Genomic DNA, 57,671 nt, shown 5'->3' with positions numbered 1-57,671 from the left:
TGGCGACCAAGATCAGCTTTATCAACCAGATCGCCGAACTGGCCGAACACCTGGGCGCCGATATCGAGTCGGTGCGCCTGGGCATCGGTGCTGACTCGCGGATTGGCTACCACTTTATCTACCCTGGCTGCGGCTACGGTGGCTCGTGCTTTCCCAAGGACATGCGCGCCTTGATCCATAGCGCTCGGCAAGCCAACTGCTCCAGTGACCTGCTCGAGGCGGTGGAAGCCATCAACCAGCGGCAGAAAAGCAAACTGTTCGAACGGATCCGCGCGTTCTACAAAGGCGAACTGCGCGGCAAGACCTTCGCCTTGTGGGGCCTGGCGTTCAAGCCCAATACCGACGACATGCGCGATGCGCCCAGCCGCGTGCTGATGGAATCGCTGTGGGCCGCCGGGGCCAATGTGCGGGCCTTCGATCCCGAAGCCATGCAGGAAACCCAGAAGCTGTATGGCGATGATCCGCGCTTGATGCTGATGGGTACCCCTGAATCGACCCTGGGCGGCGCCGATGCCTTGATCGTTTGCACCGAGTGGCAGCAATTCAAGGCGCCGGATTTCGACCTGCTGCACGCACGCCTCAAGGCGCCGGTGATCTTTGACGGACGTAACCTGTATGACGCCGAGCGCCTGGCGCGCAAGGGCTTCCATTACTTCCCGATGGGCCGTGGACAGTCCTGTGACTTGCCGATCCCCCAGCAACAGTGGCTACCACGGTTGCTGGAGGCCTGAGGCGTGGACAAGAGGCTCCTGCGCCGCCAGTCCTGGGGCATCGGTTTGCTGGCGCTGCTGCTGTTTATCGCGGGTAATTGGGATCAGGCAATTATCGGCTTCGATTCGCGCTTTGTGCTGTTCGCCCAGGAAATGCTGCGCCACGGGCCGGGATTTTTCCCCACTACCTATGGTCAGCCGTATGCCGATTATCTGTCCACCTCGACCCTGTTGACCTGGCTGTTGTCGCTGCCTCTGGGGCGCGTCACCCGCTTCAGTGCCTGGCTGCCCACAGCCATCGCTTCGGCGGCCATCGTCGCCCTGGTCTATCGCCTGACCGCGCCCTACTCCCGGCGCTGGGCGCTGCTGAGCATCGCGCTGTTGTTGCTCAGCAGCACGTTTATCAGCGAAACCCGCTCGGTATCCCTGGACCAGATGCTGGCGGCGGTGACTCTGGCGGTGTTCTACCTGGGCTATGCCCACGATCATTTCTCCAGCCCCCGGCGCCTGCCCTGGGTATTGCTCCTGTTATTGCTCGGCTTTGCGATTCGCGGGCCCATCGGCCTGGTGATCCCCACTGGCGTGTTGTGCAGCTATTACCTGCTCAACCGCCAGTGGCGCCCGTTGTTCAGTGTCGGCCTGCTGGCCCTGGCATTGCTGGCAGCGTGCGTCGGCCTGCTGCTGTTGCTGGCCAAGCTCAGTGGTGGCGAAACCTTCCTGCAAGACGTAATCCGCATGCAGTTCCTCGGGCGTATGGACGGTCGCGAAGGCTCCAGCAGCGTGTGGTATTACTTCACCAGTTCCGTGGGCAACTACGCCCTGGCGTACCCGTTGGCATTGCTCGCGCTGCTGGCGGTGCTGCTCAATGGCCGACGCGCTGGCGATGGCGGGTGGCCGTTGTTGCTGGCGTGCATCGCCGCAGGTTTGATCGTGATGCTGGGGCTGTCGATCCCCGAGGCAAAGAAAGCCCGCTATGTGTTGCCGATGATGCCCATGGTGGCGATCATCGCCGCGTACCCGTTCCATAGGCCCGATGGGCATCTGTTCAAGGGGCTGCGGGGCCTGATGCTGGGATTATGGACGGTAACCCCGGGCTTGTTGATCGGCGCGCTGCTGGTGGCGCGCCATCGCTTCGGGGCGCAGTTGGAGCATTTCCAGGGCGTGCTGGGCCTGTTGATCGGCTTGCAGGTCTTTATCATCGGAATGCTTGCCAAGTGGCGCTTGCACCCCGTAGGCCCGGCGTTTTGCGCGGTGCTAGCAGTGTGGAGCAGCTATATTCTGGTGGTCGAGCCCCTGGAGCGCAGCCTGTATGACACTCGTACATTTAGCCGTGAGGCTCATGCGCTGATCCGGCAACAGCCAGCGCCGTTGGTGTTGCATGGCCTGGGTAAAGACGCCAAGGCCATCAAGTTCATGGTCAACGTTGAGTGTGACCGGGTTCCGCTGTTCACCCAGGCACCTGCCGACCTGGCCTTGATCCAGGGACCGGCGTGGCTGGTGATGGACAAGGCGGATTTCACCCGTCTCGACGAGCCACGCTGGCGCGCATTGGCACCGGTATTGACCGGGCAGTTCGATAAAAACACCTATGTGCTCCTGCACCTGAACGGGGCTGGACCCTGAGCACGAACTATCAAGAAAGCTCCTACGTTTGTATCCGTAAATGCCGGTACCGGCTCCCTTACCGGCCCTATGACCCCAACGGTAAACTCGCCTCACATTTGCATTACATAGTTACCGCCCGCCTCCGAGGATCGCTGCCGTGCCTGATGAGCAATTGCCTGTTGTCCCTGCTATCGAGCCTGTACACGTCGGCTATATCCCGGTGTTCCCTCTCGATCGGCTGATGGAATTGCGCGATGCCCTTGTCGCGCTCAAAGGGCCATTGGCCAGCGATCCACAGCTGCGCGAAAGCGTGCAGAAGTCGCTGATCAATTCAGAGAACCACGAACGGGTGTTGGGCAAGGCCGGCTCAAGGCATGAACAGTATTGATGCAAAATTACTGCACTTAACCTGCATTAATATGCATTGGCGGCGATAGTTTTTGGTCGGCACACTGCGCCGGTTCCTCCCCCAAATGTTGGAACTTTCGAAGGGCTTTGCGGGTAACCGCAAAGCCCTTTTTTTGCCCTCTCCCTTTTTTCCGATTGGACTGCCCCGCAATGCTCGCTCGCTGGTTCCCCGCTGCCATCAATACCCGCCCCGCCGAATGGAGCCGTGCCGCCATCGGCATGGTCCTGGGCACCCTGTTTACCGTATGGCTGTGTGCCCAGGTGTATGGCCTGGAAGTGGCCATGCACCTGCTGGGCCCGTTGGGGGCCTCCGCCGTGTTGTTGTTTGCGGTGTCATCGGGTGCCCTCGCCCAGCCGTGGTCGATCATCGGCAGCTACCTGTGCGCCTGTGTGGTGGCTTTGCTGGTGGCCCGCGTCTTGGGCCGGACCCTGGGCAGCGCCTGTCTCGCGGCGGGTATGGCCTTGATCCTGATGTGCTGGCTGCGTTGCCTGCACCCGCCTTCGGGAGGTCTGGCCATGACCCTGGTCCTGGCGGACCCGGCCACCATCGCCCTGGGCTGGCAGGAAGTCGGCCCGGTGATGCTGGGAGCCGGCACCTTGCTGCTCTCGGCGTTGGCCTACAACAACCTGACCCGTACCCGCTACCCCAAGGGCCCCACTGAAACCCCAGTCGTGGTGCCATTACTGTCGCCGCAGGTGGACGCAAAAATCACCGCTGCAGACCTGGAACAGGCATTGGCACAAATGGAGCAGTTTTTCGACGTCACCCCCAGCGAATTGGAAGAACTGATCCATATTGCCGAAGACCATGCCCGCCGCCGCAGCATTGGCCAGGTCCTGGCCAGTCGGGTCTAGACGCGCCTGCCCTGGCTTTTTATCGAATCCCCCCTGCATAAATGCAAAGATGACCTGCACGATTCCGGCTTGTACTGGGCAAATTTGCACTGGTACGATCCGGAGATGGTTCGCCCGCGAACATTTTGATAAAGAACAATAAAAGCAGGGAGTTACAGATGACTGCTCAGGCTCAGTCCCAGGCGACAAGCACCGAGTCCCCCCAGAACAGTGTCCTGGCCGAAGTACGCAACCACATCGGCCACCTGACCCTCAACCGCCCCGCCGGCCTCAATGCCATCACCCTGGACATGGTCCGCAGCCTCTCTACGCATTTGCGCGCCTGGGCCGATGATGCCCAAGTGCACGCCGTGGTCTTGCGCGGCGCCGGTGAAAAGGCCTTCTGCGCCGGGGGCGATATCCGCTCGCTGTACGACAGCTTCAAGAGCGGCGACACGCTGCATGAAGACTTCTTCGTTGAAGAGTACGCCCTCGACCTGGCCATTCATCACTACCGCAAGCCGGTCCTCGCGCTGATGGACGGCTTTGTCCTGGGCGGTGGCATGGGCCTGGTCCAGGGTGCCGACCTGCGGGTGGTGACCGAACGCAGTCGCCTGGCCATGCCGGAAGTGGCCATCGGTTACTTCCCCGATGTGGGTGGCAGCTACTTCCTGCCGCGCATTCCCGGCGAGCTGGGGATTTACCTGGGCGTGACCGGGGTGCAGATCCGCGCCGCCGACGCCCTGTATTGCGGGCTCGCCGACTGGTACCTGGACAGCGCCAGGTTGGCGGAGCTGGACCAGAAGCTCGACGACCTGCAATGGCACGACTCGCCACTCAAGGACCTGCAAGGCCTGCTGGCCAAGCTCGCGGTACAACAATTGCCGGATGCACCGTTGGCGGCCCTACGCCCGGCCATCGACCACTTCTTTGCCCTGCCGGACGTGCCAAGCATTGTCGAGCAACTGCAGCAAGTGACCGTCGCCGACAGCCATGAATGGGCTGTGAGTACAGCGCAACTGATGCAGACCCGTTCCCCATTGGCCATGGCCGTCACCCTGCAGATGCTGCGACGCGGGCGGCACCTGGCACTGGAAAACTGCTTTGCCCTGGAGTTGCACCTAGACCGCCAGTGGTTCGCCCGTGGCGACCTGATCGAAGGGGTGCGTGCGCTGCTGATCGACAAGGACAAATCCCCGCGCTGGAACCCGCCAACGTTAGCGACATTGGATCAGAACCACGTCGACAGCTTCTTTCAAGACTTCGTGAAGTACGGGAACTAAGCCATGCAAGATATTGAATTTACAGAAGAACAAGTAATGATTCGCGACATGGCGCGCGACTTTGCCCGTGGCGAAATCGCTCCCCACGCCCAGGCCTGGGAAAAAGCCGGCTGGATCGATGATGGCCTCGTGGCCAAGATGGGCGAATTGGGCCTGCTGGGCATGGTGGTGCCGGAAGAATGGGGCGGCACCTATGTGGACTACGTGGCCTATGCCCTGGCCGTCGAGGAAATCTCTGCGGGTGACGGTGCGGTCGGCGCACTGATGAGTATCCATAATTCAGTGGGTTGCGGCCCGATCCTCAACTACGGCACACCCGCGCAGAAAGAGACCTGGCTGGCCGAACTCGCCAGTGGCCAGGCCATCGGCTGCTTCTGCCTGACTGAACCCCAGGCCGGCTCCGAAGCCCACAACCTGCGCACCCGCGCCGAACTGCGCGATGGCCAGTGGGTGATCAACGGCGCCAAACAGTTTGTCAGCAACGGCAAGCGCGCCAAACTGGCGATAGTGTTTGCCGTGACCGACCCGGACTTGGGCAAGAAAGGAATCTCTGCGTTCCTGGTGCCCACCGACACCCCAGGCTTTACCGTGGACCGTACCGAACACAAGATGGGCATCCGCGCCTCGGACACCTGCGCCGTGACCCTCAGCCAATGCACCGTGCCCGAAGCCAATCTGCTGGGCGAACGCGGCAAGGGCCTGGCCATCGCCCTGTCCAACCTGGAAGGTGGGCGCATCGGCATCGCCGCCCAGGCCCTGGGGATCGCTCGGGCGGCCTTTGAAGCGGCATTGGCCTACGCCCGTGATCGGGTGCAGTTTGACAAGGCCATCATCGAACACCAGAGCGTGGCCAACCTGCTGGCAGACATGCAGACCCGGCTCAATGCCGCGCGCCTGCTGATCCTGCATGCCGCGCGTTTGCGCAGTGCTGGCAAGCCGTGCCTGTCCGAAGCCTCCCAAGCCAAGCTGTTTGCGTCGGAAATGGCCGAGAAGGTCTGTTCATCGGCGATGCAGATCCATGGCGGCTACGGTTACCTGGAGGACTACCCGGTGGAGCGTTACTACCGTGATGCACGGATCACCCAGATCTATGAGGGGACCAGCGAGATCCAGCGCATGGTGATTGCCCGGGAGCTGAAGAACTATCAGCTATAGCGGCTGCTGAAAAAGCGTCGAAAAAAGCCTGGTGACTCCCGTGCGTTGTGCGGGAGTGCGACTATTCTGACAGTTCCTAGCCACACAGGAGGTGTGTCATGAATGCAGTTGAGCACCCGGTTCGTGTCGAACGAATCAGCCAGGAACGCTATATCCAAGCCCCCATTGAAACCGTCTACGACTACGTGACCCAGCCGGATCGCTGGCACGAATGGCACCCCACATCCTTGAGCGCGGACACCGGCACCAGCGGTTCACTGCCGGCCGGCCAGCGCTTCACCGAGACGATCGACCTGCTTGGGGTGCGCGTACCCATGAGCTACCGCGTGCAGATTGCGGTGCCGCCCCGGGAGTTCAAGACGGTTTTCACCTCCCTGGCCGTCGATGGCTGCATTCACTACCTGCTCCAGCCCCATGGCAGCGGCACCCTGTTCAAACGTGTGCTCAGCTATGAAACCGAATTACAGCTCACCACGCTGCAAGCGCGCATGGTAGAGCTGTCGAACCAGGCCATGGACCAACTCAAGCAGCGCCTGGAGTCGTCCTGAGCTGACAAATTTGTCATCTTTCTCTCAGTTTGCTGACAGTTGCGAGCACTAAGCTCCGTGGCTGTCGCGTGCGCGTATAATTTTGAAACATAACCACCTCACCTAGTGCGTAAAAGCGCGGAGAATGCGCCCTCTTTGCGCACTCCGTAACCGATGGGACCTGTCTATGAAAACCACCCTGCGCCTGACTTTGCTGTCCGCCCTGTTCATGACCACCCTGGCCCAGGCGGCCGAACTGATCCCGATTGACGTACACCGCGATGCCAATTGCGGCTGCTGCAAGAAATGGATCAGCCATCTGGAAACCAACGGCTTCAAGGTCAACGACCATGTTGAAACCGATATGAGCGCGGTCAAGCAACGCCTGGGCGTGGCTCCTCGCCTGGCGTCCTGCCATACCGCCGTGATCGACGGCAAATTCGTCGAAGGCCACGTGCCCGCTGAGCAGGTGTTGGCCCTGCGCAAGCGCAGCGACCTGTTGGGTATCGCGGCACCGGGCATGCCCATGGGCTCTCCGGGCATGGAGATGGACGGCATGAGCGACGCGTATCAAGTCATTGGCCTGACCCGCGAAGGCAAAGATGTGGTGGTAGCCGACTACCCGGCCCACTGATCAATGCTTGCAGGGTATGCAGGGCTGTTTTTCAGCGCCTTTGGCGCGGCCACGCTGTTGCCGCTGCAATCGGAAGCGGTGCTGGTCGCGCTGCTGCTCAATGGCAGCTACTCACTGTGGCTGCTGCTCGGCATTGCGACACTGGGCAACGTGTTGGGTTCGTTGGTCAACTGGCTGCTGGGACGTTCGGTCGAACTGTTCAAGGACCGGCGCTGGTTCCCGGTCAGTGCAACGCAGCTGGAAAAGTCCCGCGGCCACTATCGACGCTGGGGGCATTGGTCACTGCTGCTCAGTTGGGTGCCGATCATCGGCGACCCGCTGACCCTGGTGGCCGGGGTGATGAAAGAACCGCTGTGGCGTTTTGTGTTGATCGTCAGCATCGCCAAGGCGGCCCGTTATGCTGTGGTGGCGATGCTCACGCTGCATTGGATGTAACAGGTTAATTCCCGCTTAATCCGCCCGACACAGCATCCGGTAGCCTCTTCTCTGGAGCTCTCCCATGCCGCTGACACGCTCGTTTCTGCTTACCGGTCTGCTGGCCACTTGCGCTCTTCCTGCCATGGCAGCCACGCAAGACCCAAGCTATGGCCCGCAGTTGCAAGGTTTCCAATACCCCTATCCGGTCGAATATTTCGATTTCCAGTCCCAGGGCCAATCAGTGCAAATGGGCTATATGGACGTGCCGGCCAAAGCTCCCGCCAATGGTCGCAGCGTAGTGCTGATGCATGGCAAGAACTTCTGCGGCGCGACCTGGGAGGCGTCGATCAAGGCCTTGAGCGAGGCCGGCTACCGAGTGATCGCCCCGGACCAGATCGGTTTCTGCACCTCCACCAAGCCTGAGCACTATCAGTACAGCTTTCAGCAGTTGGCAATCAACACCCATCAGCTCCTGCAAAAGCTCGGCATCCAGAAGGCCACCCTTCTCGGCCACTCCACGGGTGGCATGCTGGCTACCCGCTATGCCCTGCTCTACCCCACACAAACCGAACAACTGGCACTGGTCAATCCTATCGGCCTGGAAGACTGGAAAGCCCTGGGTGTGCCCTATCGCACGGTCGATCAATGGTATGCACGCGAGTTGCAACTGAGCGCCGAAGGCGTACGCGAGTACGAGCGCAAGACCTACTACGTCGGGCGCTGGAAGCCCGAGTACGAACGCTGGGTGGACATGCTCGTCGGCCTGAACAAAGGGCCCGGCCATAAACAGGTGGCGTGGAACTCGGCGTTGATTTACGACATGATCTTCACCCAGCCGGTGTACTACGAGTTCAAGGACTTGCAGGTGCCGACCTTGCTGCTGATTGGCACGTCTGATATCACCGCCATTGGCAGCGATAGCGCACCACCCGAGGTCAAGGCCAGGATCGGCCACTACCACGAACTGGGCAAACAGGTAGCCAAGCTCATCCCCCGCTCGACTCTTGTGGAGTTCCCGGGCCTGGGCCATGCGCCGCAAATGGAAGAGCCCGCGCGCTTTCACCAGGCGCTGTTGCAAGGGTTGAAGACGTTCTAATCCCACTAAACGCGAGGCATTGGTGTATGTCGGTACAGATCGCAGTCATTGATGATTGGCAAGACGTAGCACGGGGCGTGGTGGATTGGTCCGCCCTGGAGGCTATCGGCCAGGTGCATTTTTTGCACGACTACCCTGCCGACACCGCCACGATGATCGAACGTTTGCAGGGCTTTGAGGTGATTTGCGTGATGCGCGAACGCACAGCCTTCGACCAGGCGCTGCTACAAGGGCTGCCAAGGCTCAAACTGCTGGTCACCGGTGGGATGCGCAATGCTGCTATCGACCTTGCTGCTGCCAGGGCCCTGGGCATTCAGGTCTGTGGCACCGACAGCTACAAACACGCGGCGCCGGAACTGACCTGGGCCTTGGTCATGGCGTCCACCCGCAACCTACTGGCCGAGGCGGCCTCCTTGCGTACCGGCCAGTGGCAGCAAGGGTTGGGCGGCGATCTGCATGGCAAGACCCTGGGCATCCTCGGGCTGGGCAGCATTGGTCAGCGGGTGGCGCAGTTTGGCCAGGTGTTCGGCATGCGGGTGATTGCCTGGAGCGAGAACCTCACTGCCGAGCGTGCCGCAGCTTCCGGCGTGACCTGGGTCAGCAAGCGTGAATTGTTCGAACAGGCCGATGTGCTGTCGATTCACCTGGTGCTCAGTGAACGCAGCCGTGGCCTGGTGGATGCCCAGGCCCTGGGCTGGATGAAACCCACTGCGCGGCTGGTCAATACCGCACGCGGGCCGATCGTCGATGAGGCGGCGTTGATCGACGCGCTCAGTCATGGGCGGTTGGCGGGCGCGGCGCTGGATGTGTTTGGGCAGGAGCCATTACCTGTAGATCATCCATTTCGCCATTTGCCCAATGTACTGGCTACGCCCCATGTGGGCTATGTCAGCGAGCAGAACTATGGGCAGTTCTATGGGCAGATGATTGAGGATATTCAGGCGTGGGCGGCGGGGCAGAGTTTGCGCAGCCTTACTTAATGTCAAATCTAACAAATATCTATTAATGAATTGATTTATATAGATATATAATCCTAACAAATCACTTTAAGTAGCAGCTCGCACTACTATCGAGCAACCCAGCCCCAATGCCCCATCAAGAGGCAATCCCCCTGTAGGAATCGGCTTGCCGGCGATAGCGACCTTGAGTCATGTGCCGATGCCAAGGCCCTCATCGCCGATAAGCCGGCCACAGGGTGGTGACGTTACAAAAAACATTGTCCTACAAAACTTTCCGATAACCCTTGCAGGCTCTGGGGTCTGTCCTAGACTGATGACCGATGGGTCACGATCAGAACAAAAGCCCCCGCAATAAATCGAAACTTTCCAACTCTGCCGCAGGTCAGGTTTAAGGTAGGACGCACGCTACCGGCTTGCGCCGGACGTCCGCCCATCCAATCTATTTATCAGTTCGGTGCAATTGGCATAAGCCTTGCCAGTCTGTGCAGTGCTAGTGCGCGTGACCGCAGGACGCGGTTGACTTTCGCTGAGGGCGCCAGGCTCTCAGCTGACCAACACATGGGAGATAATTATGATCAGTGCCGCCTCGGGAGTTCAGGGACAGCGTTTTAGTCAGTCGGTCGATGGGCCAACCAGCTTGGTTGACCTTCCCGGCACGGTGCGGCCGGTCTCGTCTCAAAACCCCAATCGCAAGAAAGTCCTGTTTGTGACCTCGGAACTGGCCGATCTGGTGAAAACCGGTGGCCTGGGGGACGTGTCCGCGGCCCTGCCCCGCGCCATGGCGCATCTGCACGATGTACGGGTGCTGATTCCGGGCTACCGCCAGGTGCTGGACAGCGACAACCCGATCCATATCATTGGCGAGCTCGGGGGGCATGCGGCGCTGCCGCCGTGCAAGATCGGGCGGATGGACCTCAAGGACGGCCTGGTCATCTATGTGTTGATCTGCCCCGAGCTGTACGAGCGCGAAGGCACACCCTATGGCGCCAACAATGGCCGCGACTGGCCCGACAACCATATCCGGTTTGCCCGCCTGGGCCTGGCGGCCGCCGATATTGCCGCCAACCTCGCGCAAATCCACTGGTGCCCGGACCTGGTGCACGCCCATGACTGGCCTGCTGGCCTGGCCCCGGCATACATGCACTGGCGTGGTTCACGCACACCCACCCTGTTTACCATCCATAACCTGGCCTACCAGGGTGTAGTCAGCCTGGCCTCGTGCCCGGAACTGGGGATTCCCGAGCACGCCTTGCAACAGGAAGGCATGGAGTTCTACGGCAAGATGTCGTTTCTCAAGGCCGGTATGGCCTATTCCAGCCATATCACTACAGTCAGCGCCACCTACGCCCGGGAAATCACCACGCCTGAGTTCGGCTGTGGCCTGGATGGGTTCCTCGCCAGCAAGACCCAGCAAGGCCTGCTCAGTGGCATCCCCAATGGCATCGATGAAAGCTGGGAGTCCTCCACTGACCCGCACCTGGATCACCCCTTCAATATCGGCGACTGGCAAGGCAAGGCCATCAATGCCGGCCATGTCCGCACGTTGTTCGGCCTGGATGCGTCCACTGGCCCGCTGTTTGCCGTGGTGTCACGCCTGGTGTACCAAAAAGGCCTGGACCTGACCGAAGCCGTCGCTGCGTTTATCGTGGAAAACGGCGGGCAGATTGCGATCATCGGCCGTGGCGAACCGGAGGAGGAACAGGCCATGCGCGCCCTGGCCCTGCGTTTCCCGGGTCGCATCGGCGTGCGCATCGGCTTTAACGAAACCGACGCCCGCCGCATGTTTGCCGGCAGCGACTTTTTATTGATGCCCTCACGCTATGAGCCGTGTGGCCTAAGCCAGATGTACGCCCAGCGCTTCGGTTCGCTGCCGGTGGCGCGTAATACCGGTGGCTTGGCTGACACCATTGAAGATGGCGTGACCGGTTTCCTGTTCGATGAATCCACCGTGCAAAGCTACGAAGCCGCCCTCGCCCGCGCCTTCAAGGTGTTTGCCTTCCCCGGCCTGCTCAATGCGATGCGCTGCAGGGCTATGGCTGCGCCATTCAACTGGTGCCAGGCGGTAGAACCCTATGCCGATCTGTATGAACAACTGGTAGCGAAAGCGTTGGGCAAGTCGGGGAAAGCCTAAAAGAGGTCGGGACAGATGCCGTTACGGACTCTGGCAACATGGCCCCACGGCGCGATCCTGCAGGATGCGCAACACACCCGCTTCGCCCTGTGGGCGCCTGATGCGTCTTATGTCAGCGTTGAGCTGCACAATGCTCAGTCAGTGCCCATGCAGCCCCAGGCAGAGGGCTGGTTTGTCGCACAGGTGCGCTGCGCGGCCGGCACCCGCTATCACTACACCATTGATGGCGAGCAGGAGGTGCCGGACCCGGCGTCACGCCTGCAGCACGGGGACGTGCATGGCGACAGTGTGGTGGTCGATCCCTTGGCCTACCCCTGGCGTCACGGCGCCTGGCAAGGCCGGCCTTGGCATGAGGTGGTGATCTACGAGCTGCATGTGGGAATACTCGGTGGTTATGCCGCTGTGGAGCAGCACCTGCCACGCCTGGCAGAGCTGGGCGTCACCGCCATTGAGCTGATGCCCCTGGCTCAATGCCCCGGCGAGCGCAACTGGGGCTACGACGGAGTCTTGCCCTATGCGCCGCAAGCATCCCTGGGGACTCCCGATCAGTTGAAGCACCTGATCGACAGTGCCCATGGGCATGGCCTCGCGGTGATCCTTGATGTGGTCTACAACCACTTCGGCCCCGACGGCAATTACCTGGGCCAGTATGCCAAAGGCTTTTTTCGCGAAGACAGTCACACCCCCTGGGGCGCCGGGATCGATTTTCGCCGCCGCCAAGTGCGTGACTTCTTTATCGACAACGCCCTGATGTGGCTTGTCGAATACCGTTTCGACGGCCTGCGCCTGGATGCGGTGCATGCCATCAACGACCCGGCGTTCCTGAAGGAGCTAGCCCAGCGGGTACGTGAGCAAGTAGATCCAGGCCGCCACGTATGGTTGGTGCTGGAAAACGAATTCAACCAGGCCCACCTGTTGCAGCAGGGCTTCGATGCGCAATGGAACGATGACGGGCATAACGCCCTGCACGTGCTGTTGACCGGCGAGACCGACGCCTACTACGCCGATTTTGCCGACGATCCCACGGCCAAATTGGCCCGCTGCCTGGGCGAAGGGTTTGTCTACCAAGGCGACACTACCCGCCACGGCATCCAGCGTGGCGAGCCCAGCGGGCATCTGCCGCCCAGCGCCTTTGTGCTGTTTTTGCAGAATCATGACCAGATCGGCAACCGCGCCCTCGGCGAGCGCCTGCACCAACTGTGTTCGCCCCAGGCGTTGCAGGCGGCGACCACTCTGTTATTGATGTCGCCGATGATCCCGCTGCTGTTCATGGGCGATGAAGTCAATGCCGAACAGCCCTTCCTGTTTTTTACCGACCATCACGGCGAATTGGCCGGGGCCGTGCGCGAAGGCCGACGCAATGAATTTGCCGACTTCACCGCCTTCAGCGATCCCGAGTGCCGCGCGCGGATTCCCGACCCCAACGCAGTGCAGACCTTTCGCCGCTCCATACCACTGTTTAGCCAGGCGCCTGCTGCGCTGTATCGCCAATTGCTGGGCCTGCGCCAGCAGCACATCGTGCCCCACTTGCCCGGCAGCACCGCCCTCGGCGCGCAAGTCCTGGGCCAGGGCGCAGTGTCTGCACGCTGGCGCCTGGGCAATGGCAGCGTATTACAGATCGACCTCAACCTGGGCCCGACCGCCCTGCTGCATCCGGCAGGCATCAGCGAGTTGTTCAGCACCAGCAGCGACCCTGCGTTACTCACACCCTTCTCTGCCCGCGTCAGCCTGGCGCCGGGTAAAACCCCATCCTCTGTTGGAGAGCACTCTTGAGCGAAGCGCAACTGGAATTACTCGCCAGCCGTGCGGGCCTGGCGGTGGACTGGATCGACGCCAACGGCCGCCCGCAGCATGTCAGTGCCGACGCGTTGCGCGCCGTGCTCCAAGGCCTCGGCCACCCCGCCGACACCGACGCCGCCATCGCCTCCAGCCTGCAAGAGCTGGAGCGCGAGCAGCAAGACAGGCATCTGGCGCCGCTGTTGACCGTGGACGTAGGCACCGGCCTGGACCTGGCCGCTTACTTCGCCCCCGGCACGCCGTGCCAGGCTCATCTGGAGGACGGCAGTAGCCTCAATCTTGAGCTGGATACCGAGGCCGTCCTGCCCGGCGCCCTGCCCGTGGGCTACCACCGGGTGCAGATCGCCGACCAGTCCTTCACCCTGGCCGTTGCCCCCCATCAGTGTTTCAGCGTCGCCGAGGCGGTGGACAGCCAACCCGCCCGCGCCTGGGGCCTGAGTGTCCAGTTGTATGCCTTGCGCCGCAGCGGCGATGGCGGGTTTGGCGACACCCAGGCCCTGGAGCAATTGGCCCGCGCTGCCGCAGAACGAGGTGTCGATGCCCTGGCAATCAGCCCGTTGCACGCGATGTTCAGTGCCGATACCGAGCGCTATAGCCCCTATTCACCGTCCAGTCGCCTGTTCCTCAATAGCCTGTATGCCTCCCCCGGTTGCATCCTCGGTGAGCGGGCGTTGCGCAGTGCCATCGAATCCAGCGGACTGGCTGATGAGCTACAAGCGCTTGAGCAACAAAGCCTGATCGACTGGCCGGCCGCCGCCAAGGCCAAGCAGCGCCTGCTGCGTGCCCTGTATGAAGATTTTCGGCAGGGTGAACACCCGCAGCAGGCTGACTTCCTGAGTTTCCGTCAGGCCGGTGGCGAGGCCTTGGAAAACCATTGCCGCTTCGAAGCCGTGCAGGCCGAGCGCGCCGCCAATGGTGAAAGCCTTGACTGGCGCCAGTGGCCCGAGGACTGGCGTGATCCTGGCAGTGCCGCGCTGGCGCAATTTGCCGTCGAGCAAGGCGATGCCATTGGCTTCTACGTCTTCAGCCAATGGCTGATTGCCCGGTGCCTTGCGCGCGCGCAACACGCTGCGCGTGGCAGTGGCATGGGCATCGGCCTGATTGCTGACCTGGCGGTGGGCGCCGATGGCGCCGGTAGCCAGGCCTGGAGTCGCCAGGATGAATTGTTGGCCGATCTCACCGTTGGCGCACCGCCGGATATCCTCAACCGTGCCGGCCAGGGCTGGGGCATCTCCGCGTTCTCCCCCGAGGGTCTCAAGCGCAATGGCTTTCGGGCGTTTATCGAAATGCTGCGGGCCAATTTCGCCCATGCCGGCGGCCTGCGCATCGATCATGTGATGGGGCTGCAACGGCTATGGGTGATTCCCCGTGACGCTTCGCCCAAAGACGGTGCGTACCTGTATTACCCGGTGGATGACCTGCTGCGGCTATTGGCCCTGGAATCCAGCCGGCACCAGGCGATTGTACTGGGCGAAGACTTGGGCACAGTCCCCGAAGGCCTGCGGGAAAAACTCAGCGCCCGCGCGATGCTCGGCATGCGTGTGCTGTTGTTCGAACAGGACCATGGCGGGCGGTTCACACCGATCCTCGACTGGCCGGATAACGCCCTGGCCACCACCAGCACTCACGACCTGCCGACGCTCAACGGTTGGTGGCACAGCCGCGATATCGATTGGAATGTGCAACTGGGGCTGATCGACACACCGACGCTAGAGCACTGGAGTGAACACCGCCAGCGTGAACGCCAGGCACTGCGCCAGGCCCTGGCCCAGGACCCGCAGAACTTTCGCGATGAGCTGCGCAACGAAACCGACCAGGTGCTCGATGCCAGCGTGCGCTACCTCGGCCACACCCGTGCGCCGCTGGTGTTGCTGCCCCTGGAGGATGCCCTGGGCATCCTGGAGCAAGCCAACCTGCCCGGCACCCTCGATACCCATCCCAATTGGCGGCGGCGCCTGCCGGGAGATGCCGCCTGCCTGCTCGATGACGACAATGCAGCCCGGCGCCTGGAGCTGCTGGCAGTGGCGCGCAATCAAGCCCTGGAACGTGACCGGTGAACAGCATCGCGTTACGGGCCACCCAGCGCCTGCAATTTCACCAGGGCTTTACTCTGGATGATGCGGTGCCACTGGTGCCGTATTTCGCCAGCCTGGGCATCAGCCACCTGTATGCCTCGCCCCTGCTCAAGGCCCGCGCCGGTTCCATGCATGGCTACGACGTGGTCGACCCGACCACCGTCAACCCGCAACTGGGTGGCGAACCGGCGCTGCGCCGTCTGGTGGCAACCCTGCGTGCCCACGACATGGGCCTGATTCTCGACATCGTGTCCAACCATATGGCCGTCGGCGGCAGCGACAACCCCTGGTGGCTGGACCTGCTGGAATGGGGGCGCCTGAGCCCCTACAGCGAATTTTTTGATATCCAGTGGCACTCCCCGGACCCGCTGCTCAAGGGCCAATTGTTGATGCCCTTCCTCGGCAGCGACTACGGCGAGGCCTTGCAAAGCGGCACCCTGCCCCTGCGTTTTGACCCGACCCAAGGCCGTTTTTTTGTCGAGCACTACGAACACCGCTTCCCGATCTGCCCCAGCGACTACGGCGATATCTTGCGCGCCCATCCTCCCCTCAAAAACCTGGCCGATCGTTTCAGTGCCCTGGCCTACCAAGCCGATGCCTGGCCCCTGGCGGCCAGCCTGAAACAGGAACTGATGCAGCAGGCTCGCGACCCACTGATCCTGGCAGCCATCGAACACGCCCTGGGCGGGTTTGATACGCGCGAGCCCGAAGGTTTTTCGCGCCTGCATCAATTACTGGAACAGCAAGCCTATCGCCTGGCCAGTTGGCGCACGGCGGCAGATGACATCAATTGGCGGCGTTTTTTCGACGTCAACGAACTGGGTGGCCTGCGGGTGGAGCGAAGCACGGTGTTCGAGGCCACCCACAGCAAGATTTTCCAGCTGATCCGCGAAGGTCTGGTGGATGGCCTGCGCATCGACCATATCGATGGCCTGGCCGACCCGCGTGGCTACTGCCGCAAGTTGCGCCGGCGTGTGAATGCGTTGTCGCCAGGCCGGCACTTGCCGATCTTTGTCGAAAAGATCCTCGGTGCCGGCGAAACCCTACCCACAGACTGGCGAGTAGATGGCACTACTGGCTATGAATTCATGAACCAGGTGTCGCTGCTACAGCATGATCCCCAGGGCTTCGAGGCGTTGACCCAACTCTGGAGCGAGGCCAGCGAACGGCCCTCGGCCTTTATCGAAGAAGCCTGGCTGGCCCGCCAGCAAATCCTCAACGGCTCCCTGGCCGGGGATTTTGAAAGCGTGGCCCAGGCCCTGCTACAAGTGGCCCGTGCGGACGTGATGAGCCGTGACCTGACCCTGGGCGCGATCCGTCGCGCCTTGCAGGCACTGGTCGTGCACTTCCCGGTGTACCGCACCTATATCAGCGCCTGCGGCCGTAGCGCCACAGACGAGGCCGTGTTCCAGCAAGCCCTGGCCGGCGCCCGTGTGACCTTGAGCGAAGCCGACTGGCCGGTACTCGACTACCTGCAACAGTGGCTCGGCGGCCAACCCTGGCGCGATCGCCCAGTGGGGCAGCCGCGCAAGATCCTCAAGCATGCCTGTGTGCGCTTCCAGCAACTGACCTCGCCGGCGGCCGCCAAGGCCGTGGAAGACACCGCCCTCTATCGCTCGGTGGTACTGCTCTCGCGCAACGATGTGGGCTTTAATACCGAACAGTTCAGCGCGCCCCTGGCCGACTTCCATGCCGCCAACCACCAGCGCCTGGCAACCTTTCCCGACAACTTGCTGGCCACCGCCACCCACGACCACAAACGCGGCGAAGACAGCCGAGCGCGCTTGGCGGTGCTTAGTGAGTGCGCGCCGTGGTATGCCGAGCAGGTGCAACAGTGGCGTAGGCTGGCGGTGCCCTTGCGCGATGACCCGGCCACGCCTTCGGCAGGCGATGAACTGATCCTCTATCAGGTGCTGCTGGGCAGTTGGCCCCTGGACCTCCAGGACACCCGCGACTATCAACAGCGCCTCTGGCAGTGGCAGCAAAAAGCCCTGCGTGAAGCCAAACTGCACAGCAGTTGGAGCGCACCCAACGAGATCTATGAGCAGGGTGTCGAAGCCTTCCTCTCCCGGTTGCTGCTCGAACCGTCCGGTTTAGCCTTGCGTACGGCGATCCACGCCGCAGCCGAGTCCATCGCCCCCGCCGGCGCCTTGAACGGGCTGGCGCAATCCTTGCTGCGCATCACCGTGCCAGGCGTGCCGGACCTGTACCAGGGCGATGAGTTCTGGGACTTGAGCCTGGTGGACCCGGACAACCGGCGAGCAGTGGATTTCAGCGCCCGCCAACGGGCACTTGCGGCAGAACCACAGGCCTTGCTTGAGCGCTGGCGTGATGGGCACTTGAAGCAGGCCCTGATTGCCCAGGCGTTGAACCTGCGCAAGGCCCACCCGCTGCTGTTTGCCAGGGGCCGCTATGAACCGCTGGAGGTGTTGGGCCGGCATGCCCAACGGGTTGTTGCCTTCAGCCGTGAGTATCAGGGCCAATGGCTGTTGGTGGTGGTGCCACGCTGCGCCCACGCGCTGCTTGAAAACAGCGCCCAACCCCGGGTGGATGCGCAGGTTTGGGGCGATACCCGGGTCACATTGCCGTTCGACGCCACGCTGCAAAACTGGAAGGGACTTTTGCAGACAGGCGCAGTCACACCCAACAAGGAGCTAATGGTCAGCGCTGCCCTGGGGGATGTCCCGGTGAATGTCTTTATCCATTCTGACGATCAAGAAAGCTGAAATTTTCTGTGAGGAGCATTGCGATGAGCACCGAAGACAAGCGCGTTCGTGAATTTGCGTATCAGATCTGGGAGTCCGAAGGTAAGCCCGAAGGCCAGGAAGCGCGCCATTGGGAAATGGCCCGCAAATTGGCCGAAGCCGAGGCGTTGACCCCCAGCAAGCCCAAGACAGCGACCAAGGCCAAGCCAAAACCGGTCGCAGAAAAACCCGCCGTCGCCAAAAAGCCACGAGCCCCGCGCAAGCCAGCCGGCTGACCACTCTCCTGTAGACGCCGGCCAGCCGGCGCCTACAAAAAGCTCAACTGTTTACCTGAGCCGATGTCAGCACGGCCTCATTCGGCCTGAAAAAACCTTGCAGGAGCAACGCCATGAGCACGACACCCAATACCGAGCCGTCGCGGATTCGTGAAGGTCTGCCCTTCCCCCTCGGCGCGACCTGGGACGGTCTGGGGGTCAACTTCGCGCTGTTCTCGGCCAATGCCACCAAGGTCGAGCTGTGCCTGTTCGACGATACCGGCGAAGTCGAGCTGGAGCGGATCGAACTGCCGGAATACACCGACGAGACCTTCCACGGCTACTTGCCCGATGCCCACCCGGGGCTGATCTATGGCTACCGCGTATACGGTGCGTACGACCCTGCCAACGGCCATCGTTTCAACCCCCATAAATTGCTGATCGACCCCTATGCCAAGCAGTTGGTCGGCGAACTCAAATGGTCCGAAGCGCTGTTTGGCTACACCATCGGCCACCCGGATGCCGACCTGAGTTTTGATGAGCGCGACAGCGCGCCCTTCGTGCCCAAATGCAAGGTCATCGACCCGGCCCATACCTGGGGCAACGACCAGCCGGTGCGTACGCCCTGGGATCGCACCATCATCTACGAGACCCATCTGCGCGGCATCAGCATGCGTCACCCCCAGGTGCCAGAGGCCGTACGCGGTACCTGCGCCGGCTTGATGGTCGACGATGTGCTCAAGCACATTCGCCACCTGGGCGTGTCGTCGGTGGAGTTGCTGCCGGTCCATGCCTTCGTCAATGACCAGCATCTGTTGCACAAAGGCATGACCAATTACTGGGGCTACAACAGCATTGCTTTCTTTGCCCCCGACCCACGCTACCTGGCCAGCGGCAAGATCGCCGAGTTCAAGGAAATGGTCGCGCACCTGCACGAAGCCGGGCTGGAGGTGATCCTCGATGTGGTCTACAACCACACCGCCGAAGGTAACGAGCAAGGCCCGACCCTGTCCATGCGTGGCATCGACAATGCCTCGTACTACCGCTTGATGCCCGACGACAAGCGCTTTTATATCAACGACTCCGGCACTGGCAACACCCTGGACCTGAGCCATCCTTGTGTGCTGCAAATGGTCACGGACTCCTTGCGTTACTGGGCCACGGAGATGCATGTCGACGGTTTTCGCTTTGACCTGGCGACGATTCTGGGGCGTTATCACGATGGTTTCGACGAGCGTCACAGTTTCCTTGTGGCCTGCCGCCAGGACCCGGTGCTGCGCCAGGTGAAAATGATCGCCGAGCCCTGGGATGTGGGCCCCGGCGGTTATCAAGTGGGTAACTTCCCGCCCGGCTGGGTGGAATGGAATGACCGTTTTCGCGACACCGTGCGCGCCTTCTGGAAAGGCGATGACGGCCAACTGGCCGATTTTGCCGGGCGTATGACCGCCTCTGGCGAGATGTTCAACCAGCGCGGGCGCCGCCCCTACAGCTCGGTGAACTTCATTACCGCCCACGATGGCTTCACGCTGCACGACCTGGTGTCCTACAACGACAAGCACAACGAAGCCAACGACGAAAACAACCAGGACGGCAGCAACAACAACCTGTCATGGAACCATGGCGTCGAAGGCCCCACCGACGATCCCGCGATCAACGCGTTGCGCCTGCGCCAGATGCGCAACTTCTTCGCCACCCTGCTGCTGGCCCAGGGCACGCCAATGCTGGTGGCCGGTGACGAGTTCGCCCGCACCCAGCACGGCAACAACAATGCCTACTGCCAGGACAGCGAAATCGGCTGGGTCAATTGGGACCTGGATGAAGATGGCAAGTCCCTGCTCACCTTCGTCAAGCGCCTGATCAAGTTGCGCCTGGCCTACCCGATCCTGCGTCGCGGGCGCTTCCTGGTGGGCGACTACAACGAAGACATCGGGGTCAAGGACGTGACGTGGCTGGCCCCCGATGGCAAAGAAATGAGCATTGAACAGTGGCAAGACAGCCAGGGCCGTTGCCTGGGGATGCTGATGGATGGCCGCGCCCAGGAAACCGGAATTCGCCGGCCAGGAGCCGATGCCACCCTGTTGCTGGTAGTCAATGCGCACCATGACTTGGTGAATTTTCGCTTGCCCCAGGTGCCGGATGGTGGTTTCTGGACCTGCATGGTCGACACTAACCAGCCGGCTGTGCATGGCCAGGAGCGCTTCGAGTTTGACCACGAATATGCAGTGACCGGGCGCTCGCTGCTGCTGTTCGAGTTGCAGCAGGCCCCCTGAAAAAAATACGATTTTGCCCGCAGACGGCGCGACGAATCCCGAGCTATGAACAATACTCAAGCTTGGCAATCCAGGATTCGGAACGCCAGCGTGCCGCACGAGCCTTGCGCCAGTGCGACAAAAAAGGAGAGTCGACCCGTCAACGGGATACGACCTGCATCATCAGGACAAGGACGTGACATTGATCAAACCCGCCACTTTAAACGACGGTCGCCGCAAGTTGGCGCAAATTTGGAACAGTGCGCCACAATTGGCGCAAATCCCCACCATCAGCCCTTCCCTACTGGTACCTGCCGGCTCGCGGGTGGTGGTAGTCGCCCCGCATCCAGGTGACGAAGTGTTGGCCTGCGGCGGCTTGCTGCAACTGCTCAGCACCCTGGATTATCCCTTGAAGTTGATCTCCGTTACCGACGGCAGTGCCAGCCATCCGGGTTCCAACCAGTGGTCAGCCCAGCGCCTGAGCGTGTTTCGCCCCCAGGAAAGTGTCGAGGCCCTGCGCCGCCTCGGCTTGCCCTTGCACAGCCTGAAGTGGATTCGCGGTGGCTTTTGTGACAATGCCCTGGCGGGCCGCGAACAGCTCTTGAGCCAATTTATCGCGCGCTACCTGCAACCCGGCGATGCCGTGTTTACCACCTGGCGCAATGATGGCAATGACGACCACGATGCCGTTGGCCGCGCCACTGCCATCGCCTGTGCGCTAACCGGGGCGCGCCTGCTGGAGTTGCCGATCTGGGCCTGGCACTGGCCCGCCCGCGACGCCGGCCGCATGCCCTGGCAATGCGCGCGCAAGGTACGCCTCGACACCTGGAGCGTGGCGCGCAAACGCCACGCGGCCCATGCCTACGCCACCCAGTTGCTCGGCGATCCGCTGATCGGCCTGGCACCGATGATGCCTGCGGTGCTGCTGGAGCGGATGCGGGAACCGTACGAGATTGTGTTCCTGTAACGGGTTCATACCTGTTAGTTCTGATAGTGGCAGCCCTTTGCGGCTGTTGCTAACGTGGAACAAGCACTGCACAGGTTCGAGTGCCGTCGAGAAAGCCATGCCAACTCGATGCGTCCGGCACTATTGGAACACCTGAGCCTCGCCATCGACGGTCGCCGTTATCCAGCGTGGTTCCATGGGGTCACTCCAGACTGAACTGGGTGGCGTCGCCCCATCGCTGATCAGGATGCGTCGGCCCGACAGGCTCCACTCCTGCATACGCGCCTTGAACTGGGCCGGATAATCCGCCGCTCGGCAGGTGATGCCGGCCCAAGGGTCGACGACCCATGCCTCATCCCACTCCGGCCCCACAAACCCTTTGCTCCGAGGCTGGCCAGGAGGCCCGCCGACGACGGCGAACGTATGGCCCTTGACCTGTGCGATCCGTGCACTGCCGCCACTGGCATTGATCGTATCAACGGCCACCTTGGCCATCTGGTCACAGTTGCCGGCCCCGGTCTTCAGGACCATTTCGGAATAGTTGGGGGCGCCTGTGCGTGTGTAAAGCCAACCCACCATTTCCGACGCAGTCTGGTTGCGCGTGACCTCCCCCGCAAGACCAGGGACCTGCTGATTGGCAGATCTGATGCCTGTCGCCTTGAACTGCTCGTCAACCGCTGTCCTGCCCCCCTCTGCATATAAACGGTTCTGCTGTTCAGTCGGCAGTTGGGCAAAGTCAGCCTGTTTCTTGATCGGCGCGAGCCGCACTGGTTTTGCCGCGACCACCACATGCCCGGGATTACTCCCCGCCGCATATACCCCCATCAGGACTTCGCGCTGTTTCTCGGGGGAAAGCCCCTGCAATACTTTAACAAGATGGTCCACTTCCGCAGGCGACATGGGCTCATCAGCGACGATTTTCTTGACCAGTCTGTCAAGACTGGGCAGTACCACCAACGGATTGTCTGGAAGACCTTGCGCCACAAAGCCGTAGACATCCTTGTATTGGTCGTACTGCTTGATGAATTGAACGTCCAGCGGGTCATTACGGGTCATACGATGAAAGTCGAGCTGGCCGTTGCCGTTCAGTTCGGCGTAGTAATAAACACCGGTATCGGCCTCGACCACCACGTATTGCCGATTGTCGTGGTTGATCTTAAAACCTCTGACAACACGCTGGTCATTGCTCAAATCGCTGATCGCATCCATTTTGATCACGACTGTTTCCTGGTTGATTGCCCGGGGTACACCAAAATCGTCATAACCAAAATCCGGCTCGTTGACCTGAGAGCCAGTGGTACGACTCTTGTAAGTCACAGGTTCCACGCTTGCCATCGGCAACAGTTCCTGATTCCCCGCTTCATTGACGCGGTAACGTCGATGTTCATGAATCACCGTACGTGGCCCTTTCCCTGGCCCGGCCCCCGGAATCAGTCGTCGATGTTCAAGTGCCTGTGCATCCTGGAAGACCGACGTTCCACCAGGCTCGATCTGTTTGGTGTAGCACAGGTCGCTCAGGTCACGCTTAAGCCGTCGTCCCCCGCCGCCACAGGTCATCACAAAGCCTTCAAATGGCCCTGTATCTTCGGGCCCGCCCAGTTTGACCAGGCTTTCGGGTTTGGCCGGGTTATAGCGATAGACATCATCGCCGACCACCACATCGCTGTACTTGTGCCTGTTCAATACCCGGGCCTGGTCACTGGAAATACCTTCGGGCACCCGTAATATCTGCCCTTGGGCAACGGGCCTGGGAGTCAGGGCGATTTTCGGGGAGACATCGTAACGACCTCGGCCGAGCAATTTCAGCACGCTGGACTGTTTGAACTGCGCAATGCCGACCTGAATATTCTGCAGATGCGTCCCCCCGAACTTCAACAGCCTGTTCCCACCGCGACTCAGTGCAGGCATCACGGGATCAAGGGGGTTGATATTACGCACCGCAGAAACCGCAAATTTTTTGACCAGTGAGCCAAATTTAGGCAATAGCGCACGCACGCCGATCTTGCCTGCGCTAGAAATCAAACGCACCGAGCCCGAAGCGAATTTGCCCGCAGGGCCAGCAAACGTTAGCAGCCCATCGGCAACGAGCTCCAAAATACCCTGCTTGGTGTCACCCTTGACGAGACTTTCAATGCCGCTCCAAAACGGAATCACCATCTGAGCTGTACCTTTGACGCGCGTCCAGAAAGTCTCATCTTTTTTCTGTGCCGCACTTTCTCGGTCAGGATCGGACTCGGCCCACTCCTTCAATTGGTCTTCATCGACATAGAACAGATCATCAGTAACGGTCTTTGCGATGGCCGTAGACCGTTCAGACGTGATGGTTTGCGGCACGGTCGTTTTAGACGCCGTGGAAGATGATGAAAAGTGAGCGAGCTGTTGCGGGACAACGATAGAAAAATTGGGAGGTCTGGGGCCCTTGCCTGACTTGTAGGCCGTCCACTTTTTCTTGAATTCCGCCCTGCTACCTGCGCGGGTGTCGCGGACAACCAACTCTTCGGAAGGTACGCCGTCATTGGAGTGCTCAATCGAAATGAAGTCTTTGCCGTAGCTTTTATCGGCCGGATTATAGGTCTCCAGAATCGGTTTCAAGTCGTCACGACGCCGGGCAATACCCTTTACCGGATTCATTTCGTAGTAGTTTGTCTCGCCCTCATACACCGTCTTGAGAATGAACGCCGGGCGTGTGATTGCTGCCCTTCTCTCGTCATCTGTCTCATTGGCGGAGTTGGGTCTTGTCCTAAGTGCATATACCGTGACGTCACCCTGGTCGATGGCCCTGCGGTCTTTTAGCGGGAGTTGGGACAAGTGGCTGGTGACCAGCTTTCCATAAGCTGACTTTGTATCCCCCAGGTACTTGTCGAACGTGGTTTTGAACGTGGCGTCATCATAGACAGGGTATTGGTAGCTGATCTCGGCAGGTGTGATTTTCTCGCCATTGAGATGCCTATACAGAAGAAAAAGCGGGCTGAACAGGCTCAGCACTTCGGTGCGTGAAGTGCCCCTCTCCATACGTTCGAAGAAATCCTTGCGCATTGGCACATCCGCTGCCAATTGTTGGGTTGCCGACACCACCGTATCGACATGCGCATCAAACGCGGCGACCGCTTTATTGATCTCCTCCTGGGAGTAATCTTGTTTTTGCGGGAGCACTCCTTGCGTCACGGCCCAATCCAACGTCGCGGGAATGCGGGTCGATGCAATGAGCGCCCACTGTTCGTCTGTGGTCGCTTGCTCGCTGAGCTTGCCCGGCAGATCAACCAGTTCCTGAAAACTCATGCGCCGCGAAGAGCCCGGTTCGATCGCTTCAGCCAGGCTGACACCATGCTTGAAGTTCACCCACACAGCCGTTCCCTGGTAAGGCAGCTCTGCGGGGATATCACGTACAGCAAAGTCCGCCGGGAACTGTGGCCGCAGAATATAGGCCGCCACATTCGCCTCGGCGGCGGACAGCTTCTGTGAGTCGACAAGATGTTGCCTGAACGCCTTGCCGATGGCCGGGTAATTCATATTCCATTGTTCACCCGACGCCAGCGGGAAACCGGCAATCTGCCCGGGCTTACGGGTCTGTACCGGGTCCAGGCTCAAGCCCAGCGCCTTGATCAACAACTTGACCTTTACCCCTGGAGCAATGACCCCGTCCAGCGGAAACTCTGCACCGCCCAGTTTCTTCAGCAACAGTTGCACAAGTTCATCTGCCTTGGGTGACGCGAGCATCAGTTCCAATACCCCAGCCGGCGTGCCCTGCGCTTTTTCAAGCGCCTGGGTGGAGAGCCCCTCGGTCAAATGGCTCAACAAAGGTTTTTTGTACTTTGCCTCTAGCTCGCCAACCCAGTCGCCGATGGCCTGGTCATTGCTAGCCTGCAACAACCCATCGAGGTCACTTGAGGCATCATCCAGGCCCAGAGAGATTTCGCTGCGGGTCTCTTCCACGGCATTGATCGCCGCTTGCAGTTGCACTGGGGTCTTGGGGTCGGACGGCACAATGCCGTAGAACCTGAGCATGTTATCGAGACGATTAGTGCCCGGCTGGGTTGAGCCGTTCAGCGGTATGAGTGGTGAGTCTTTATTGAGGAACAAGCTTTTGTTCGCGGTGGTATTCGAGGCGTTAAGCTCGCGCAGGACCCTGAGTATTTCGTCCAGATCCCCCAGCTTTCCCCGCACCTCGGCCCGTTGCGAACCGATGGGTAGCCCTGGTGTTTGCTGCACCAGGGCCAAGCTGGATTTGCCCTGGGCTGCAGGCGGCGCATCAACCGGGGGCGCGACGGGAGAGGAAAGAGGTGTGTGTCGGGTATTCAGATGGACAGGCATCATGGTTTTCGTCTCTGGCAGTGATACACACGTACAGCAACGAAACGCGCGGGACTGGGAAGCTCCGCCTGATCGCTGACAGTCTTGTGTGGATCACACGTAAGAAAATGTTCCAGAGGGATTGGTAACAGTGTTCGTCAGGCCAACGGCGCGGGCTCCTACAGTGTTTACTCCTGGCGCAGAATCAGCACAGCGAGCGGCGGCAGATTCAGTGCCAGCGACACCGGTTGCCCATGCTGCGGCTCGTCCAGGGTAAAGGCTGCGCCGCCATTGCCGTAGTTGGAACCTGAGTAGGTGTCGGCATCGCTGTTGATCACCTCTTTCCAACTGCCGGCAAAGGGCACGCCCACCTTGTACGCCTCACGGGGCACCGGAGTGAAGTTGGCCACTACCAGTACCGCCTTGCCGTCCTTGCTCCAGCGCAGCCAGGCATAGACGCTGTTGATTGCATCGTCGCCAATCAACCACTGAAAGCCTTGGGGTGCAGCGTCCTGTTCATGCAGTGCTGGCTCTTCGCGGTACAGGCGGTTGAGGTCGCCCACCAGTTTCTGCACGCCCCGGTGTTCCGGGTATTGCAGCAGGTACCAGTCCAGTTGCTGGTCGTGGTTCCATTCGCGCCATTGGCCGAACTCGCAGCCCATGAACAGCAGCTTTTTGCCCGGATGCATCCACATGAAGCTCAGGTAGGCCCGCAGGTTGGCGAATTTTTGCCAGCGATCGCCGGGCATTTTGTCGATCAGCGAGTGTTTGCCATGCACCACTTCATCATGGGAGATCGGCAGCACAAAACGTTCGGACCAGGCATACACCAGGCCGAAACTCAGTTCATTGTGATGATGAGCGCGGTACACCGGGTCTTGCTGGATGTAATGCAGCGAATCGTGCATCCAGCCCATGTTCCACTTGTAGTTGAAGCCCAGGCCGCCCTGCTGGGTCGGCTGGCTGACGCCCGGCCAGGCCGTGGATTCCTCGGCGATCACCAGGGCGCCGGGAGCTTCCAGGGCAACCACATCATTGAGATGGCGCAGGAACTCGATAGCTTCAAGGTTCTCGCGCCCACCGTGACGGTTGGGTACCCACTCACCGGCCTTGCGTGAATAGTCGCGATACAGCATCGAGGCCACTGCATCCACGCGCAGGCCATCAATATGAAAATGCTTGAGCCAGTGCAACGCCGACGCCAGCATGAAACCATGGACCTCAGTGCGCCCCAGGTTGTAGATCAGCGTGTCCCAATCCTGGTGAAAACCTTCCAGCGGGTTGCCGTATTCGTACAGCGCGGTGCCATCGAACTGCGCCAAGCCATGGGTATCAGTGGGGAAATGTGCTGGGACCCAGTCGAGAATGATGCCGATATCCGCCTGGTGGCAGGCATTGACGAAGGCGCCAAACTCATCCGGTGAACCGAAGCGCGCACTGGGCGCAAATTGCGACAGTGGCTGGTAGCCCCAGGATCCACCGAAGGGATGCTCCATGATCGGCATCAGTTCGATATGGGTAAACCCCAGTTGCTGCACATAAGGAATCAGCCGTTCGCCCAGTTCGCGCCAGCCGTATTGGCGCGACACTTCGCCCAACTCGTCGAGCTCGCATTGCCAGGAGCCGACGTGCAGCTCATAGATCGACAGCGGCGCACTGGCTGCCTGCCGTTCGCTACGGGCTTGCATCCAAGCCTCATCCGACCAATCCACTTGCAGCGGCGCGGCGACTTTTGAGGCGGTGTCGGGCGGCAGCTGTGTGGCCAGGGCCATGGGGTCGGCCTTGAGTGGCAGGATGCCGGCAGCGCCGAGGATTTCGTATTTGTAGGCGGCCCCCGGTTGCAGGCGCGGGATAAAAATCTCCCAGACCCCAGCCGGGTGGCGCAGGCGCATGGGGTGGCGGCGCCCGTCCCAGATATTGAAGTCGCCCACCACCGAGACCCGTCGCGCATTCGGCGCCCATACCGCAAAGCGCACGCCCGGGATGCCGTCGACGCTCATCACCTGGGCGCCCAGGCAGTTGCTCAGGTCACGGTGATTGCCTTCGGCGAACAGGTACAGGTCCATTTCCCCGAGCAACTGGCCAAAGCTATAGGGGTCTTCGGTGATCTGTTCGCCGCCGGCCCACTGGATCTTCAGCAGGTAGCCCTGGCGCGTGGCGAAATGCCCGACAAACAACCCCGGGATGGGCGTGGAGTCCAGGCCACCAAGCACATCACCGCTGTCACGGACCAGCACTTGCACGCTCAAGGCCTCGGGCAAAAACGCGCGGATCACCTGACCGCCCGCCTCGTCCTCATGGGGCCCGAGGATCGCAAAGGGATCCGGGTGTTCGGCCCGCACCAGGGCTTCGATATCCTTGGGCGCAGGCATGACAGCAAACTTCGATTGCAGCGGTTCTTTGTGTGTAAAGCTCATGATTTCTCCCACTGCTTGCCCATTTTGGAATAGCTGGCCAAGGCCCCTGTAGGAGCTGGCCTGCCAGCGAAAATCGTCAACGATAATCCGGGTCAACTGGCACCCCGCGTTGCTCTCTGGCTCTTCGCCGGCAAGCCGGCGCCTACAATAATCCGTGCAATCCGCGTAATGGCACCGCCAGCCACGCGGGGCGGTTCTGCGCCTCGTAGGCCACTTCATACGCAGCCTTCTCCAGGCTGAACAAGGCCAGTGCCGCCTGCGCGCCGTTGGCATCCTGCCAGTCATGCGCCAGTGTAGACGTAGCCTGTTGATACGCCTGGATAAAGGCCTGCCGTGCTTCGCTCAGGTAGCGATCAGCCACGCGCTGGCGGGCAGCCTCGGCATCGGCCGAGTGGTCCAGGCCTTGCCCTTGCACATTCAGGGCCATGGCGGCGGCATAGTCGAATGAACGCAGTACACCGCTGACGTCCTTGTACGGGCTGTGCTTGCCTCGCCGTTCGTGCAGGGGCCGCGCGGGCTCGCCTTCGAAGTCGATCAGATAGGCATCGCCCTTGACCACCAGCACCTGGCCCAGGTGTAAATCACCATGGACCCGGATGCGCAAGCCGCCCACCGTGGCTTTCGCCAGATCCTGCACATGGCTGGCAATCGCCTTTTTCTGCGCCAGCAGTTGAGTGACCAATGCCTGGTCGGCGGGGTTCAATTGGCTTTGGTGTTGTTTGAGCAACTGCAAGGCGCGCTCGATCTGCGCGCCCACCTGTTTGGCCCAGCCCTGGCTGTCCTTGATCGACGTCACTTGCGGCTTGAAGTCCGGGTTGCTCGTTGGCGCGGCCAGGACGTTGTGCATTTCCCCCAGCCGCTGCCCGAGCAAGCCGGCGAAATCCGCCAGTTCGCCAAGGGCGTTATAGTGCTGCTCCTGCTCGGAAATGGCTTCGGCCAGTTCATCACGAATGGCCCGTTCCAGGTTGTTCTGGGTCCAGCCCCAGGCATCGCCCTGGTTACTCAGGTAACCCTGGGCGATCATCAACAGGCTATCCTGGCCCTTGTTATCGCGGCGGATCACCGAGCCCAGCAGCGGCGAGATATGAGCGTAGCCAGCGGCGGTCAGGTAGGCGCCCATTTCCAGTTCCGGGTGAACCCCGGCGCTGACTTTGCGGATCAACTTCAGCACCAGGCTTTCGCCGACCACCACTGAACTGTTGGATTGCTCGGCGGCCAGGTAGCGCACTTGCAACTCGTCGCCCGCCGGTAAGTTGGCCAAGTGTGGGGTCGACTCGAAACGAATCTCGCCGTCGCTGCTGCTGAGCACGGTCTGCGCGCGCAGGCCCTCGATGACGGCGCGGATATAGCTATCGAGACTGAAGGCATCGGTGATCAAGCCCACCTGGCGTACTCGGCGTACCCGCGCCAGGGCCAATTGTTGCGGCAAGGCACTGGTGAACTGGTCTTCACCCAACAGGCCGAATGGCAATTGATACCGACGGGTCTGCCCAGCGCTGGTTACTTCTATCTCACTGAGCAGCACCGGATGCTGGGCGTCGCCAAAGCGCACACCATAGGCGATATGCACGTGCTCGATGGTTGACTCCTTATTGGCGAACCAGCGCCGCTTGGGCAGCCAGGTGGGCAACGCGGTTTGCTCCAGGATGGTGCGGCATGGCACTTCGAGCAATTCTTCGAGGCGTTTCCTCAGGACCAGGGTGGTGAAGTCCGGCAAGCTCTGGGCCGGTTCCACGTGCCAACTGGGCATTTGGTTCTCTGGCGCAAGAACGAACCAGTAGAAGCCGTATGGGGCCAGGGTCAGCAGGAAATTCAGCTGGCCAATGGGCGGGAATGCGTTGCCGCCGAGCATCTCCACAGGAACCATCCCCGCGAAGGCCGACAGGTCCAACTCCGCCGCCTGGGCCGTGCGCGAGACGTTGGCCACGCACAGGATGATTTCGTGCTTGCCGTCGGCGCCAGTGTATTCGCGGGTGTAGGCGAGAATCCGGCGATTGCTCGGTGAAAGCATTTTCAGGCTGCCGCGCCCGAACGCCTTGGACTGCTTGCGGATTGCCAGCATGCGCCGGGTCCAGTTCAGCAATGAATGCGGGTCCTGGGCCTGGGTTTCGACGTTGACCGACTGATAACCGTAGAGCGGGTCCATGATCGGCGGCAACACCAGGCTGGCCGGGTCGGCGCGGGAAAAACCGCCGTTGCGGTCGATGGACCATTGCATCGGCGTACGCACGCCGTCACGGTCACCCAGGTAGATATTGTCGCCCATCCCGATTTCATCACCGTAATACAGGGTCGGTGTGCCAGGCATGGACAGCAACAGGCTGTTGAGCAGCTCGATGCGTCGGCGGTCGCGTTCCATCAGCGGCGCGAGGCGCCGGCGAATCCCCAGGTTGATACGCGCGCGGCGGTCTGCGGCGTAGTAGTTCCACAGGTAGTCGCGCTCTTTGTCGGTGACCATTTCCAGGGTCAACTCATCGTGGTTGCGCAGGAAGATTGCCCATTGGCAATTAGCCGGGATTTCCGGGGTCTGGCGCAGGATATCGGTGATCGGGAAGCGATCTTCCTGGGCCAGGGCCATATACATGCGCGGCATCAGTGGGAAGTGGAAGGCCATATGGCATTCGTCAGCGTCGTCGCCCTTTTGGTCGCCAAAGTACAGTTGGGTGTCTTCCGGCCACTGGTTGGCTTCGGCCAGCAGCATGCGGTCCGGGTAATGGGCGTCGATCTCGGCGCGGATCTGCTTGAGCACCTCATGGGTTTCGGGGAGGTTTTCGTTGTTGGTGCCGTCGCGCTCGATCAGGTAAGGGATGGCATCCAGGCGCAGGCCGTCGATGCCCATGTCCAGCCAGTAGCGCATCACTGACAGCACCGCCTTCATGACTTGCGGGTTGTCGAAGTTGAGGTCCGGCTGGTGGGAATAGAAGCGGTGCCAGAAGTATTGGCCGGCCACCGGGTCCCAGGTCCAGTTGGACTTTTCGGTGTCGAGAAAAATGATGCGCGTGCCGTCGTATTTCTGGTCGTCGTCGGACCACACGTAGAAATCCCGGGCGCTGGAGCCAGGCTTGGCCTTGCGTGCGCGCTGGAACCACGGATGCTGGTCGGAGGTGTGGTTGATCACAAGCTCGGTGATGACCCGCAGGCCACGCTTGTGCGCCTCGGCGATAAAGCGCTTGGCGTCGGCCATGGTCCCGTAGTCGCTGTGTACGCCACGGTATTCAGCGATGTCATAGCCGTCGTCACGGCGCGGTGAGGGATAGAACGGCAGCAGCCAGATAGTGTTCACGCCCAGGTCGGCGATGTAGTCGAGTTTGGCGATCAGCCCGGGGAAGTCACCGATGCCATCGTTGTTGGCGTCGAAATAGGATTTGACGTGAACCTGATAAATCACCGCGTCCTTGTACCAGAGCGGGTCTTTGATGAAGGTGGCAGCCTTGGGTTTCTTCGCCATTGGAAACTCCTGGAGAATGCAAAAAACTTACGACGGGACTCGGTCTATGTGAGATCGCCCTTGTGTGTGGGCTTGCTCGCGAAGGCGGTGTGTCAGTCAACTATCAACCAACTGATCCACCGCTTTCGCGAGCAAGCCCGCTCCCACACAAGCCCGCTCCCACATTTGATCTGCATCCCATTCAAGACTGGGTGATGCGCCAGATGCCAAACGGCATCTGGGGCTCGATGCGCATCCATTGGGTCTTGCCGTACCAGGTCCAGCGATGGCCACTCATCAGGTCTTCGCCCTGGGCCTGGGCATCGTCCGCCAAGCCCATTTCCCACAGCGGCAACTCGAAATGGGCCTCCTGGGCGTTGAACGGATCGAGACTGACGGCAATCAGGATGAAGTTGCTGGCGTCCTCGCTGCGCTTGCCGAAATACAGAATGTTGTCGTTAAAGGCGTTGTAGAGCCTCAAGCCCAAGTGCGTCTGCAGCGCCGGGTTCTGCCGCCGGATGCGGTTGAGTTGGGCGATCTCGGCAATGATGTTGCCGGGGGCGCTGAAGTCTCGGGGGCGGATCTCGTACTTTTCCGAGTCCAGGTACTCTTCCTTGCCCGGTACTGGCGCGCTCTCGCACAGTTCAAAGCCCGAATACATGCCCCACAGGCCCGAGCCCATGGTGGCCAGCGCAGCGCGTATGAGAAAGCCGGCGCGGCCGGACTCATGCAGGAAACCGGGGTTGATGTCCGGTGTATTGACGAAAAAGTTCGGCCGGTAGCATTCACGCCAGGGCGACTGGTTCAACTGGGTGAAGTACTCGCTCAACTCGGCCTTGGTGTTGCGCCAGGTGAAATAGGTATAGCTTTGGGAGTAACCGACCTTGCCCAGGCGCGCCATCATGGCCGGCGTGGTGAAGGCCTCGGCGAGGAAGATCACGTCCGGGTGTTGTGCGCGTACATCACTGATCAACCATTGCCAGAACGGCAGTGGCTTGGTGTGCGGGTTGTCGACGCGAAACGTCTTCACGCCCTCCTCGACCCAACCCAGCACAATGTCGCGCAACTCCAGCCACAGGCTGGGGATCGCATCGGCGGCATAGAAGTCGACGTTGACGATATCCTGGTATTTCTTCGGCGGATTTTCCGCATATTTGATCGTGCCGTCCGGGCGCCAGTTGAACCAGCCGGGGTGTTGCTTGAGCCACGGGTGGTCCTGGGAGCACTGGATGGCAAAATCCAGGGCAATCTCCAGGCCGTGCTCGGCGGCGGCGGCCACCAGGCGGCGGAAGTCTTCGCGGGTGCCCAACTGTGAATGGATTGCGTCGTGACCGCCCTCCTCGCTGCCGATGGCATAAGGACTGCCAGGGTCATCGGGGCCGGCACTCAGTGAGTTATTCCGGCCCTTGCGATGGCTGCGGCCGATGGGGTGGATCGGCGGGAAGTACAGCACGTCAAAGCCCATGTCGTGGATCATCGCCAGGCGTGAATGCACGTCATTGAAGGTGCCGTGGCGGGTCGGATCGTCAGTGATCGAGCGCGGGAACAGCTCGTACCAACTGGCAAACAACGCTTGTGGACGCTCCACATCCAGTGCATAGACCGGGCTGATACTCAGGTAGGGCCGCAGGTCAGCCTGGGCCATCAGCTGTGCACTGTCTTCGTGCAGGAACAACGCGACCTGCTCGGTTTCCAGCAGCCCGGACAACTGCTCATGCAACAGCCGCAAGCGTTGTTGCAACAGGCCGTCGCTGCGTTCAGCCGCTTGCAGGACCTGGTGGCGACCTTCCTGCAGTTCCAGGCTGACGGGGACGCCGGCCGTGTGTTTCTTGCCCAGCTCGTAGCAGAAACTGGCGAATTGATCGATCCAGGCCTCGATGCAAAACTGGTGTGGGCCTTGCTCGGTCACGCTGAACGCGCCCCGCCAGGCATTGTTGCCCTGGTCACCCATGGGCACCTCGTGCCAGGTATCTTTGCTCAATGGCCGCCAGCGGATCAACACCGCCAACGAGTCATGACCGTCGGCGAATACCTTGCTGGTGACATGGATCTGCTGGCCTTGCACGGCCTTGACCGCGAATGCGCCAGCATCGATCACTGGCATCGTGTCTTCTATGGCGATCCTGGGCAGCAACAGCGCCTGGGACAGCGGCAATGCGGGTATTTCAGCAGTCATCGAGCATCTCCCCTTACGCCCAATGGGCGCTCTAGTGCTTGATAGTCAGTGCTGCGGGCAGCCTCTCCCTGAGCCGGCCGTATAAAGTCCGAGCCCAGCCACCTTTGAAAAGTTCAGGTGGATGTACCGCCACCGGGCGGGAATCAATTGGCCAAGGCGATTGTCCATCGATTGAGCAAAGCACAAACGAGGCCACCGCGATGAACATCCCGATTCCCGCTGAAACCCCAGACCCGAATATCGATAAACCCACCCTGCCGCCGACCGAGCCGCAACCGGTTCCCGAACAGGAGCCACCTGGCAGCCAGCCCCCGGCGGTGGAGGAACCAGTGAAACCCATGTCGCCCGTGATCGTCTGAGCAGAGGATGCGACGACGAAATTTCCGACGGATGTAAAAGGTATGTCCTCAGGCAGTTCTCACACCCCGAGTTGATACTTGTCTGGCGCCCCGAAACCAGGGAGGGCGTCACGACACTTCAACTCGCAAGGTGAAAAAACACATGTCATCCATTAATACAGGATTGAACGCCTACCGTCCGTTGCCCCCGAACGACCCCACGCCACGCGCCAACACGCCCGCCGAGCAAGCGAGCATGCAACGCCTGAATGATATTCGCAGTCTGTTGAGTGAGCAGAATATCGACGCCATGTTACGTAATCCCGAATCTCCCGCCGTAGCTGAAGTACTCGCTCAACTGAGCAGATTGATCAACAAGGATACCCTCAGCCTAATGCGCCGTGACCCTTCGGGGGATACCAGCAAGGCCCTCAGCGCTATCGCCACGTTGTTGAGCGAGAGTGCCATCCACAAACGTACGAACGAATCCCTGGGCGCCTATGTCAAGAGCGAAGCCAGAAAGTACGAGGCAACGCGTTTCGATAACCTCCTGCGGCTGAGCATGGCCGATCCTGAGGCGGGGTGGGACACGGCCCAGGGGATATGGAGCGAGTTGCAGGCCTCGATCCTTGCTTCACAGGCACACGCAGGTCAAATCAAAAGTAACGCCAGCACGCTCAGGGGTTACGGTGAGCTGTTCAACATCGACAAAGACAAGTAATCAGCCCTCTGCCGATCCACAGCATCACACTCTCGACAGTCGCAAGCCCCCAAGGCCAGCACCAGTGATTCGGTGATTTGATTGATCTGGATCAGCATGCCCTGAGTACGCTTGATCCAGGCACCCGCCCCAAGCATGCGGGGTGCTGCACATTGTCGCAGCAGCACCTGAAAAAACCATCTGATCCGCTTTTTATCGATTTACCTGAGTCTGTTATGCAAACAGATTGCGCCGCATAGTTCATCCGCCTGATGGAGGCTGATGAGCGAAAGACCATGAGCGATAGAATCCCCGTCCGATTAGTAGAGCATTTCGAGCCTGCACATCCAAAGAAGATGAAGGCCAAATCCAGCGACAACCAGATTCACACCCGCAGTTTCACCGGCCTGTTCCGTACCTTGCGCATAAGCGGTGCGGGCTTTTTGTTCCTGGCCTTTTTTGGCACCGTGTGGCTGAACTGGGACTCACGCCAGGCGGTGCTGTGGGACCTGGCTGAAAGCAAGTTCCATATCTTTGGCGCAACCTTCTGGCCCCAGGACTTCATCCTGTTGTCGGCGCTGTTGATCATCTGTGCCTTTGGGCTGTTTGCCATTACGGTATTTGCCGGCCGTGTGTGGTGTGGCTATACCTGCCCGCAAAGCTCGTTTACCTGGCTGTTCATGTGGTGCGAGAAAGTCACCGAAGGTGAGCGCAACCAACGAATCAAGCTGCAGGCCGCGCCCTGGGGCGTGAACAAACTGGCGCGTCGTGCCGCCAAACACACGTTGTGGCTGGCGATCAGTGTGCTGACCGGCCTGACGTTTGTCGGCTATTTCACCCCGATCCGCCCCTTGGCCGAAGAACTGCTGACCTGGCAGATGGGCGGCGTCAGCCTGTTCTGGGTGCTGTTCTTTACCGGTGCCACCTACATCAATGCCGGTTGGCTGCGCGAAGCGGTGTGCATGCACATGTGCCCGTATGCACGGTTCCAGAGCGTGATGTTCGACAAGGACACCCTGACCATTTCCTACGATGCCGCCCGTGGTGAAAGTCGTGGCCCGCGCAAGCGTGATGTGAATCCCGCCGATGTCGGCCTGGGCGACTGTATCGACTGCCACCTGTGCGTGCAGGTCTGCCCTACCGGCATCGATATCCGCGACGGTCTGCAAATGGAATGCATCGGCTGCGCAGCGTGTATCGACGCCTGTGATTCGATCATGGACAAGATGGGCTACGCGCGAGGTTTGGTGGGTTACACCTCCGAGCACCAGTTGCAAGGTGGCAAGACACATCTGCTGCGACCACGGTTGATCGGCTACAGTGCGGTGCTGTTGGTGATGATCGCGGCCCTGGTGATGGCATTGGTGCAGCGCCCCATGGTGTCGCTGGACGTGACCAAGGACCGGGGCATGTTCCGTGAAAACAGCCAGGGGCTGATCGAGAACATCTACAGTTTGAAGATCATCAACAAGACCCAGCAACGCCAGGATTACCGCGTGGAACTGGTAGAGGGCGATGGCTTTGAACTGCAGGGCAAGACCGAAATCAGCCTGGCACCTGGGGAAATCACCGATGTGCCGGTTTCGGTGGCGCTGACCCGTGACAAACCAACCAGCAGCTCGCAAACCATCCGTTTCAAGGTGACGGATATAGATGAGCCAAGTGTTTATAGTGTCGCCGACAGCCGTTTTGTGGCGCCGCTGAACCGTTGATATCCACGGTCTGGGAATCAATAAATCCCCCTGTGGGAGCGGGCTTGCTCCCACATTTGGAAACATGTAGACCATTAGGATCACGATGAAACGCTACGAGAAATTTGCCGACGACATCGCTGAACTGATCCGCTCCGGTGTCCTCGGACCGGGCCAGCGGGTACCGTCGGTGCGTTATGCCAGCCAGACCTACGGCGTCAGTCCATCCACGGTGTTCCAGGCCTATTACCTGCTGGAGCGCCGAGGCCTGATCCGTGCGCGGCCGCGCTCGGGGTATTTCGTCAATACCCATGCCCCCAGCCCGTTCTCGGAGCCGGCGGTCAGCGCCCATGTACACGAATCCACCGAAGTGGACGTCAGTGAGCTGGTGTTTTCGGTACTCGATTCGATCAAGGACCCGCAGACCGTGCCCTTTGGCTCGGCCTTTCCCAGCCCGATGCTGTTTCCGCTGCAACGCCTGGCCCGTTCCCTGGCCAGCGCCAGCCGCGAGATGGACCCGCGCATGGTGGTCACCGACATGTCGCCGGGCAACCCACAACTGCGTCGGCAAATTGCCCTGCGCTACATGGTCGGCGGGTTGATGTTGCCCATGGAGGAGTTGCTGATCACCAACGGCGCCCTCGAAGCACTGAACCTGTGCCTGCAAGCGGTGACAGAGCCGGGCGACCTGGTAGCCATCGAAGCCCCGGCGTTCTATGCCTGCCTGCAGGTGCTGGAGCGCTTGAAGCTCAAGGCCGTGGAAATTCCCGTGCACCCGCGCGATGGCATTGACCTGAAGGTCCTGGCCCAGACCCTGGAGCGCTACCCGATCAAGGCCTGCTGGTGCATGACCAGTTTCCAGAACCCCATGGGTGCAACCATGCCCGAGGCCAAGAAGCAGGAGTTGGTCGAACTGTTGCGCGGGCATCAAGTGCCGCTGATCGAAGACGATGTGTATGCCGAGTTGTATTACGGCCAACAGGCGCCCAAGCCAGCCAAGGCCTTCGACACCGAAGGCCTGGTGATGCACTGCGGCTCCTTCGCCAAGAGCCTGGCCCCTGGCTACCGCGTCGGCTGGGTGGCGGCAGGCCGTTATGCGCAAAAGATCGAACGCTTGAAGTTAATGACCTCGCTCTGTGCCTCGATGCCGGCCCAGGCAGCCATTGCCGACTATTTGCAACACGGCGGCTACGACCGGCACCTGCGTAAGCTGCGCTATGCCCTGGAAGAACAGCAAAGTGCCATGCTTGCCGCCATCGCCCGCTACTTTCCGGCGCAAACCCGGGTCAGCCAACCGGCCGGGGGTTACTTCCTGTGGCTGGAGTTGCCGGAGCAGACCGACTCGCTGAAATTGTTCCAGATGGCACTGGCCCAGGGCATCAGCATTGCGCCGGGGCCAATCTTTTCGCCAACCCAGCGCTTTCGCAACTGCATCCGCCTGAACTACGGTAGCCCCTGGGATGAGGCGGCGGAAAAGGCGATGGAGACGCTGGGGCGGATTGTGCGTTCGTTTTAACAGGAGGAATTGGAACCGAATCTCGCGGTTAGTCCACTTTGTTGAATGCCATTTCACAGATTGGAGACGGTTTTTCCGAATTGGGAGTCGTCATCCTGCACAACTCGGAGGCTGACCGCCTGGACCCGTTCGCCCGAGAAGGCTACTCGGTGCTGCACAGTTTCTGATGCTCTGATGGTGTCCGCCTTGCGTTCTGGGTCCCGGCTTGACGAGACGGCGGTGCTGAGCGGCGGGAGGTCACTTTTCCCACTGTTCGAGCAGTATTGAGACAAACTTTTCTGCTGCGGGGGACAGAGAGGCGCCTCGTCGGTAAACCAGCCCCAAGGATCGATTCACAATGGGCTCTATCAAAGGAACGCTCACCAATGTCGGATGATCCACGGCAGGCATTGCCAGGCTGGGCATTGCAGACACGCCTAGCCCGGCTTCTACCAAACCCAACGACGTCGACAGGTGTTGGACCTCATAGAACCACTGCGGACGCCAGCTCAAGCCTGACAAGGCATGGTCGAGCAACATCCGGTTGCCGCTTAGGCGACCGACGCCGATAAGACGATAATTGCTGAGTTCTGACCAGGTTACCGAGCTGCGCTCGGCCAGTTCATGATCACGTCGACAAGCCAACACAAAAGGCTCGTTGACCAGTGGCACGAACTCTATGTCGGGGTGCTGGCCACTCATCATATTGATGCCAAAATCGGCTTCGCCGCGAAGTACAGCTTCCAGTCCTTCGTTAGCGCTAAGGTCCAGCAAGCGGATGCGGATTTGTGGATAGCGCTCGTTATAGAGGCGGATCACCGAAGGGAGAAAGTAGAAGGCGGCAGTTGGAATGCACGCAAGGGTAACCCGGCCGCTCTGGCGCTCTGCCAGCTCCCGGATGTTAAGTATTGAATCGTCGAAGTCATCCAGTAAGCGCCGTGCCTTGGGCAGGAAGTCTCGCCCGACGCTAGTCAGGCTGACTCTCCTTGTCGTGCGATCAAGCAGTGACGTTCCCAGCCCCTCCTCAAGTTTTTTCATCCTGCGGCTTAGTGCTGGCTGGGATAGGTTCAATGCATCAGCAGCTTCGTGAAAGCTTCCAAGTTCAGCGATTTTCACGAAAGATCGGATGTCATTCAGCTCATAATGCATTTTTTTATCTCTCCAGAAGGACACGATGAAGCGTAGTCATCCTAGATAACTCATTTGCCATACGCAATAATCAGGCTGATATTTGCATTGGATACAATTTTAAAACCTTGAGACTCTTGCTCACAAGACATCAATTACCCCGATTGATTAAAAAGAGTCAGTGTCTATGCAACGAATTCCCTGTGTGCTTATGCGCGGTGGTACTTCCAAGGGCCCAGTATTTCTCGCATGGGATCTACCCGTTGCGATCGAAGAGCGCGATGAGCTGCTGCTCAATCTCATGGGCTCTGGCCATGAGTTGGAAATTGACGGTATCGGTGGTGGCAGCCCACAAACCAGCAAGGTTGCGATCGTCAGCCCGTCACTGCACCCCGACGCGGATGTCGACTATCTGTTCGTACAGGTCATGGTCTCCCAGCGCCGCGTAGACACAGCGCCCAATTGCGGCAATATGCTATGCGCCGTTGGCCCATTTGCCATCGAGCAGGGCTTGGTTAAAGCCTCCCAGGACCAAACTCGCGTGCGTATTCGCAACATCAATACGGGAACGTTTGTAAATGCAGAGGTACAGACCCCAGGCGGGAAGGTCAGCTATGAAGGCGACACGGCTATAGATGGAGTGCCTGGTACTGCCGCTGCCGTGCAACTCACCTTCCTCGATGCCGCAGGTTGCAAGACCGGTAAACTTTTCCCAACGGGGCAAACGCAGGATCTGATCGACGGCATTGCGTTGACTTGCATCGATATGGCGATGCCCATGATGATCGTTGAGGCTGGCCAATTGGGTAAACGCGGTGATGAGACCCCAGCAGAACTGGATGCCGATAAAGCGTTTCTGCACCGTTTAGAGTCCCTGAGACTGCAAGCGGGCCGAGCAATGGGCCTGGGTGACGTCAGTGACAAAGTGATTCCCAAGCCTGTATTGGTGTCGCCGGCGAGGGTTGGTGGCACGATTTCGGTGCGCTATTTCATGCCGCACAGCTGCCATCGCGCCTTGGCTATCACAGGTTCAATTGGCTTGGCCACAGCGTGCGTCACCCAAGGTAGTGTGGTCGCACAGTTGCTCGGCGAAGCGAGCGAGCCACGGTTGAACCAAGTGCGAATTGAACATCCGAGTGGCGCAATAGACGTTGTGTTGTCCTACACAGGTGCGCATGCTGAGACCATTCGCGCTTCAGTAGTGCGAACATCACGTAGGTTGTTTTCCGGTTATGTCTACGCCACGGGCTCCCAGCGACTTGCCGGATAACGCCCCTTGGTCATGCCGGTCAAGGCTGACCTGAAACCGCTTCAATATTCACTGAATGTTCCCGCTGGGCAATGTCTATCGTGCCGCCTGGCGGGTTCGCGGTTGTACGCCTGCGCGTCGGCCACGCAACTCACAATAACAAGAGAATCAACCTATGCTCGCATTGCTTGGCTTGGCCATGGTGGTGGTGTTCACCTTCCTGATAATGACTAAACGGCTTTCGCCAATTGTCGCGTTGACAGTGGTGCCAATCATCTTTGCTGTCATTGGCGGCTTTAGTGGTACTACTGGCAAAATGATGCTAGATGGCTTGAAAATGGTCGCGCCTTCAGCAGCACTTTTGCTGTTCGCCATTCTATTTTTCGGCCTGATGATCGACGCCGGGCTGTTCGACCCGCTGATTCGCAAGATCCTCAAGCGAGTCAATGGAGACCCGATAAAGATCGCTGTCGGTACCGCGTTGCTCTCATTGGTGGTAGCCCTGGACGGTGATGGCACGACTACTTACATGATTACCTGTGCGGCGATGCTCCCCCTTTACAAACGCATCGGCATGAATCCCATGATCCTGGCGACCATCGCCATGCTGTCATTGAGCATCATGAGTGGAATGACTCCCTGGGGTGGCCCGGCGACTCGTGCTATCGCCGCGCTAGGCCTGGATGCCGGTGAATACTTTGTTCCCCTGCTACCTACCATGATTGGGGGGGCAACATGGGTAGTCTTCACCGCGTTTCTGCTGGGTCGAGGCGAACGCAAGCGGATCGGTAATATCCAGCTGGAGAGTGGCGGTGGCAACTGCTACATAAAAGCGATACTCGAAGACACCCCGCACAAACGCCCAAAGCTGGCCTATGTCAACCTGCTGCTGGTCATCGTGGTGATGGTCGCGCTTGTGATGGGGCTTATGCACTCCGCGATCCTGTTCCTCATCGGGTTTGTATTGGCGCTAATGATCAACTATCCGCAGCTGGATATTCAGAAGGAACGTATTCTGGCTCACTCGGGCAACGCCATGACCGTGGTACTTCTGGTCTTTGCAGCGGGTATTTTTGCCGGGATTTTTTCCGGCACGAAGATGGTCGACTCTCTCGCGCAAACCCTGGTTGACTGGATTCCGCCGTCTTGGGGGCACCTGTTCCCTCTCGTGGTGGCGATTACCAGCATGCCCCTGACGTTTGTCCTTTCAAACGATGCCTATTACTTCGGCGTAGTACCTATCCTGGCGAATGCCGCGGCCGCCTATGGCATTGATCCGCTAGAGATCGCCCGTGCTTCGATTCTCGGTCAACCGGTACACCTGATGAGTCCGCTGGTAGCCTCAACCCTGTTATTGGTCGGTATGGTCGATCGAGATATCGGCGACTTCCAGAAAGCCACGTTCAAATGGGCGCTGCTCACATCCCTGGTCGTTACCGCGCTCGCGCTGCTGACCGGGGCGATAAGTCTCTTCACCTAACTCACCCAGGCTGCTTCTTTTTTTCTAACGCCCCTCGCCAGCGGGGAGCGCAATACCCTGCACCTCAAATAACAACAATGAGTCGTTTGCCATGAGCACTTTTTATACCCGCCGAGCGATACTTTCTCTTCTGGGCCTATTACCGTTGGCCAGCGTCAACGCAGATAGTTTTATCAATGACAGCAAACTGAAGTTGCAATTACGTAACGTTTACTTCAATGAGAACTTTCGCGATAAACATGGTTTAAGTGCCAAGTCCGCGAGGACGGCGAAGAGCGAGCGAACCGAATGGGCCCAGGGATTTTTGCTGGATTATCAGTCGGGGTTTACCCAAGGCACCCTCGGGTTTGGTGTTGATGCACTGGGGTTGCTCGGGTTCAGACTTGACTCCGGACGTGGTCGCAGCGGCACTGGCTTGCTGCCCGTCCATGATGACGGCCGTGCAGCTGAGGCCTTTGCAAGTCTAGGTGTGACTGCAAAGGCTCGACTGGCCAAGACCACGGTCAAATATGGCACCTTGCTACCCAAGACTGCAGTGCTGATCTATAACGATGCGCGCCTGTTGCCGCAAACCTATCAAGGTGCTCAATTCAGCAGTATCGATATCGAAAGCCTTACGCTGACAGGGGGCTATTTAGATCGATTCAAACTGCGCGATTCTACTGACAGCGTGCCGATCGTGCCTGACGGTTATACCGGTGATAAATCCGCAGACTTCAGTTATGCCGGTGCGGAGTACAAACTGGGGAAAAACGTTCGCTTGAGTTACTACTACGGTGAGCTGGGAAATTTTTACCAGCAAAACTTCGCGGGTATCCAGCACGACTTAACGTTAGGTAACGGCGTATTGACCAGCGATTTACGTTATTTCAACAGCATCGATAGTGGGTCTGCCTACGGCGGCAAGATCGACAACAACATGCTGAGTGGGCAACTCTCCTACACCATCTCTGGCCATACGTTTGGTGGTGGATACCAGGCCTTGAGTGGCGATGCCGGGTTGCCCTACATCAGCGGTGCAACGGTCTACTCGTTTAGCAACGCGGGTATCGGTAAGTTTATCGAAGAGGATGAAAAAACCTGGATGCTCAACTACGGCTACAATTTTTCTGCCCTCGGCGTGCCTGGCCTCACGCTCTCCATGCGCTATCTGAGCGGCAACGACGGCAAGTCCAACACCACGGTTAAAGAGTGGGAGCGTGATGCCGAACTGGCTTATGTCGTACCACAAGGCACCTTTAAAGGTCTGGGCGTGCGGTTGCGCAACTACGTTTACCGCGCTGATTACGCCCGGGGTCGCGATAGCAACCGCCTCTACTTGACCTACGACATCGCGCTCTGGTGAGTCGCACCCCGCAGTCTGAGCAACAGCTGTAGGTTATCGGCCACCGCCCAGGTCAACAAATGTCCCGGTGGCATAGGACGCCTTGTCCGAGAGCAGCCAGACGATCGCTTCAGCCACTTCATCCGGGCGCCCGCCACGGGCCATGGGAATGCCCGATTCGAGCTTGCTGACCCGGTCCGGGTCGCCGCTCAGGGCATGAAAGTCGGTGAAGATATAACCAGGGCGCACTGCATTGACCCGAATCCCCTCGCCCGCCACTTCCTTGGACAACCCGATGGTGAAACTGTCCAGTGCGCCCTTGGACGCCGCATAGTCCACGTACTCGCCCGGCGAACCCAGGCGTGAGGCCACCGACGAGACATTGACGATACTGCCGCCCTGCCCGCCATGCCGGGGCGACATGCGCAGCAGCGCATGCTTGGCGCACAGGATCGGGCCCAGCACATTGGTCTTGAGGATTTTCAGGATGCGGAACTCGGACATCTCATCGACCCGCGACTTATGCCCGACGGTCCCGGCATTGTTGACCAGTGCGGTGACGCGGCCCAATTCGGTGTCGACCCGGTGGAACAGGCTGATCACTTCATCTTCGATGCTCACATCGGCGCGCACCGCAATGGCCTGGGCGCCCAGTGCGCGGACCTGCTCCAGCACACGCAACGCGGCTTCTTCGTCGGATTGGAAGTTGATACAGATGCGATAGCCCTGACGGGCCGCCAACAAGGCCGTGGCGGCCCCGATGCCACGACTGCCACCGGTGATGATGACGACTTTGTCCATGTGTACTGACTCCCGATTCAACCTGAGATGTTGGATCCAAGAATACCTGTGCCTGCCAGGTTTTGCATGGACTGGGGTCAATTGATCTCAGGGGGCAGGAGGCTTTTCCTTAGCCATGATGGCGTTCATGAATGTATCCGGCGGCAACGGGTGGCCCAGGTGGTAGCCTTGCAGCGAGTCGCAGCCCAGGCGCGTGAGGAAGTTCTGCTGTACATCGGTCTCGACCCCTTCGGCCACAATGCGCAGGCCGAGGGCCTGGCCCAGGGCGACAATGGCCGAGACGATGGCGGCATCGTCGCTGTCATGTTCGAGATCGCGGACAAAGCCGCGGTCGATTTTCAGCTCGTTGGCCGGCAAGCGCTTGAGGTACATCAGGCTGGAATAGCCCGTGCCAAAGTCGTCGATGGACAGGTCAACGCCCATTTCCGAGAGTTTTTGCAACACCGTCATGCTGGCATCGGCGTCGCTCATGGCCGTGGTTTCGGTGATTTCCAAGGTCAGGCTATTAGCGGGCAACTGGTGGCGTTGCAGGGCGTTGGCGACGCTGGCGACCAACCCGGCATGGCAGAACTGCAGGGCTGACAGGTTGACCGCAATGCGCCAGTCACGATAACCCTGGGCAAACCACACTTGCATTTGGCGGCATGCTTCGTTGAGCACCCAATCGCCAATGGCGATGATCAGCCCGGTCTTTTCTGCCAACTCGATAAACTTGTCCGGCAGCAACAGGCCATGTTGTGGATGCTCCCAGCGCAACAGGGCCTCAGCGCCGATGGCGCGGCCGCTGATCGCGTCGAACTTAGGCTGGTAATACAGGCGAAATTGCTGTTGCTCCACCGCATTGCGCAGGTCTTGCAACAGTTGCAGTTGCTTGCGCGCGTTGGTGTTCATCGACACATCGAAAAAGCTGTAGCCGTTCTTGCCCATGCCCTTGGCGTGATACATCGCCGCATCGGCATTCATCAGCAGTTCCTGGGGTGTTTCGCCGTTACCGGGGAACATCGCGATGCCGACGCTGGCGGAAATGTTCAGGTCATGCTCCGCTACTCGGAATGACTTGTTGATCAACCCGACCTGACGCTCGGCCAGGCGCAGGGCATCGTCGGGCTGGGACAATTGCACCAGCAGTACGAACTCATCGCCGCCGATCCGGGCCAGGGTGTCCTGGCTGCGCAGGTCTTCACGCAGGCGCAGACCCACCTCACGCAACAACTGGTCGCCCAGATGATGGCCAAAGGCATCGTTGACCGGCTTGAAGCCGTCCAGATCAATAAACATCAGAGCAAAACAGCCGCCCTGCTCTTCGACCAATTGGGTGGCCTGCTGGATCCGGTCCGCCAGCAAGGTACGGTTTGGCAGGCCGGTGAGCGTGTCGTGCAAGGCCAGGTGGGTGAGTTCCTGGTTGGCCAGGGTCAGCGAGTCGGCCAGCACAGCGGTGCGCGCTTCCAGCCGGGCGTCGAGCAATGAAGTCAACAGAGCGATGGCCAGTACCGCCAGGGTGGTCACCAGCACCAGGTTGGCCAGGCCGCTGCCGCTCAGGCCATCCACCGATGCCCCGCAAAAACTGCCATCGGCAAAACGCGCGGCAGCCATGCCGGTGTAATGCATGCCGACGATAGCGATACCCATCACTACCGCTGCGCCGCCCCGTGCCAGGCGCACGTAAGGGGTATTGCGCCGTAGATTGAAGGCGATCCATAACGCGGCGGCCGAAGCCCCTACCGCAATCAGCAATGAGGCGCCAAACAGCGTAGGGTCGTAGTCGATGCCCGGCGTCATGCGCATGGCGGCCATGCCGGTGTAGTGCATGCTACTGATGCCTGCGCCCATGATCAGGGCACCAAAACCCAGTTGCCAGATAGGCAGGCGCGATTGGTTGACCAACCACAGGGCGAACCCGCAGGAAAAAATCGCGATCACCAGCGACAACGCCGTAATGCCGATGTCGTAGCCCAGCGCAATCGGCAGGCGGAAGGCCAACATCCCGATAAAGTGCATCGACCACACGCCAATCCCCATGGCCAACGCCCCGCCGGCCATCCACAGGTACACCGCCCGGCCCTTGGCCGTGGCGATGCGGCCGGTCAGGTCCAGGGCGGTATAGGACGCAAGGATTGCCACAAACAGGGAAATGAGGACCAGTGCGGGGGAATAGGTGCCGGTAAGCATGGGTTTCTCATGGCTGGCGGTGCGAACGGCGTCCGTGCCGCAGGGGAAAAGTCCGGGATTGTAGCGAGAATAATTCTTGAGTAGTTGAAATATTATCACAAGGCCATTACTGGCTATTCGCCCTTCCCTATCCACATCAAAGCGCGGAGCTGCGCCCTGTAGGAGCGAGCTTGCTCGCAAGAAACATCAACGATAACGCGTGCTACCAGAGTAAGCGCGTTGTTGTTGCGTTCTTCGCGAGCAAGCTCGCTCCTACAGGGGAGATGCGGGAGATTCACAATCAGGGTTTTGCGTCTGCCTGCATCTGGCCGTCCCATCCGCCGCCCAGCGCGGCGATCAGTTGCACGCTGGCGACCAGTCGGGTTTGCAGCAGGGTCAGTACGGTGCGCTCGTTGCTCAGTGCCGTGGCCTGCACATTGACCACATCCAGGTAGGCGATCAGACCCGCCTTGTACTGGTTCTGGGTCAGGCGCAAGGATTCACGGGCTGATTGCAGCGCTTCGTTGCTCACGCCTGCCTCATCCTCCAGGACTTTGAGCTGGACCATGTAGTTTTCCACCTCGCGGAAACCGTCGAGTACGGTCTGGCGGTACTTGGCCACGGTTTCATCGTAAGACGCTTCGGCGCGATCGACTTGTGCCGAACGCTGCCCGCCGTCGAACAAGGTCATCGCCAGTTTGGGCCCCACCGACCAGAAACGGTTCGGCAGGCTGATCCAGTCGGCGTAAGTGCTGCTGGAGTAACCACCGGCCAGGCTCAGGGTCAGGTCCGGGTAGTAGGCGGTTTTCGCCACGCCGATATTGGCGTTGGCGGCGATCACTGCACGTTCTGCCGAGGCGATGTCCGGGCGGCGCTCCAGCAGTTGCGATGGCAGGTTGGCGGGAATCTGCGGCAGTGCGGGAATGTCCTGGCTCACCGCCAGGTTGAACGTGGCCGGAGCCTCCCCGATCAGCACCGCGATGGCGTTTTCCAGCTGTGCCCGCTGCCAGACCAGGTCGATCATGCTGGCTTGGGTGCTTTTAAGCTGGGTTTGGGCCTGGGCCACTGCGTCTTTGCCGGAGACCCCCGCGCGGTACTGGTTTTCAGTCATTTGCAGCGAGCGCTGGTAGGTCTCCACGGTGGCTTGCAACAAGCGCGTCTGTTCGTCCATGACCCGCAGTTGCAGGTAGTTCTGCACCAACTCCGACTGCTGGCTCAGGCGCATGGCGGCAAGGTCGGCGGCGCTGGCTTGCTCACTGGCGTTGCTGGCCTCCAGGCCACGACGCAACTTGCCCCAGATATCCGCCTCCCAGCTCACACCCAACTGCGTATTGAGGGTGTCGCGGATACCGCTGCTGGAGCTGCTCAAGCTCGCATTGCTGCTGCCGGTGCCCTGGCTGGCGCGGGTTTTCCCGGCGCTCAGGTCGATCGTCGGGAAGAATGCGCCCCGGGAGCTACGCGCGGTGGCCTGGGCCTGGCGGTAGCGGGCCTCGGCCTGGGCCACGGTCTGGTTGGCGTTGTTGAGCTTGTCCACCAGGCTGTTGAGTTGCGGGTCGCCATACAGCTCCCACCAGGCGCCACGGGCCAGGGCATCGCTGGGCGCCGCCTGGCGCCAGCCCTGGGCCTCTTTGTACTGCGCCGGCTCAGCCACTTGCGGGCGCTGATAATCGGGGCCTATGGCGCAGGCGCTGAGTAGCACGCCGCAAAACACCAATATTGACAGCCGTCCTGTAGGAGCGAGCTTGCTCGCGATGGTCTCAAGGGCACCGCGTACATTCAGACATAGTGCGTTATGGTTGGCGTTTTTCGCTGGCAAGCCAGCGCCTACAGGGAGGTGCGTTGCGGTCATAGCGGAGTATCCAGGGCGGCGTCGGTACGCACCCCGCGCCAGCCGTTGAAACGGTGGCGCAGGCGGTCGAGATAGAGGTAAACCACCGGGGTGGTGTAAAGGGTCAGGATCTGGCTGAACACCAGGCCGCCGATAATCGTCAGGCCCAGGGGCTGGCGCATTTCCGCACCTTCTGCGGTGCTCAGCAGCAGGGGCAAGGCGCCGAGGATCGCTGCCAGGGTAGTCATCAGGATCGGCCGCAAGCGCAACAGGCACGCGCTGCGGATAGACTCCAGGGGGTCCATGCCATCCTTGCGTTCCAGTTGCAGCGCCAGGTCGATCATCAGGATCGCGTTTTTCTTCACCACGCCGATCAACAGGAACAGGCCCAGCAGCGAGATCAGGCTGAATTCGGCGCCCAGCACGTAGATCGACAACAGCGCGCCAACCCCGGCCGACGGCAAGGTCGAGAGAATGGTCAGTGGGTGGATATAGCTCTCATAGAGAATCCCCAGCACCAGGTACACCGCCACCAGCGCGCCGAGGATCATGAACGGTTGGCTTTTCTGGGTGGCGGCGAAGGCATCGGCGGTACCGGCCATCTTCGCAATCACATCCTCCGGCAAGCCGACCTTGGCAATCGCCCGCTCGATGGCGGCTGTGCCCTGCTCCACCGTGACCCCGGGTGCCATGTCGAAGGCAATGTCTTCTGAGGCGAATTGCCCTTCGTGGCTGACGCGGTCGTCGGCCAGGCTGTTTTCGTAGTGGGCGATGGTCGACAGCGGGATCCGTGCGCCATCGGCGGTAATCACCTGTACCTGATTGAGGGTGATCGGGTCCTGGGCGTACTTCGGATTGACCTCCATCACCACCCGGTACTGGTTGAGGCTGTCGTAGATCGTGGAAATCTGCCGCTGGCTATAGGCGTTGTTCAGCACCGAGGTGACCATGTTCATATCCACGCCCAGGCGCTTGGCCTGATCACGGTCGACAATCAGCGTCACCTGTTGTGCGCCACGGCCTTCGCGAGCGTCGATGGCGGTCAGTTCCGGCAGTTCACGCAAGGCGGCGACCACTTTCGGGTACCACAGGCGCAAGGCGGCCAGGTCGCCACTTTGCAGAATGTAGGAGTATTGCGACGACGTCTGGTCGCGGCCACCGCCAAACTGCAGGTCCTGGTCGGCCATCAACATCAAGCGGCCACCCGGCACCGGCGGCACGTTTTTGCGCAGGCGCTCGATCACCGCCTGGGCTGACAGCTTGCGCTCCTTGATCGGCTTGAGGCGCACCAGCATCACTGCGTTGTTGGTGCCGTTGCTGCCACCGATAAAGCCGGCCACGCTTTCCACTGCTGGGTCTTGCAGCACGGCCTTGCGGAAGATTTCCATCTTTGGCTGCATGACACTGAATGACAGGCCGTCATCCCCGCGTACAAAACCGATCAGTTGCCCGGTGTCCTGCTGCGGCATAAAGGTTTTTGGCACCACCACATACAGTGCGATATTCACACCAATGGTCACGAACAGACTGAGCAGCGTCAGGCGCTTGTGCCGCAGGACCCAGTCCAGGCTGCGGGCGTAACCGGCCACCATCTTATCGTTGACCTTCTGGCTCCAGCGCTGCAAACCGGTCTCCTGCCCTTTGACATGGGGCTTGAGCCAGCGGGCGCAGAGCATCGGGGTCAGAGTCAGCGAAACCACCAGCGAAACGATGATCGCCGCCGCCAGGGTGATGGAAAACTCACGGAACAGACTGGTGACAATCCCGCCCATGAACAGGATCGACAGGAACACCGCCACCAGCGACACGTTCATCGACAGCAGCGTGAAGCCGACCTCCTTGGCGCCCAGGTACGCGGCCTTCATCGGCGCGATACCGTCGTCGATGTGCCGGGAAATGTTCTCCAGCACCACGATGGCGTCGTCCACCACCAGGCCGGTGGCGAGGATCAGGGCCATCAGCGACAGGTTGTTCAGGGAAAAGCCATAGAGGTACATGATCGCAAAGGTGCCCACCAGTGACACCGGCACCGCCAGGGTCGGGATCAGCGAGGCGCGGAAGTTGCCGAGGAACAGGTACACCACCAGGATCACCAGGGCCACGGCAATCAGCAGGGTCATTTCTGCTTCGTGCAAGGTGGCGGTGATCACCGGCGAGCGGTCCATGGCGAGGTTGAGCTTGACGCTGGACGGCAGCACCGCCTGCAGCGCCGGCAACTGGGCCTTGATCTGCTTGACGGTCTCGATGATGTTGGCACCGGACTGGCGGTTGATCACCAGCAACACGGCTGAGTCGTTGTTGAAGAACCCGCTGTTGTAGCGGTCCTCGACACCGTCGCTGATCTTGGCCACGTCACTCAAGCGCAAGGCAGCGCCGTCCTGGTAGCGGATCAGCAACGGCTCGTAGTCCTTGGCCTTTTCCAACTGGTCATTGGCCTGGATCTGCCAATTGCGCAGACCATCTTCCACCGAGCCCTTGGGCCGGCGCACGTTGGCATTGGCAATGGTGTCGCGCACTTCGTCCAGGGATACGCCGTACTGGTCCAGGGCCTTGGGTTCCAGTTCGATGCGCACCGCCGGCAGGGAACTGCCGCCGATCTGCACTTCGCCCACGCCCGGCACCTGGGACAGGCTTTGCGAGAGGATGGTCGAGGCCAGGTCGTAGAGCTGGCCCTTGGGCAACACATCCGAGGTCAGCGACAGCACCATGATCGGCGCCTGGGACGGGTTGATCTTCTTGTAGGTGGGCATGCTGCGCATACCGCTGGGCAACAGGTTGCGCGAGGCGTTGATCGCCGCCTGCACTTCCCGCGCCGCGCCGTTGATATCGCGGTCGGAGTCGAACGCCAGGATCACCCGGGTCGAGCCCTGGCTGGAGGAACTGCTCAGGGTGGTAACCCCGGCAATCGCGCCGAAGGAACGCTCAAGCGGCGTGGCCACGGTGGAGGCCATCACTTCCGGGCTGGCACCGGGCAAGCTGGCAGACACCACGATCACCGGGAAGTCGATCTGCGGCAACGGCGAGACCGGCAGCAAATTGAAACTGACGCCGCCCAGCAACATGATCGCCAGGCTCAGCAGCATGGTGGCTACCGGCCGGCGAATGAAAGGTCCGGACAGGTTCATGGCTCAACCGGCTCCAGCGCTTCGGGGGTCTTGCGCCAGCGACGGCCAAGGCGATCAAAGTACAGGTAGATCACCGGGGTGGTGAACAGCGTGAGGATCTGGCTCAACAGCAAACCACCGACCATCACCAGGCCCAGGGGTTGGCGCAACTCGGCACCGGAACCAGTGGCGAGCATCAACGGTACCGCACCGAACAAGGCTGCCAGGGTGGTCATCAGGATCGGCCGGAAGCGCAGCAGCGCCGCCTGGTAGATCGCGGTCTGCGGGTCCAGGCCCTGGTTGCGTTCGGCGTCGAGGGCGAAGTCGATCATCATGATCGCGTTCTTCTTGACGATGCCGATCAGCAGAATGATGCCGATGATCGCGATCATTCCCAGGTCATTGCCACTGAGCAGCAACGCCAGCAAGGCCCCCACCGCAGCCGATGGCAGGGTCGAGAGGATGGTGATCGGGTGGATATAGCTCTCGTACAGCACGCCGAGCACGATGTACATGGTCACCACCGCCGCCAGGATCAGCAACAAAGTGCTCGACAGCGAGGCTTCGAACGCCTGGGCTGCCCCCTGGAACTGAGTCTGCACGCCGACCGGCATGCCGATGTCCTTCTGCACCTGGTTGATCAGTTCCACACCTTTGCCCAGGGCCACGCCGGGCGCCAGGTTGAACGACATCATCACCGCCGGGAACTGGCCGATATGGGTAATCGCCAGTTGGGCCTGGCGCTGCTCGACACGGGCCAGGCTCGACAGGCGAACCTGGCCGCCATCGGTGGTTTTCACATGGATCTGGTTCAGCGCATCAGGCCCCAGGCTTTCGCCGGACTGGGCCTGCAACACCACGCGATACTGGCTGGCCTGGGTGTAGATCGTGGAAATCTGCCGCTGGCCGAAGGCGTCGTACAAGGCGTCGGTGATATTGGCGACCGAGACGCCCAGGCGCGAGGCCGCGTCGCGGTCGATCACCATGTAGACCTGTAAACCCTTGTCCTGCAGGTCGCTGGCCACGTCGGTGAGTTCAGGCAACTGACTCAGGGCCTGGACCAGTTTGCCGCTCCACAGCGCCAATAGATCGGCATCCGGGGACGACATACTGAATTGATATTGGGTGCGACTGACGCGGTCTTCGATGGTCAAGTCCTGCACCGGCTGCATGAACAGGCGGATCCCCACCAATTTGTCCAATGCCGGTTGCAGGCGGGCGATCACCTCGACGGCACTCAGGTCCCGCTCCTTGTGGGGCTTGAGGTTGATCAGCAGGCGACCACTGTTGAGCGTGGCGTTATCACCATCCACACCAATATAGGACGACAGGCTGTCTACCGCTGGATCTTCAAGGATGATCTTCGCCAGTTCTTGCTGGCGCTGGCTCATGGCAGCAAAGGAAATCGACTGCGGGGCTTCGGAAATACCCTGGATCACCCCGGTGTCCTGCACCGGGAAGAAGCCCTTGGGTACCACCATATACAACACCACGGTCAGGCCCAGGGTGGCGACGGCCACCAGCAGGGTCAGCGGCTGGTGCTTGAGCACCCACTGCAACTTGCGCCCGTAGGCGGCCACCAGCCAGTCGATCCAGGCGCCGCTGGCTTTGTAGAAGCGGCCCTGTTCCTCTTCCTTCGGTTCGCGCTTGAGCAGGCGTGCGCACATCATCGGCGTCAGGGTCAGGGACACCACCAAGGAGATGAGGATGGCTACCGCCAGGGTGATGGCAAATTCGCGGAACAGCCGCCCGACCACATCAGCCATAAACAGCAACGGGATCAATACCGCGATCAGCGACAAGGTCAGGGAAATCAGGGTAAAGCCAATCTGCTTGGCGCCCTTGAGCGCGGCGGCCATTGGGGTCTCCCCTTCCTCGATATAGCGGGAGATGTTCTCCAGCATCACGATTGCATCGTCCACCACAAAACCGGTGGCGATGGTCAGGGCCATCAGGGTCAGGTTGTTGATGGAGAACCCGGCCAGGTACATCACGCCAAAGGTGCCGATCAAGGACAGCGGCACGGCAATCGACGGGATGATGGTGGCGCTGAAGCGGCGCAGGAACAGGAACGTCACCATCACCACCAGGGCAATGGCAATCAGCAATTCATGCTGCACATCGGTGACCGAGGCGCGGATGGTCTGGGTGCGGTCGGTAAGGACTGTCACGTCCAGGCCCGCCGGCAGGTTGTCGGTGATGCTCGGCAGCAGCGCCTTGATGCGATCCACCACCTCGATCACGTTGGCTCCAGGCTGGCGCTGGATATTGAGCAACACAGCCTGGTTTTCATTGGCCCAGGCGGCAAGGCGTTCGTTCTCGGCGCCATCGACGATTTGCGCGACGTCTTTCAAGCGCAGCGGTGCACCGTTGCTATAAGCCAGGATCAGTTCGGCGTACTGCTCAGGTGACACCAACTGGTCGTTGGCGTCGAGCATCGAGACTCGGGTCGGGCCGTCAAAGTTACCCTTGGGCTGGTTGACGTTGGAGGCGGCGATCAGGCTGCGCACGTCCGCCAGGTTCAAGCCATTGGCCGCCAAGGCCTCGGGGTTGACCTTGATCCGCACCGCCTGGCGTTGGCCACCGGCAATGCTGACCATGCCGACGCCGCTGATCTGCGCGATTTTCTGCGCCATGCGCGTATCGACCAGGTCATTGAGCTTGGGCAGCAGCATCGTTTTAGACGTGATGGCCAGGGTCAGCACCGGCGTGTCGGCCGGGTTGACCTTGTTGTACACCGGCGGTGCGGGCAAGTCCGACGGCAACAGGTTGCTGGCCGCGTTGATCGCTGCCTGCACTTGCTGCTCGGCGACGTCCATATTGACGTCGAGGTTGAAGCGCAGGGTCAGCACCGAGGCGCCACCGGAACTGGTGGAGGCCATCTGCGTGAGACCGGGCATTTGCCCGAACTGGCGTTCCAGGGGCGCGGTCACCGCGCTGGTCATCACGTCCGGGCTCGCGCCGGGGTACAGGGTCATGACACGGATGGTCGGGTAATCCACCTGGGGCAAGGCCGACACCGGCATCAGGCGATAGGCAATCAGGCCGGCCAGGACAATGGCCAGCATGCTCAGGGTGGTGGCGACGGGCCTGAGGATGAACAGCCGTGACAGGTTCATGCGCCGGCCTTTTGCGCCTTGCCAGCATCCGCCGCCGGGCTGCTTTCGCCTTGTGCTGCGGGTTTGCCCTGCAAATGTTCGGTTGGTGTGGTTGGCACCTGGTTGCTGTCATTGACCACTTCTACGTCGGTGCCGTCCTTCAGGCGGTCAGTGCCTTCCAACACCACGCGGTCGCCAGCGGCCAGGCCGTCCTTGATCACGGTGTTCTGGCCATCGGTATCACCAATGACCAGCGTGCGGATCTTGACCTTCTTGTCACCGTCCAGGGCATAGACAAAGGTGCCATTGGTGCCGAACTGGATCGCGGCCGAGGGGACCAGCACCACGTTTTTCAGAGTGTCTGCCAGCAGGCGCACGTTGACGAATTGATTGGGGAACAACACCTGGTCCTGGTTATCGAAGCGCGCCTTGAATTTCAAGGTGCCGGTGGCGACGTCAATCTGGTTGTCCAGGCTCTGCAACACGCCGGTGGCTTGCAGTTGCACATCGCCACGATCCCAGGCCTGCACTGGCAGCTTGTTGCCGGTGCGATAGCGGGCCAATACGGTTTGCAGGGTGTTCTCCGGCAGGGTGAACGCCACGCTGATCGGCTGGGTCTGGGTGATGATTGCCAGGGCGGTGGTGTCGTTGGCCGCTACCAGGTTGCCGACGTCCAGTTGGCGCAGGCCGACACGGCCGGAGATCGGCGCGCGGATCTGGGTGAATTCAAGGTTGAGCTTGGCGTCATCCACCGCGCCCTGGTTGGTCTTGACCGTGCCCTGGTATTGCAGGACCAGCGCAGCGGCGGTGTCCAGGGTCTGCTTGGCGATACTGTCCTGCTCATACAGGCCGCGATAACGCTCAAGGTCGACCTGGGCGTTTTTCAACTGGGCCTGGTTTTGCAGCAGCGTGCCCTGGGCCTGAAGCAATGCGTTCTGATAGCTGCGCGGGTCGATTTGCGCCAACAGGTCGCCAGCCTTGACCATCTGGCCCTCTTCAAAGGCAATCTTGACCAGTTCTCCCCCGACCCGGCTGCGCACGTTGATGGTGTTCAATGCGGTCACGGTACCCAGCGCCTTGTAGTACAGCGGGAAATCCCCCGTCACTGCTGGCGCGACACGTACCGGCACCGCAGCGCCCGAACCTCCGAAGCCTGGACGCATCATCCCCGTCTTGCTGGTCCTGGCTGCCGGGGCGTCTTTCTGGGCGGTGCCAGCAGGCCAGAACTTCCAGCACAGGCCGGCGACCACCAACAGGACAAGCAAGCCAAACAGCCAGCGGCGGGAATTGCGGGGAGACGATTGCATGGATTGATCAACCATTGGATGCGAGGGCTTCTTCTTTGGGAGGCTGAAAGATAAGCACTGGAGCGCGTTTAGAGAAGCGCCTTTACCGGCTATTTACCTTCAGGCTTACAAACATTTACTTTTCGACTTAAAACATCAGCAATTTGGGCTAAACCGCTGAAGCACAAATAAAAACGGCCTGGACTAGGCCAGGCCGCAAGCATGCATCATACGGGTTACTGCAAAGCGACAGTAACGCGCAGGAACAATTACTTCAGTACGGCCAGGGCCGCTTCGTAGTTTGGCTCTTCAGCGATCTCGCCAACCAACTCGCTGTGCAGCACGTTGTTGTTTTCGTCCAGTACCACCACGGCGCGTGCGGTCAGGCCTTTGAGCAGACCGTCGGCAACGGCTACGCCGTAGTCCACAGCGAATGCAGCACTGCGGAAGTCCGACAGGCTCTGTACGTTTTCCAGACCTTCGGCGCCGCAGAAACGTGCTTGGGCGAACGGCAGGTCAGTGGAGATGCACAGCACCACCGTGTTGTTCAGTTCATTGGCCTGGGCGTTGAACTTGCGTACCGAGGTGGCGCAGGTTGGAGTGTCGATGCTTGGGAAGATGTTCAGTACTTTGCGCTTGCCTGCAAAGTCGGCCAGGGTGACATCCGACAGATTGCCGGCGGTCAGGGAAAAGTCTGGAGCCTGAGTACCGGTTTGCGGCAACTCGCCTTCAACCTGGACCGGGTTGCCTTTGAGAGTGACTTGAGCCATGAACGGAATCCTTATGCTGGGTTAGATGAAACAAATTCGAGAGGCCGAAGTTAACCACAAAGTGCGATTGACACCTATGGGCCGCGAGAAAAACTCATGTCGGCATCAGGACCGAGGTGCTGTGGTTTAATTACCGCGCTTTTGCCCTGCCCTTGAAGGAATCCACCGTTGAAGAATCAGCCTGCCACCCACGTTCTGGTCATTGGTTATGTCTGGCCGGAGCCGCGCTCCTCGGCTGCGGGCGGGCATATGATGCAGATCCTGGAGAGTTTTCTTACGCAAGGTTGGGAAATTACCTTCAGCAGCCCGGCGGCCATTGGCGAACATAAGGCCGACCTCGCGGCACTCGGCATTCGCGAATGCACTATCGAGCTCAATAACAGCAGTTTCGATGAATTTATCCACGAACTGGCCCCGGATATCGTGCTGTTCGACCGATTCATGATGGAAGAGCAATTCGGCTGGCGAGTAGAAAAACACTGCCCCGATGCCTTGCGTGTGCTGGAAACCTCCGATTTGCAGAGCCTGCGCGATGCCCGCCACCAACGCCTGAAGGATTTCCTGAAACACTCGCCACAGGCAGATGACTTCAGCCCCTTGTTCGCTCCGGCCCTGGAAGAAGAATTCCAGTTGATGGCCGACACTGACCTGGCCAAGCGCGAAATTGCGGCGATCTACCGCTGTGATATCAGCCTGATGATTTCCGACGTCGAAATCCAACTGCTCACCGAACACTTCAAGGTGCCTGCCGCCCTGCTCCATTGGTGCCCGCTGATGGTCGACCCGCCTGCCGAAGCGTTTACACCCTACGACGACCGTGCGCATTTCCTGAGCATCGGCAACTTCCGTCACGCGCCCAACTGGGATGCCGTGCTGTGGATGAAAAACAGTGTCTGGCCGTTGATTCGCCAGCGCCTGCCCGGTGCTCAACTGCATGTCTATGGCGCTTACACACCACCCAAGGCCACGGCGCTGCACAATCCGGCGCAAGGCTTTCATGTGATGAACTGGGCCGAGGATGCCCTGCAGGTGATGTCGGCAGCGCGCATCTGCCTGGCGCCCCTGCGCTTTGGCGCAGGAATCAAGGGCAAGCTAGCGGATGGCATGCTCTGTGGCACGCCCAGTGTCACCACGCC

38 protein-coding genes (2 of these 38 cut by a window edge) are annotated in these 57,671 nt (G+C 60.3%); 26 read left to right on the top strand and 12 right to left on the bottom strand.

Going from position 1 to position 57,671, the window contains the following annotated elements; translation table 11 throughout:
• From BFQ03_RS10445 to BFQ03_RS10365, 18 genes are all read left to right on the top strand, one after another.
• Positions 1-731: the 3' portion of a UDP-glucose dehydrogenase family protein gene (locus BFQ03_RS10445; RefSeq protein WP_032860339.1), read on the top strand. Its footprint begins 643 nt before the window's first position; only the last 731 of its 1,374 coding nucleotides appear in the window; its start codon lies beyond the left edge, outside the window; the stop codon is at positions 729-731.
• 3 nt (positions 732-734) lie between these two features.
• Complete coding sequence (locus tag BFQ03_RS10440) at positions 735-2,333, top strand: ArnT family glycosyltransferase (RefSeq protein WP_065943021.1); 1,599 nt, start codon at positions 735-737, stop codon at positions 2,331-2,333.
• A gap of 202 nt (positions 2,334-2,535) precedes the next feature.
• Complete coding sequence (locus tag BFQ03_RS30215; protein ID WP_275656697.1) at positions 2,536-2,703, top strand: type VI secretion system contractile sheath small subunit; 168 nt, start codon at positions 2,536-2,538, stop codon at positions 2,701-2,703.
• A gap of 170 nt (positions 2,704-2,873) precedes the next feature.
• Positions 2,874-3,578 (top strand): HPP family protein, encoded by a 705-nt coding sequence (locus BFQ03_RS10435; RefSeq protein ID WP_065943020.1) that lies wholly within the window; start codon positions 2,874-2,876, stop codon positions 3,576-3,578.
• 158 nt (positions 3,579-3,736) lie between these two features.
• Positions 3,737-4,840, top strand: coding sequence for an enoyl-CoA hydratase/isomerase family protein (locus BFQ03_RS10430; RefSeq protein ID WP_065943019.1), 1,104 nt, complete (start codon positions 3,737-3,739; stop codon positions 4,838-4,840).
• Between the two features lie 3 nt (positions 4,841-4,843).
• Complete coding sequence (locus BFQ03_RS10425) at positions 4,844-5,995, top strand: acyl-CoA dehydrogenase family protein (protein ID WP_032860344.1); 1,152 nt, start codon at positions 4,844-4,846, stop codon at positions 5,993-5,995.
• A gap of 98 nt (positions 5,996-6,093) precedes the next feature.
• Complete coding sequence (locus tag BFQ03_RS10420; RefSeq protein WP_065943018.1) at positions 6,094-6,543, top strand: SRPBCC family protein; 450 nt, start codon at positions 6,094-6,096, stop codon at positions 6,541-6,543.
• Between the two features lie 166 nt (positions 6,544-6,709).
• Entirely contained in the window at positions 6,710-7,156 is a 447-nt protein-coding gene (locus BFQ03_RS10415; protein ID WP_032860347.1) for a DUF411 domain-containing protein, read from the top strand.
• Positions 7,157-7,159: 3 nt separating this feature from the next.
• Entirely contained in the window at positions 7,160-7,591 is a 432-nt protein-coding gene (locus tag BFQ03_RS10410) for a YqaA family protein (RefSeq protein ID WP_032860348.1), read from the top strand.
• A gap of 64 nt (positions 7,592-7,655) precedes the next feature.
• Entirely contained in the window at positions 7,656-8,669 is a 1,014-nt protein-coding gene (locus BFQ03_RS10405) for an alpha/beta fold hydrolase (RefSeq protein WP_065943017.1), read from the top strand.
• Positions 8,670-8,695: 26 nt separating this feature from the next.
• Positions 8,696-9,649 (top strand): D-2-hydroxyacid dehydrogenase family protein, encoded by a 954-nt coding sequence (locus BFQ03_RS10400; RefSeq protein WP_065943016.1) that lies wholly within the window; start codon positions 8,696-8,698, stop codon positions 9,647-9,649.
• 550 nt (positions 9,650-10,199) lie between these two features.
• The gene (gene glgA / locus BFQ03_RS10395; protein WP_065943015.1) at positions 10,200-11,759 is read left to right on the top strand and encodes a glycogen synthase GlgA; all 1,560 of its coding nucleotides are present in this window, start codon (positions 10,200-10,202) and stop codon (positions 11,757-11,759) included.
• A gap of 15 nt (positions 11,760-11,774) precedes the next feature.
• Entirely contained in the window at positions 11,775-13,532 is a 1,758-nt protein-coding gene (gene treZ / locus BFQ03_RS10390; protein ID WP_065943014.1) for a malto-oligosyltrehalose trehalohydrolase, read from the top strand.
• A complete protein-coding gene (malQ, locus tag BFQ03_RS10385; RefSeq protein WP_065943013.1) occupies positions 13,529-15,613 on the top strand; it encodes a 4-alpha-glucanotransferase in 2,085 nt (694 codons plus the stop codon). Before treZ ends, malQ begins: the two co-directional genes overlap by 4 nt.
• Complete coding sequence (locus tag BFQ03_RS10380) at positions 15,610-18,357, top strand: malto-oligosyltrehalose synthase (RefSeq protein WP_065943012.1); 2,748 nt, start codon at positions 15,610-15,612, stop codon at positions 18,355-18,357. Before malQ ends, BFQ03_RS10380 begins: the two co-directional genes overlap by 4 nt.
• A gap of 23 nt (positions 18,358-18,380) precedes the next feature.
• Positions 18,381-18,611, top strand: a complete 231-nt coding sequence (locus BFQ03_RS10375) for a DUF2934 domain-containing protein (protein WP_032860362.1) — start codon at positions 18,381-18,383, stop codon at positions 18,609-18,611.
• 113 nt (positions 18,612-18,724) lie between these two features.
• Positions 18,725-20,860: a glycogen debranching protein GlgX gene (glgX, locus tag BFQ03_RS10370; protein ID WP_065943011.1), complete on the top strand. Its 2,136-nt coding sequence runs from the start codon at positions 18,725-18,727 to the stop codon at positions 20,858-20,860.
• A gap of 184 nt (positions 20,861-21,044) precedes the next feature.
• Positions 21,045-21,806, top strand: a complete 762-nt coding sequence (locus BFQ03_RS10365) for a PIG-L deacetylase family protein (RefSeq protein ID WP_065943175.1) — start codon at positions 21,045-21,047, stop codon at positions 21,804-21,806.
• A 120-nt stretch (positions 21,807-21,926) separates the two neighbouring features.
• Here the strand turns inward: BFQ03_RS10365 and BFQ03_RS10360 are convergent, their stop codons facing one another.
• From BFQ03_RS10360 to BFQ03_RS10345, 4 genes are all read right to left on the bottom strand, one after another.
• Complete coding sequence (locus BFQ03_RS10360; RefSeq protein WP_139115670.1) at positions 21,927-26,003, bottom strand: hypothetical protein; 4,077 nt, start codon at positions 26,001-26,003, stop codon at positions 21,927-21,929.
• A gap of 260 nt (positions 26,004-26,263) precedes the next feature.
• Positions 26,264-28,492 (bottom strand): 1,4-alpha-glucan branching protein GlgB, encoded by a 2,229-nt coding sequence (gene glgB / locus BFQ03_RS10355; RefSeq protein ID WP_065943009.1) that lies wholly within the window; start codon positions 28,490-28,492, stop codon positions 26,264-26,266.
• A 142-nt stretch (positions 28,493-28,634) separates the two neighbouring features.
• Positions 28,635-31,940, bottom strand: coding sequence for a maltose alpha-D-glucosyltransferase (gene treS, locus BFQ03_RS10350; RefSeq protein WP_065943008.1), 3,306 nt, complete (start codon positions 31,938-31,940; stop codon positions 28,635-28,637).
• Between the two features lie 181 nt (positions 31,941-32,121).
• Positions 32,122-34,095: an alpha-1,4-glucan--maltose-1-phosphate maltosyltransferase gene (locus BFQ03_RS10345; RefSeq protein WP_065943007.1), complete on the bottom strand. Its 1,974-nt coding sequence runs from the start codon at positions 34,093-34,095 to the stop codon at positions 32,122-32,124.
• A 200-nt stretch (positions 34,096-34,295) separates the two neighbouring features.
• Here BFQ03_RS10345 and BFQ03_RS30210 point away from each other — a divergent pair, with 200 nt between their 5' ends.
• The 4 genes from BFQ03_RS30210 to mapR all read left to right on the top strand — a co-directional run bounded on the left by BFQ03_RS30210 (position 34,296) and on the right by mapR (position 38,340).
• A complete protein-coding gene (locus BFQ03_RS30210) occupies positions 34,296-34,454 on the top strand; it encodes a hypothetical protein (RefSeq protein WP_167360821.1) in 159 nt (52 codons plus the stop codon).
• A gap of 142 nt (positions 34,455-34,596) precedes the next feature.
• Positions 34,597-35,154, top strand: a complete 558-nt coding sequence (locus tag BFQ03_RS10340; RefSeq protein ID WP_032860370.1) for a hypothetical protein — start codon at positions 34,597-34,599, stop codon at positions 35,152-35,154.
• A 275-nt stretch (positions 35,155-35,429) separates the two neighbouring features.
• Entirely contained in the window at positions 35,430-36,845 is a 1,416-nt protein-coding gene (gene ccoG, locus BFQ03_RS10335) for a cytochrome c oxidase accessory protein CcoG (RefSeq protein ID WP_065943006.1), read from the top strand.
• Positions 36,846-36,930: 85 nt separating this feature from the next.
• Positions 36,931-38,340 (top strand): GntR family transcriptional regulator MpaR, encoded by a 1,410-nt coding sequence (mapR, locus tag BFQ03_RS10330; RefSeq protein WP_032860373.1) that lies wholly within the window; start codon positions 36,931-36,933, stop codon positions 38,338-38,340.
• 237 nt (positions 38,341-38,577) lie between these two features.
• Here mapR and BFQ03_RS10325 read toward each other — a convergent pair whose 3' ends face one another.
• Positions 38,578-39,468 (bottom strand): LysR family transcriptional regulator, encoded by an 891-nt coding sequence (locus BFQ03_RS10325; protein WP_032860375.1) that lies wholly within the window; start codon positions 39,466-39,468, stop codon positions 38,578-38,580.
• A gap of 166 nt (positions 39,469-39,634) precedes the next feature.
• On the opposite strand from BFQ03_RS10325, the gene BFQ03_RS10320 reads away from it, so the two are divergent.
• The 3 genes from BFQ03_RS10320 to BFQ03_RS10310 all read left to right on the top strand — a co-directional run bounded on the left by BFQ03_RS10320 (position 39,635) and on the right by BFQ03_RS10310 (position 43,521).
• On the top strand, positions 39,635-40,717 hold the full coding sequence (locus tag BFQ03_RS10320) for a 4-oxalomesaconate tautomerase (RefSeq protein WP_032860376.1): 1,083 nt from the start codon (positions 39,635-39,637) through the stop codon (positions 40,715-40,717).
• Between the two features lie 154 nt (positions 40,718-40,871).
• Positions 40,872-42,176, top strand: a complete 1,305-nt coding sequence (locus BFQ03_RS10315) for a CitMHS family transporter (protein WP_032860377.1) — start codon at positions 40,872-40,874, stop codon at positions 42,174-42,176.
• A 91-nt stretch (positions 42,177-42,267) separates the two neighbouring features.
• Positions 42,268-43,521 (top strand): OprD family porin, encoded by a 1,254-nt coding sequence (locus BFQ03_RS10310; protein WP_065943005.1) that lies wholly within the window; start codon positions 42,268-42,270, stop codon positions 43,519-43,521.
• Between the two features lie 33 nt (positions 43,522-43,554).
• On the opposite strand, the gene BFQ03_RS10305 is transcribed toward BFQ03_RS10310, so the two are convergent.
• The 7 genes from BFQ03_RS10305 to tpx all read right to left on the bottom strand — a co-directional run bounded on the left by BFQ03_RS10305 (position 43,555) and on the right by tpx (position 56,535).
• Positions 43,555-44,301: an SDR family oxidoreductase gene (locus BFQ03_RS10305; protein ID WP_032860379.1), complete on the bottom strand. Its 747-nt coding sequence runs from the start codon at positions 44,299-44,301 to the stop codon at positions 43,555-43,557.
• An 87-nt stretch (positions 44,302-44,388) separates the two neighbouring features.
• Entirely contained in the window at positions 44,389-46,470 is a 2,082-nt protein-coding gene (locus BFQ03_RS10300) for a putative bifunctional diguanylate cyclase/phosphodiesterase (protein ID WP_032860380.1), read from the bottom strand.
• A 280-nt stretch (positions 46,471-46,750) separates the two neighbouring features.
• Positions 46,751-48,298 carry an efflux transporter outer membrane subunit gene (locus tag BFQ03_RS10295; protein WP_083204826.1) on the bottom strand — a complete coding sequence of 516 codons (1,548 nt, stop codon included), beginning with the start codon at positions 48,296-48,298 and terminating at the stop codon, positions 46,751-46,753.
• Complete coding sequence (locus BFQ03_RS10290; protein ID WP_065943004.1) at positions 48,295-51,402, bottom strand: efflux RND transporter permease subunit; 3,108 nt, start codon at positions 51,400-51,402, stop codon at positions 48,295-48,297. Before BFQ03_RS10290 ends, BFQ03_RS10295 begins: the two co-directional genes overlap by 4 nt.
• Positions 51,399-54,500 (bottom strand): MdtB/MuxB family multidrug efflux RND transporter permease subunit, encoded by a 3,102-nt coding sequence (locus tag BFQ03_RS10285; protein WP_065943003.1) that lies wholly within the window; start codon positions 54,498-54,500, stop codon positions 51,399-51,401. Before BFQ03_RS10285 ends, BFQ03_RS10290 begins: the two co-directional genes overlap by 4 nt.
• Complete coding sequence (locus BFQ03_RS10280) at positions 54,497-55,801, bottom strand: MdtA/MuxA family multidrug efflux RND transporter periplasmic adaptor subunit (RefSeq protein ID WP_065943002.1); 1,305 nt, start codon at positions 55,799-55,801, stop codon at positions 54,497-54,499. The genes BFQ03_RS10285 and BFQ03_RS10280 overlap by 4 nt, the downstream gene beginning before the upstream one ends.
• Before the next feature lie 233 nt (positions 55,802-56,034).
• Positions 56,035-56,535, bottom strand: coding sequence for a thiol peroxidase (gene tpx, locus BFQ03_RS10275; RefSeq protein WP_065943001.1), 501 nt, complete (start codon positions 56,533-56,535; stop codon positions 56,035-56,037).
• A gap of 168 nt (positions 56,536-56,703) precedes the next feature.
• Between tpx and BFQ03_RS10270 the strand changes: the two genes are divergently transcribed.
• Positions 56,704-57,671, top strand: the 5' portion of a protein-coding gene (locus BFQ03_RS10270; protein ID WP_065943000.1) for a glycosyltransferase. 325 nt of this gene lie beyond the right edge of the window; only the first 968 of its 1,293 coding nucleotides appear in the window; the start codon lies at positions 56,704-56,706; its stop codon lies beyond the right edge, outside the window.

Origin of the sequence: Pseudomonas sp. 25 R 14 (assembly GCF_900004755.1) — a bacterium.
Lineage (GTDB): Bacteria > Pseudomonadota > Gammaproteobacteria > Pseudomonadales > Pseudomonadaceae > Aquipseudomonas > Aquipseudomonas brenneri.
The sequence above is the reverse complement of the archived record's forward strand: the minus strand, read 5'-3'. Positions and strand labels throughout refer to the sequence as shown.

What these genes read in the sequence shown, in the direction of transcription:
- BFQ03_RS10375 (WP_032860362.1), top strand. Translation starts at nt 18,381, where the DNA reads ATGAGCACCGAAGACAAGCGCGTTCGTGAATTTGCGTATCAGATCTGG.
- BFQ03_RS10310 (WP_065943005.1), top strand. Translation starts at nt 42,268, where the DNA reads ATGAGCACTTTTTATACCCGCCGAGCGATACTTTCTCTTCTGGGCCTA.
- BFQ03_RS10405 (WP_065943017.1), top strand. Translation starts at nt 7,656, where the DNA reads ATGCCGCTGACACGCTCGTTTCTGCTTACCGGTCTGCTGGCCACTTGC.
- BFQ03_RS10340 (WP_032860370.1), top strand. Translation starts at nt 34,597, where the DNA reads ATGTCATCCATTAATACAGGATTGAACGCCTACCGTCCGTTGCCCCCG.
- BFQ03_RS10410 (WP_032860348.1), top strand. Translation starts at nt 7,160, where the DNA reads ATGCTTGCAGGGTATGCAGGGCTGTTTTTCAGCGCCTTTGGCGCGGCC.
- BFQ03_RS10400 (WP_065943016.1), top strand. Translation starts at nt 8,696, where the DNA reads ATGTCGGTACAGATCGCAGTCATTGATGATTGGCAAGACGTAGCACGG.
- ccoG (WP_065943006.1), top strand. Translation starts at nt 35,430, where the DNA reads ATGAGCGATAGAATCCCCGTCCGATTAGTAGAGCATTTCGAGCCTGCA.
- tpx (WP_065943001.1), bottom strand. Translation starts at nt 56,535, where the DNA reads ATGGCTCAAGTCACTCTCAAAGGCAACCCGGTCCAGGTTGAAGGCGAG.
- BFQ03_RS10305 (WP_032860379.1), bottom strand. Translation starts at nt 44,301, where the DNA reads ATGGACAAAGTCGTCATCATCACCGGTGGCAGTCGTGGCATCGGGGCC.
- treS (WP_065943008.1), bottom strand. Translation starts at nt 31,940, where the DNA reads ATGGCGAAGAAACCCAAGGCTGCCACCTTCATCAAAGACCCGCTCTGG.
- BFQ03_RS10290 (WP_065943004.1), bottom strand. Translation starts at nt 51,402, where the DNA reads ATGAACCTGTCCGGACCTTTCATTCGCCGGCCGGTAGCCACCATGCTG.
- glgX (WP_065943011.1), top strand. Translation starts at nt 18,725, where the DNA reads ATGAGCACGACACCCAATACCGAGCCGTCGCGGATTCGTGAAGGTCTG.
- BFQ03_RS10420 (WP_065943018.1), top strand. Translation starts at nt 6,094, where the DNA reads ATGAATGCAGTTGAGCACCCGGTTCGTGTCGAACGAATCAGCCAGGAA.
- BFQ03_RS10285 (WP_065943003.1), bottom strand. Translation starts at nt 54,500, where the DNA reads ATGAACCTGTCACGGCTGTTCATCCTCAGGCCCGTCGCCACCACCCTG.
- BFQ03_RS10320 (WP_032860376.1), top strand. Translation starts at nt 39,635, where the DNA reads ATGCAACGAATTCCCTGTGTGCTTATGCGCGGTGGTACTTCCAAGGGC.
- BFQ03_RS10435 (WP_065943020.1), top strand. Translation starts at nt 2,874, where the DNA reads ATGCTCGCTCGCTGGTTCCCCGCTGCCATCAATACCCGCCCCGCCGAA.
- BFQ03_RS30210 (WP_167360821.1), top strand. Translation starts at nt 34,296, where the DNA reads ATGAACATCCCGATTCCCGCTGAAACCCCAGACCCGAATATCGATAAA.
- BFQ03_RS10430 (WP_065943019.1), top strand. Translation starts at nt 3,737, where the DNA reads ATGACTGCTCAGGCTCAGTCCCAGGCGACAAGCACCGAGTCCCCCCAG.
- BFQ03_RS10345 (WP_065943007.1), bottom strand. Translation starts at nt 34,095, where the DNA reads ATGACTGCTGAAATACCCGCATTGCCGCTGTCCCAGGCGCTGTTGCTG.
- BFQ03_RS10280 (WP_065943002.1), bottom strand. Translation starts at nt 55,801, where the DNA reads ATGGTTGATCAATCCATGCAATCGTCTCCCCGCAATTCCCGCCGCTGG.
- BFQ03_RS10295 (WP_083204826.1), bottom strand. Translation starts at nt 48,298, where the DNA reads ATGACCGCAACGCACCTCCCTGTAGGCGCTGGCTTGCCAGCGAAAAAC.
- BFQ03_RS10325 (WP_032860375.1), bottom strand. Translation starts at nt 39,468, where the DNA reads ATGCATTATGAGCTGAATGACATCCGATCTTTCGTGAAAATCGCTGAA.
- glgA (WP_065943015.1), top strand. Translation starts at nt 10,200, where the DNA reads ATGATCAGTGCCGCCTCGGGAGTTCAGGGACAGCGTTTTAGTCAGTCG.
- glgB (WP_065943009.1), bottom strand. Translation starts at nt 28,492, where the DNA reads ATGAGCTTTACACACAAAGAACCGCTGCAATCGAAGTTTGCTGTCATG.
- BFQ03_RS10315 (WP_032860377.1), top strand. Translation starts at nt 40,872, where the DNA reads ATGCTCGCATTGCTTGGCTTGGCCATGGTGGTGGTGTTCACCTTCCTG.
- BFQ03_RS10425 (WP_032860344.1), top strand. Translation starts at nt 4,844, where the DNA reads ATGCAAGATATTGAATTTACAGAAGAACAAGTAATGATTCGCGACATG.
- mapR (WP_032860373.1), top strand. Translation starts at nt 36,931, where the DNA reads ATGAAACGCTACGAGAAATTTGCCGACGACATCGCTGAACTGATCCGC.
- BFQ03_RS10300 (WP_032860380.1), bottom strand. Translation starts at nt 46,470, where the DNA reads ATGCTTACCGGCACCTATTCCCCCGCACTGGTCCTCATTTCCCTGTTT.
- BFQ03_RS10415 (WP_032860347.1), top strand. Translation starts at nt 6,710, where the DNA reads ATGAAAACCACCCTGCGCCTGACTTTGCTGTCCGCCCTGTTCATGACC.
- treZ (WP_065943014.1), top strand. Translation starts at nt 11,775, where the DNA reads ATGCCGTTACGGACTCTGGCAACATGGCCCCACGGCGCGATCCTGCAG.